The organism is Glutamicibacter sp. BW78, assembly GCF_002332245.1.
Lineage (GTDB): Bacteria > Actinomycetota > Actinomycetes > Actinomycetales > Micrococcaceae > Arthrobacter_H > Arthrobacter_H rhombi_A.
The window spans coordinates 56698-114368 of record NZ_NRGU01000039.1 but is presented as its reverse complement, the minus strand read 5'-3'; the positions used below and the strand labels follow the sequence as shown (position 1 = coordinate 114368).

General features: G+C 65.2%; 50 protein-coding genes (2 of these 50 only partly in view). 24 read left to right on the top strand and 26 right to left on the bottom strand.

Annotated elements, in window-relative coordinates; all coding sequences use genetic code 11:
• Together CIK75_RS13310 and CIK75_RS13305 are read left to right on the top strand one after the other, a co-directional pair.
• On the top strand, positions 1–946 hold the 3' portion of the coding sequence (locus CIK75_RS13310) for a bifunctional proline dehydrogenase/L-glutamate gamma-semialdehyde dehydrogenase (protein WP_241895458.1). It extends 2732 nt beyond the left edge of the window; only the last 946 of its 3678 coding nucleotides appear in the window; its start codon lies off the left edge, out of view; it ends in the stop codon at positions 944–946.
• A gap of 116 nt (positions 947–1062) precedes the next feature.
• Complete coding sequence (locus tag CIK75_RS13305; RefSeq protein ID WP_241895457.1) at positions 1063–1719, top strand: peptidyl-tRNA hydrolase; 657 nt, start codon at positions 1063–1065, stop codon at positions 1717–1719.
• A 59-nt stretch (positions 1720–1778) separates the two neighbouring features.
• On the opposite strand, the gene CIK75_RS13300 is transcribed toward CIK75_RS13305, so the two are convergent.
• From CIK75_RS13300 to CIK75_RS13260, 9 genes are all read right to left on the bottom strand, one after another.
• Positions 1779–2555, bottom strand: a complete 777-nt coding sequence (locus tag CIK75_RS13300; RefSeq protein ID WP_086995382.1) for a polyphosphate polymerase domain-containing protein — start codon at positions 2553–2555, stop codon at positions 1779–1781.
• On the bottom strand, positions 2552–3223 hold the full coding sequence (locus tag CIK75_RS13295; protein ID WP_086995378.1) for a DUF4956 domain-containing protein: 672 nt from the start codon (positions 3221–3223) through the stop codon (positions 2552–2554). Before CIK75_RS13295 ends, CIK75_RS13300 begins: the two co-directional genes overlap by 4 nt.
• Positions 3224–3354: 131 nt before the next feature.
• Positions 3355–3852, bottom strand: a complete 498-nt coding sequence (locus CIK75_RS13290) for an SRPBCC family protein (RefSeq protein ID WP_086995375.1) — start codon at positions 3850–3852, stop codon at positions 3355–3357.
• Complete coding sequence (locus CIK75_RS13285) at positions 3849–4601, bottom strand: hypothetical protein (RefSeq protein WP_086995370.1); 753 nt, start codon at positions 4599–4601, stop codon at positions 3849–3851. The genes CIK75_RS13290 and CIK75_RS13285 overlap by 4 nt, the downstream gene beginning before the upstream one ends.
• 156 nt (positions 4602–4757) lie before the next feature.
• Positions 4758–5036 (bottom strand): HPr family phosphocarrier protein, encoded by a 279-nt coding sequence (locus CIK75_RS13280; protein WP_086995367.1) that lies wholly within the window; start codon positions 5034–5036, stop codon positions 4758–4760.
• 37 nt (positions 5037–5073) lie between these two features.
• Entirely contained in the window at positions 5074–6774 is a 1701-nt protein-coding gene (locus CIK75_RS13275) for a putative PEP-binding protein (RefSeq protein ID WP_086995364.1), read from the bottom strand.
• 51 nt (positions 6775–6825) lie between these two features.
• Positions 6826–8841, bottom strand: coding sequence for a fructose-specific PTS transporter subunit EIIC (locus tag CIK75_RS13270; protein ID WP_086995360.1), 2016 nt, complete (start codon positions 8839–8841; stop codon positions 6826–6828).
• Positions 8842–8843: 2 nt separating this feature from the next.
• Positions 8844–9851: a 1-phosphofructokinase family hexose kinase gene (locus tag CIK75_RS13265; RefSeq protein WP_086995357.1), complete on the bottom strand. Its 1008-nt coding sequence runs from the start codon at positions 9849–9851 to the stop codon at positions 8844–8846.
• Positions 9848–10633, bottom strand: coding sequence for a DeoR/GlpR family DNA-binding transcription regulator (locus CIK75_RS13260; protein ID WP_086995355.1), 786 nt, complete (start codon positions 10631–10633; stop codon positions 9848–9850). The genes CIK75_RS13265 and CIK75_RS13260 overlap by 4 nt, the downstream gene beginning before the upstream one ends.
• Positions 10634–10828: 195 nt before the next feature.
• Here CIK75_RS13260 and CIK75_RS13255 point away from each other — a divergent pair, with 195 nt between their 5' ends.
• Genes CIK75_RS13255 through CIK75_RS13245 form a run of 3 tightly spaced genes read left to right on the top strand, consistent with a single transcriptional unit; the run spans position 10829 to position 13902 of the window.
• Entirely contained in the window at positions 10829–12739 is a 1911-nt protein-coding gene (locus CIK75_RS13255) for a glycoside hydrolase family 15 protein (protein WP_086995352.1), read from the top strand.
• A 49-nt stretch (positions 12740–12788) separates the two neighbouring features.
• Entirely contained in the window at positions 12789–13352 is a 564-nt protein-coding gene (locus CIK75_RS13250) for an acyl-CoA thioesterase (protein ID WP_086995347.1), read from the top strand.
• A 52-nt stretch (positions 13353–13404) separates the two neighbouring features.
• Positions 13405–13902: a GNAT family N-acetyltransferase gene (locus tag CIK75_RS13245; RefSeq protein ID WP_086995344.1), complete on the top strand. Its 498-nt coding sequence runs from the start codon at positions 13405–13407 to the stop codon at positions 13900–13902.
• Here CIK75_RS13245 and CIK75_RS13240 read toward each other — a convergent pair.
• Positions 13899–14651, bottom strand: a complete 753-nt coding sequence (locus tag CIK75_RS13240; RefSeq protein WP_241895456.1) for an FCD domain-containing protein — start codon at positions 14649–14651, stop codon at positions 13899–13901. The two genes, CIK75_RS13245 and CIK75_RS13240, sit on opposite strands and share 4 nt — an antisense overlap.
• A gap of 171 nt (positions 14652–14822) precedes the next feature.
• Between CIK75_RS13240 and CIK75_RS13235 the strand changes: the two genes are divergently transcribed.
• From CIK75_RS13235 to CIK75_RS13205, 7 genes are all read left to right on the top strand, one after another.
• Positions 14823–16436: an ABC transporter substrate-binding protein gene (locus tag CIK75_RS13235; protein ID WP_179204210.1), complete on the top strand. Its 1614-nt coding sequence runs from the start codon at positions 14823–14825 to the stop codon at positions 16434–16436.
• 96 nt (positions 16437–16532) lie between these two features.
• Positions 16533–17489, top strand: coding sequence for an ABC transporter permease (locus CIK75_RS13230; protein ID WP_086995341.1), 957 nt, complete (start codon positions 16533–16535; stop codon positions 17487–17489).
• Positions 17490–17501: 12 nt separating this feature from the next.
• Positions 17502–19667, top strand: coding sequence for a dipeptide/oligopeptide/nickel ABC transporter permease/ATP-binding protein (locus CIK75_RS13225; RefSeq protein ID WP_241895455.1), 2166 nt, complete (start codon positions 17502–17504; stop codon positions 19665–19667).
• A complete protein-coding gene (locus CIK75_RS13220; protein ID WP_086995335.1) occupies positions 19664–20485 on the top strand; it encodes an ABC transporter ATP-binding protein in 822 nt (273 codons plus the stop codon). The genes CIK75_RS13225 and CIK75_RS13220 overlap by 4 nt, the downstream gene beginning before the upstream one ends.
• Positions 20486–20579: 94 nt before the next feature.
• The gene (locus tag CIK75_RS13215) at positions 20580–21521 is read left to right on the top strand and encodes a dihydrodipicolinate synthase family protein (RefSeq protein ID WP_086995332.1); all 942 of its coding nucleotides are present in this window, start codon (positions 20580–20582) and stop codon (positions 21519–21521) included.
• A gap of 157 nt (positions 21522–21678) precedes the next feature.
• On the top strand, positions 21679–22377 hold the full coding sequence (locus CIK75_RS13210) for an N-acetylmannosamine-6-phosphate 2-epimerase (RefSeq protein WP_086995329.1): 699 nt from the start codon (positions 21679–21681) through the stop codon (positions 22375–22377).
• Complete coding sequence (locus CIK75_RS13205; protein ID WP_086995326.1) at positions 22374–23162, top strand: glucosamine-6-phosphate deaminase; 789 nt, start codon at positions 22374–22376, stop codon at positions 23160–23162. Before CIK75_RS13210 ends, CIK75_RS13205 begins: the two co-directional genes overlap by 4 nt.
• 103 nt (positions 23163–23265) lie before the next feature.
• Here CIK75_RS13205 and CIK75_RS13200 read toward each other — a convergent pair whose 3' ends face one another.
• On the bottom strand, positions 23266–24912 hold the full coding sequence (locus CIK75_RS13200; protein WP_086995323.1) for a hypothetical protein: 1647 nt from the start codon (positions 24910–24912) through the stop codon (positions 23266–23268).
• 317 nt (positions 24913–25229) lie between these two features.
• Between CIK75_RS13200 and CIK75_RS13195 the strand changes: the two genes are divergently transcribed.
• Positions 25230–27608 (top strand): excinuclease ABC subunit UvrA, encoded by a 2379-nt coding sequence (locus CIK75_RS13195; RefSeq protein WP_086995320.1) that lies wholly within the window; start codon positions 25230–25232, stop codon positions 27606–27608.
• Positions 27609–27619: 11 nt separating this feature from the next.
• On the opposite strand, the gene CIK75_RS13190 is transcribed toward CIK75_RS13195, so the two are convergent.
• Positions 27620–28288, bottom strand: a complete 669-nt coding sequence (locus CIK75_RS13190; RefSeq protein WP_096224448.1) for a hypothetical protein — start codon at positions 28286–28288, stop codon at positions 27620–27622.
• Between the two features lie 46 nt (positions 28289–28334).
• On the opposite strand from CIK75_RS13190, the gene CIK75_RS13185 reads away from it, so the two are divergent.
• Positions 28335–30173 carry an FMN-binding glutamate synthase family protein gene (locus CIK75_RS13185; RefSeq protein WP_241895454.1) on the top strand — a complete coding sequence of 613 codons (1839 nt, stop codon included), beginning with the start codon at positions 28335–28337 and terminating at the stop codon, positions 30171–30173.
• Positions 30174–30185: 12 nt separating this feature from the next.
• On the opposite strand, the gene CIK75_RS13180 is transcribed toward CIK75_RS13185, so the two are convergent.
• The 7 genes from CIK75_RS13180 to CIK75_RS13150 form a co-directional block, all read right to left on the bottom strand.
• Complete coding sequence (locus tag CIK75_RS13180; protein WP_086995311.1) at positions 30186–31250, bottom strand: enoyl-CoA hydratase/isomerase family protein; 1065 nt, start codon at positions 31248–31250, stop codon at positions 30186–30188.
• Positions 31251–31387: 137 nt separating this feature from the next.
• Positions 31388–32314, bottom strand: a complete 927-nt coding sequence (locus CIK75_RS13175) for a LysR family transcriptional regulator (RefSeq protein WP_086995308.1) — start codon at positions 32312–32314, stop codon at positions 31388–31390.
• A 50-nt stretch (positions 32315–32364) separates the two neighbouring features.
• On the bottom strand, positions 32365–32643 hold the full coding sequence (locus CIK75_RS13170; protein WP_086995306.1) for a hypothetical protein: 279 nt from the start codon (positions 32641–32643) through the stop codon (positions 32365–32367).
• Positions 32644–32739: 96 nt separating this feature from the next.
• Positions 32740–33732: an LLM class flavin-dependent oxidoreductase gene (locus tag CIK75_RS13165; protein ID WP_086995303.1), complete on the bottom strand. Its 993-nt coding sequence runs from the start codon at positions 33730–33732 to the stop codon at positions 32740–32742.
• A gap of 51 nt (positions 33733–33783) precedes the next feature.
• On the bottom strand, positions 33784–34650 hold the full coding sequence (locus CIK75_RS13160) for a methylenetetrahydrofolate reductase (protein ID WP_086995300.1): 867 nt from the start codon (positions 34648–34650) through the stop codon (positions 33784–33786).
• A gap of 148 nt (positions 34651–34798) precedes the next feature.
• Positions 34799–35002, bottom strand: coding sequence for a cold-shock protein (locus CIK75_RS13155; RefSeq protein ID WP_086995297.1), 204 nt, complete (start codon positions 35000–35002; stop codon positions 34799–34801).
• A 193-nt stretch (positions 35003–35195) separates the two neighbouring features.
• On the bottom strand, positions 35196–36845 hold the full coding sequence (locus CIK75_RS13150) for an MFS transporter (protein ID WP_086995294.1): 1650 nt from the start codon (positions 36843–36845) through the stop codon (positions 35196–35198).
• Positions 36846–36960: 115 nt separating this feature from the next.
• Here CIK75_RS13150 and CIK75_RS13145 point away from each other — a divergent pair, with 115 nt between their 5' ends.
• Both CIK75_RS13145 and CIK75_RS13140 read left to right on the top strand, forming a co-directional pair.
• Complete coding sequence (locus CIK75_RS13145; RefSeq protein WP_086995291.1) at positions 36961–37503, top strand: TetR/AcrR family transcriptional regulator; 543 nt, start codon at positions 36961–36963, stop codon at positions 37501–37503.
• Positions 37500–38798 (top strand): MFS transporter, encoded by a 1299-nt coding sequence (locus CIK75_RS13140; protein WP_241895453.1) that lies wholly within the window; start codon positions 37500–37502, stop codon positions 38796–38798. Before CIK75_RS13145 ends, CIK75_RS13140 begins: the two co-directional genes overlap by 4 nt.
• Here CIK75_RS13140 and CIK75_RS13135 read toward each other — a convergent pair.
• Positions 38795–39343: a DUF1697 domain-containing protein gene (locus CIK75_RS13135; RefSeq protein WP_086995288.1), complete on the bottom strand. Its 549-nt coding sequence runs from the start codon at positions 39341–39343 to the stop codon at positions 38795–38797. The two genes, CIK75_RS13140 and CIK75_RS13135, sit on opposite strands and share 4 nt — an antisense overlap.
• A gap of 60 nt (positions 39344–39403) precedes the next feature.
• Between CIK75_RS13135 and CIK75_RS13130 the strand changes: the two genes are divergently transcribed.
• Both CIK75_RS13130 and CIK75_RS13125 read left to right on the top strand, forming a co-directional pair.
• Positions 39404–41398, top strand: a complete 1995-nt coding sequence (locus CIK75_RS13130; protein WP_086995285.1) for a prolyl oligopeptidase family serine peptidase — start codon at positions 39404–39406, stop codon at positions 41396–41398.
• Entirely contained in the window at positions 41395–41718 is a 324-nt protein-coding gene (locus tag CIK75_RS13125) for an acylphosphatase (protein ID WP_086995283.1), read from the top strand. Before CIK75_RS13130 ends, CIK75_RS13125 begins: the two co-directional genes overlap by 4 nt.
• 61 nt (positions 41719–41779) lie before the next feature.
• On the opposite strand, the gene CIK75_RS13120 is transcribed toward CIK75_RS13125, so the two are convergent.
• Together CIK75_RS13120 and CIK75_RS13115 are read right to left on the bottom strand one after the other, a co-directional pair.
• Positions 41780–43153, bottom strand: coding sequence for an NAD-dependent succinate-semialdehyde dehydrogenase (locus CIK75_RS13120; protein ID WP_086995280.1), 1374 nt, complete (start codon positions 43151–43153; stop codon positions 41780–41782).
• Between the two features lie 96 nt (positions 43154–43249).
• Positions 43250–44947, bottom strand: coding sequence for an ATP-binding cassette domain-containing protein (locus tag CIK75_RS13115; protein ID WP_086995278.1), 1698 nt, complete (start codon positions 44945–44947; stop codon positions 43250–43252).
• 144 nt (positions 44948–45091) lie between these two features.
• On the opposite strand from CIK75_RS13115, the gene CIK75_RS13110 reads away from it, so the two are divergent.
• A complete protein-coding gene (locus CIK75_RS13110) occupies positions 45092–45601 on the top strand; it encodes a ferritin (RefSeq protein WP_086995275.1) in 510 nt (169 codons plus the stop codon).
• Here CIK75_RS13110 and CIK75_RS13105 read toward each other — a convergent pair.
• The 4 genes from CIK75_RS13105 to CIK75_RS13090 form a co-directional block, all read right to left on the bottom strand.
• Entirely contained in the window at positions 45598–45978 is a 381-nt protein-coding gene (locus tag CIK75_RS13105) for an RNA-binding S4 domain-containing protein (protein WP_086995272.1), read from the bottom strand. The two genes, CIK75_RS13110 and CIK75_RS13105, sit on opposite strands and share 4 nt — an antisense overlap.
• A gap of 32 nt (positions 45979–46010) precedes the next feature.
• A complete protein-coding gene (locus CIK75_RS13100) occupies positions 46011–47177 on the bottom strand; it encodes a glycerate kinase (RefSeq protein WP_086995269.1) in 1167 nt (388 codons plus the stop codon).
• 123 nt (positions 47178–47300) lie between these two features.
• The gene (locus CIK75_RS13095) at positions 47301–48395 is read right to left on the bottom strand and encodes a sugar diacid recognition domain-containing protein (RefSeq protein WP_086995266.1); all 1095 of its coding nucleotides are present in this window, start codon (positions 48393–48395) and stop codon (positions 47301–47303) included.
• A gap of 9 nt (positions 48396–48404) precedes the next feature.
• Complete coding sequence (locus CIK75_RS13090) at positions 48405–49190, bottom strand: DeoR/GlpR family DNA-binding transcription regulator (RefSeq protein WP_086995263.1); 786 nt, start codon at positions 49188–49190, stop codon at positions 48405–48407.
• 306 nt (positions 49191–49496) lie between these two features.
• On the opposite strand from CIK75_RS13090, the gene CIK75_RS13085 reads away from it, so the two are divergent.
• The 5 genes in view from CIK75_RS13085 to CIK75_RS13065 are tightly spaced (at most 23 nt apart) and all read left to right on the top strand, a layout consistent with a single transcriptional unit that may run on beyond the window.
• Complete coding sequence (locus tag CIK75_RS13085; RefSeq protein ID WP_241895452.1) at positions 49497–50858, top strand: ABC transporter substrate-binding protein; 1362 nt, start codon at positions 49497–49499, stop codon at positions 50856–50858.
• Positions 50859–50881: 23 nt separating this feature from the next.
• Positions 50882–51793 (top strand): sugar ABC transporter permease, encoded by a 912-nt coding sequence (locus tag CIK75_RS13080; protein WP_086995260.1) that lies wholly within the window; start codon positions 50882–50884, stop codon positions 51791–51793.
• Positions 51790–52776, top strand: coding sequence for a carbohydrate ABC transporter permease (locus tag CIK75_RS13075; RefSeq protein ID WP_198962449.1), 987 nt, complete (start codon positions 51790–51792; stop codon positions 52774–52776). Before CIK75_RS13080 ends, CIK75_RS13075 begins: the two co-directional genes overlap by 4 nt.
• Before the next feature lie 10 nt (positions 52777–52786).
• Positions 52787–55927 (top strand): glycoside hydrolase family 2 TIM barrel-domain containing protein, encoded by a 3141-nt coding sequence (locus CIK75_RS13070; protein WP_086995257.1) that lies wholly within the window; start codon positions 52787–52789, stop codon positions 55925–55927.
• Positions 55924–57671, top strand: the 5' portion of a protein-coding gene (locus CIK75_RS13065; RefSeq protein WP_086995254.1) for an alpha-galactosidase. The gene runs 370 nt beyond the window's last position; only the first 1748 of its 2118 coding nucleotides appear in the window; the start codon lies at positions 55924–55926; its stop codon lies off the right edge, out of view. The genes CIK75_RS13070 and CIK75_RS13065 overlap by 4 nt, the downstream gene beginning before the upstream one ends.

Here is a 57671-nt window from a genome sequence, read left to right as displayed (position 1 = left end):
CGGCAACCTCTACGTCAACCGTGGCATCACCGGGGCGATCGTTCGCCGCCAGCCGTTCGGCGGGTGGAAGAAGTCGGCCGTCGGTGCCGGGACCAAGGCCGGCGGACCGAACTACCTGGTCGGCATGGGGTCCTGGGTCGATGCACCGGTCAGCGCCGAGGCAGAAGCAGCCGCAGAATCCCATGCGGCCGTCTCCCACGCCACCGTACGCACCGCGACGGGGACCGACACCTCGGCCACCTCGAACGCCGAGGTCGCCGGAGGTAGCGACATCCTCGGTGTCGTGGCAGCCGAAGCCGGACCGGCGGCAGGCAACGCCATCGACCCCGCCGACTTCGCTTGGTTGCAGACCGCGCGGGCCACCGACTACCACCAGGTGGTCAAGGAATTCGGCGCCGTCAAGGACGTCTCCATGCTGCAGGCCGAACGCAATATTTTCCGCTACCGTCCGGTCCCGGTGACCGTGCGCTACGAGGAAGAGACCTCGGGGCATGGGATGGCCGAACTGCTCCGGGTGGTCTCCGCAGGGCTCCGCGCCCATAAGGCCACCTCCAGTGCCGGCGCCAGTGGCCGCATCGGCACCACCGAACGCCCGGGCGCGGGAATCAGCGTCAGCGTCACCACCGAGCTGCCGGCCCGGGTCCTGGCGGCACTGCGCTCCGAAGGCGTCGAGGTGGCTGTCGAGGATGCCCGGATGTGGAAGGCGCATGTCGAGCGTCTGGCTCGCCAGACCGGACCCGATTCCGGTGCGAGGGTCCGCTACATCGGCGCCTCCTCACAGGCAACTTACGCCGCGGCGCAGGGCAAGCCGGACGTGGCGATCTACGACCACCCGGTCGTCGCTGCCGGACGGGTCGAGTTGCTCCCGTTCGTGCGCGAACAGGCAATCTCGATCACGGCCCATCGTTTTGGGACACCTGATCACCTGAGCGACACGATCATCTAGATCCGCGGCACGGATCAGGGCGCCGGCCCGGGCTTCTCAGCCCGGGCCGGCGCCCTTCGTCTGTATGGCAGCATCGATGGAGGCAAAAACCCTTCCACCCAGAAAGATGCCCCCGGATGAACATGGAACCCCGGCCCACCCCGACCGGGTGGGTCCAGGTCATGGTCCTGCTCGTGGACCGCGACCGTCCTGCCCCCGAATCCGATGGCATCGCGGCTGTGGCTCTTGCTTCGGTGCTGGCATATGCCGCGGATCCCTCCCATCCCGACTGGCAGCGGTGGTTATCGGGCCCCGTCACCAAATCGGTGCGCCGGGCTGATGCAAAAACGTATGCGAAGACGGCCCAGGCGCATCCCGAAGCCATCGAGGCCACCCAGGGCCGGGGACGGGCCCTGGCCCTGCCGCCACTGCCCATGGATGGGTTGCCCAAGACGCTGGCCCGGCTACAGGTTTCCGGAACCCAGCTATCGGCGGGCGCGGCGGAACCGGCGGCCGACGGCCTGCCGATGATCGTGCTCAATCAGGATCTGGGGATGAGTACTGGAAAGGCGGCAGCCCAAGCCGCCCACGCACTGTTCGCCTGGGTGCTCGAGCTCGAGCCGCAGCGGGGAGCCGCCTGGCTCCGGGCTGGCCCCCAGGTCGGCATCAGCTGGAGGGGAGAAGCGGAGTTGCTGGCCGGCACTGTTCTTCCGGGCGCGGGACCACTGATCCGCGACGCGGGGCATACCGAGATCGCTCCCGAGTCGGCGACTGCCTATGTGGCGGTCAACTAGTGTGCCCGCCACCTGGGGCGACGCCCGGAACCCGGCTCAAGGAACCGGTCGCGCCGGACTCAGGCCGCGGGCTCCCAGCCGAAGTTGCGTCGCAGTAGGCGACTCCATTTATTGGCCGGAAGTTCGGGGTTCAACATGGCGATGCCCACACAGTACTTGCTCATGCTGACCGGGCGGATGCCCAGCTCTGACAGTGCGGTGGAGGCCGCACCCCGGCCCGATGCCGTCTTGGTTTCGATCACGAAAAGTTCGGGGCCCTGTAAGGCACGGGCCTCGTCGGTGTAGAGCAGATCGACATCACAGGTCAGCCGTTCGCCGTCGATGGGATCAACGAATGTCGCCCTGCGGTAGTCGCTTTCCATCACCGGGTGCAGCTCGGTGGGAGACATGGAGTATTCGGCGGCGAGCACCCCATCCAGGAAGGCTTGGGCATCGTCGGTGATCCGGCCGGCGTCGTCCATTTGGTGGGGGATCCGGTGTTTGACGGTCGCCCCGCGCCGGCCCTTGGTTTTGATTTCGAACATGCACAGGCCGGTGTCGGCATAGGTGCGGGTGCGGACCTTGAAGCGGCGGCGTCGGCCCTGCCGGTGGGCGCGATACTGCTCGAATTCCGGGGTATCGAAGTAGACGGATTCGTAACGGAAGGTACGCCGTCCATCGATGGTGAGCACCCGGAACCTGTCGTCCAGCTTCGCAGCCAGGGCAGTGAATTGTTCGGGGGTCAGCAGGTACTTATGGTCCACGCGGGTCTGCAGGGCGGCACCCTCGTTGACCTCCTGGAGCCCGATCGGTTCCCGGGCGGCGACGGCGGCTTCCAACGCCTCCCGGGCCTTCACTTGGACCCGTGGCCCTGGTTGGCGTACTCCCGCTCCGCGGCGACGGGTGCGGAAACCCCGGAGGTTTCCTGCTGGCGGGCTGACGCGGTCGTGCGTTCCTGGGCACGCCGGGACGTCTTGGCCGGCAATTCGCGGAAGCGGACGTCCACGACGGTGGTGTCACGCACCATATCCAGTTCCAGCACCACGGTGCGGAGGATCCGTGCCCCGAGCAGCTGCTCCAGGGCGGCATCCATGTCCTGGCTACGCGGGTAGGCGGTGTCCAAGGTCACGACCTGGCGGGTCGTGGTCGCGGCAAAGCGGGGGTGGTCGGCGGCGAACATCACGACCAGCAGGGCGGCGGTGATCGTCGGTGCGAGCCAGGCAGGATCCGGGTGCAGACCATTGACCAGTCCGATGGCCAGTGAAATGAAGTAGTAGGCCACTTCCTCCTGGGTCAGGGTGTTCGAACGTAGTCGGATGATCGACAGGATACCGAACAGGCCCAGGCCCAGACCCGCCCCGGCGTCACTGGTCGTCAACAGCAGGGTGACCGCGAAGATGCCCATGCTCAGTGCGACGTAGGCCAGGGCTAGATCCCGGCGGTGATGCCTGCGGAAGTAGACGACGTACACCAGGACTGCGGTTCCCAGAATATTGGCCAGCAAGGCCATCCAAAACGTAAACATGATTCCCTCTCGTTGCTCTGGTGAACAAGCCTAGGAACCGAAGATGAGACAAAGATGAGACGAGAAGGAGAGAAGAATGAGAGCGCCTTGGCCTGTGGATCGAGCTGGTGGTTCACCCGAGGCGCGTGGCGCTACCGGGCGTCCTCATGCGTGCCGCTGGATTCGGCGATCTGTTTGATCGCCGCGAGTGTTTTCGGGATGCCGTCGAGAGCCTGCTGGGTACGGTTGCTGATCTGGGCGTCCGCGCCGTCGCCGAATTTCTCCTCGAACATCGCGATCCCGTCCGGCAAAAAATCCCACGACTCGCGCAGGATCGTTTCGGTATCCGTCGGGGTCATGGTGAAGCCCCATCGGACGAAGCTGCCACCGACGATCCAGGCGAACTCGCGCCCGCGCTCGGCTGTCACGACCTGTGAGCGCGTCTCCCAGATCCGGTGCGCGAGTTCATTTCGGCCGGTGAACCAGGCTCCGGGCAGCCCGGCGCTGGACTCATCGTCCCACCAGCAGGAGGTACATACCGGGCTCCACTCGCCGGTCCGGCGGATGTCGGAGACCAGATCGTAGAGTATTGGGGCCGTGGCCGCCACCGTGATGGACTGTTCGTGGTGGCGGATGCTTGTCCGGCTCATGATTTGCCCTGTGCCGACTGGTCAGCTTTTCGGCCACCCTGCCAGTCCTCTTGCCGGCCGACACGGGTGGTGTCACCGCCGAGGGCGGCCAGCTGTGGCTGCTCACGCAGGCTGCGCTTGAGTTCGGCGAAACCCGGGAATCTGGCCAGCCCGACCACGTGATCCCACAGCTCGACGGCCGAATCCTCGTCCGGCAGCCGGCTGATCACCGGCCCGAAGAATGCCACACCGGCGGGTGGCTCGAAGTGAATGATGGGCGTGCCGACGTCCTTGCCGGTCAGTGCCAGCGCCTCGTCGGTCTCCTGGCGGATCTCACGGTCCCAGGACTCGTCGTCGAGGGCCTGCGCCAGCGCCCGGGGCAGGCCGGCCTCGTCGAGAATTGGCTCTACGAACTCACGCGTGCCTCGCCGCTCACGCAGCTCACCCTCGCCCCGCTGCTCGGCCGGGTCAGGGGCAGCGTCGAAGATGTGTGCGCCGAGGGCCGCATAAAATCCAGCCACCGAGGTGCGGCCATGCTCCGAACGTGCCCGAGCGGCCACCCGCAGAAGCCTGAGCCCTGCCGTGTGCCCGGCCTCGTACTCCGGCGGAAAATGCGCGTCATAGTCGACCTCGGAATTGATCAGCCGCAGCGAGATGAAACGCCAGTCCACGGTGTAGTCGCGCTGCGCCTGCACTTGCCGCACCCATTTGCTCGTCATCCAGGCGAAGGGGCAGACCGGATCGAAATAGAAGTTGATGGTGGCGCTCATCTATCTACCTTGGCACCGGGTGGCACCCCCCGTCCATGCTGGGCACGGCCGTGGCCCACAAAATGGGCACTCGGAGCTCATCCGAGCGGTCAGCAGATTCAACGCTGAACCGCAGGTCGTGGCGACAGAGGGTGGCACAGGCTCCCGCCCCGGGGCCTATTCGGCGTCGTGATCGGTTTCGAGGATGCCCACCAGCCGGTCCAGGGCCGCATCGGCACCTGCCCCTTCGGCCCGTAGCACCACAGTGGTCCCGTGCTCGGCGCCCAGCCCCATCAGAGACAGGATGCTTGAAGCGTCCATCGCCTCGTCGGCGGGCTCGCCCGGAAGGGCGATGGTGACCTCCAGATCCAGTTCGCCGGCGGCTTCGGCGAAGATGGCTGCCGGACGGGCATGGAGCCCCACGCGGCTGGCGATGGTTGCTGTACGTTCTGCCATGGTTTTCTCCTGTGGTGGTGGTGCGGATGGTAGGTGGTCAGAGTCCAAGCTCGTCCAGTATCGGTAGGGCCGAGCGCACTGCCGTGCGGGCCTGGGCTGGGCCTTCGGCCTCCAACGCCAGGGTGGCCAAGCCGGAAGCTTGTGCGTAGGTGACGGTCCGCAGGACGGCGGCAACGGGGGCCAGGGCCCGGGCGGTCATCGAGAGTGAAGCGATCCCCAATCCCACGAGGACGACGGCGAGGGCCGGGTCTGCGGCTGCCTCCCCGCAGACACCCACGGGTGGGATCGGGCCGGAAGATGTTCCTGCGGCTTCGGCACCGGAGACGGTGAGCCGGATGAGTTCCAAGACGGCCGGCTGCCAGGGATCGTTCAAGGCGGATAAGGGGGCTAGCTGACGGTCGGCGGCCATCGTGTACTGGGTGAGATCATTGGTCCCGATCGAGGCGAAGGCGACCGGACGCAGCACCGATGCGGCACGTACCGCTGCGGAAGGAACCTCAACCATGATCCCGGAGTCCGGCAGCCCGGCTACGGTGCAGAGGGCAGCGAAGTCGGTAGCCTCCTGGGCTGTGGAGATCATCGGAGCCATCACCTTCACCTGGGCCTGATGGGCTGCCGCTGCCTCGGCGATCGCCGCCAACTGCCGGGCGAGGACCCCCGGGGCCCCGGTATCGGTACGGAACCCCCGCACACCCAGTGCCGGGTTCGGTTCGCTGGCATCGGTGAGAAAGGGCAGCGGTTTATCGGCTCCGGCGTCCAACGTCCGCACCACGACCTTCTTCCGAGGAAACTCGGCAAAGACCGCCCCGTAGGCGGCGACCTGCTCATCGTGCCCGGGTTCGGTGTCCCGGCCCAGGAAACAGAATTCGGTGCGCAGCAACCCCACGCCCTCGGCCCCGGCGGCGGCCGCGGCGCCGGCATCCGCCCCGCCACCGACATTGGCCAGCAGAGGCACCCGGCGACCATCCGCCGTCGTACCGTGACCGTCGAAGATCTCCAAGGGGGCCCGCGCAGCAAAGGCCTGGGCCGCAACACGCTGCTCGTCCCCGGGGGCGGTGCAGACGGTGCCTGCGGCACCATCGACATAAATATCGGTGCCCTCGGGGATCGATTCCGCTCCCGTGGCTGCGACGATCGCGGGGATGCCCAAGGCGCGGGCCAGGATGGCCGTGTGGGACTGGGGGCCGCCCTCGCTGGTGACCAGGGCGATGACGCGGACCGGATCCAAGGTGGCGGTGTCGGCGGGCGCCAGATCCCGGGCCAGCAGGATGAATTCTGTTGCCGAATCGGGGATCCCGGGCGCGGGGACCCCGCGGAGTTCGGCGATGATGCGCGAACGGACGTCGTAGACGTCGGCAGCCCGTTCTGCCATATAGCCACCCAACGACGTCAGCATTGCCGCCACCGTTTCTGCTGCCTCCCAGATGGCCGGCTCGAGCCCGCGGCCGGCGGCCAGAGCCTTTCCTGCGGTTTTGTGCAGCATCGAGTCGGTGGCCATCAGTGCGGTCGCCGAAAGGACGTCGGCCCCGGCAGGATCGGCTTGTTCGGCCCGGGCGCGCAGGCCCGCGGCGACGGCCTGTCCCGCCTGCTTCAACCGGGCCGTGGAGTCCTCGACATAGCCGGGAGCTTGGCGTACCGAGGCATCAGTGTCCTGCGGGGAGTCGATGGCATCTGCCATGCGGCGGACCGGGCCCAGGATGCGGCCGGGGCTGACGCCGATTCCGTGAAGGGTGCTCATCTGCCTGTCCTTACTGCTGTGGTGTTCTGGGGGTGTCGTGGGTGGTTGCGCCTAGGCGGAGACCGGTACCCGCTGGTCCCGGACGGCGGGCTTGCCCTTCACCGCGTAGCGCTTCAAGGCCAGGACGGCCAGGGCGGAGATGATCATGCCCACGATGATCGAGACGATGAACATGGCCAGGTTGCCGATCGCGAAAGCGACGAACAGGCCGCCGTGCGGGGCCTGGCTGGTGACGTGGAAGCCCATCACCAGGGCGCCGGTGACGCCTGCGCCGAGCATGCTGGCGGGGATGACGCGCAGCGGGTCGGAGGCAGCGAACGGGATGGCGCCCTCGGAGATGAAGGCGGCGCCGAGCAGCCAGGCCGCCTTGCCGTTCTCCTGCTCGGCAGTGGTGAACCGCTTCTTGTCCAGGGCGGTGGCCAGGGCCATGGCCAGCGGGGGCACCATGCCGGCGGCCATGACCGCGGCCATGATCTCCCAGGGGGCTTGGTTGGTGACGGAACCCGTGCCCAGGCCGGCGACGGCGAACGCGTAGGCGACCTTGTTCACCGGGCCGCCCAGGTCAACGGCCATCATCAGTCCCAGGATGAGTCCCACCAGTACCGCTGCGGAGCCCGACATGCCGGAGAGCCAGTTGTTCAACGCGTTGCTCAGGGCCGCGATGGGCCCGCCGAGGAACAGGAACATGACGCCGGAGGCCAGAATGGAGCCGATCAGCGGGATGATCACCACGGGCATCAGTCCGCGCAACAGCTTCGGGACCCGCCAGTTGCCGATCCAGCGGGCGATGACACCGGCGAGCAGGCCGCCGACGATGCCGCCCAGGAAGCCGGCACCCATGAAGCCGGCGACGGCTCCAGCGGTGAAGCCCGGCGCCAGACCGGGGCGGTCCGCCAGCGCGTAGGCGATGTAGCCGGCGAGGACCGGGACGAGGAAGCCCATCGACAGGCTGCCGATCTTGAACGCCACGGCGCCCAGGTAGATATGCAGGCCGCCATCGGGCAGGTTGAACAGGTTGTTCTGCAGACTGACCTTGTCGGCGACGTCGGTGATGTCGTACCCGCCGATCGCGAAGCCCAAGGCGATGAGCAGGCCACCGCCAGCGACGAACGGGATCATGTAGCTCACGCCGGTCAGCAGCGAACGCTTCAGCGCAGCGCCGATCCGCTCGTGGCCCTGGCCCGACTGGCCGTCCGTCTCGGAGGTGCCCGTCCCTGCCGGTACCCGGCGGGCCTGCGGGTTGTCAGCTGCGGCCAGGGCATCGGCGACGAGCTTGGCCGGCTCGTCCACGCCTCGCTTCACGGGAACCTGGATGACGGGGAGCCCGGCGAAGCGGTCCTTATGGCGCACGTCGACGTCCACGGCGAAGATCACCGCATCCGCCGCGGCGATGACTGCCGGGTCCAAGGGGGTCGAGCCGGCGGAACCCTGGGTCTCCACCTGGAGGTCCACTCCCGCTTCGGCAGCCGCTGCGACGAGTGAGTCGGCGGCCATGTAGGTGTGGGCGATCCCCGTGGGGCAGGCAGTCACGGCAACCAGGGTACGACGGCGGGCGGCCGGCTCTGCGGCTGCTGGTGCCGTCGTGTTCGCGGTGCTGACCGCCGGCTGGGTCGGTGCCGGGGAAATGGCGCCCTGGACCAGCTCCACGATCTCGGAGGGATTTCCGGCTGAACGCAGTGCTGAGGTGAAGTCCTTCTTGACCAGGGAGCGGGCCAGTTTGGCGAGCAGCTTCAGGTGTTCTTGGTCGGCTCCCTCGGGGGCGGCGATGAAGAACACCAGATCGGCGGTTCCGTCCTTGGCGCCAAAATCAACGGGTGGGGACAGGCGGGCCATCACCAGGGTGGCCTCGGTGACCGCCGCCGAACGGCAGTGCGGGATGCCGATGCCGCCGGGGACGCCGGTGGCGGTCTTGGATTCGCGGGCGATGCCGTCCGCGGCCAGGTCCTCCGCGCTGGTGGCGCGGCCCGTCTCGGTGACGACCGCCGCGAGCGCTCGAATAACGTCGGCGCTGGTGGGGCCGAGATCGCGGTCCAGGAGGACGAGATCTTCGGTGATGAGCTCGGACATGCTTACTCCTTGGGAGTTTGGGTCGATGAGGCCAGCAGCTGGCCGGTGGGTGCGGCGGTCAGAGGCGTGACGGTGACGGATTCCGGCGAGGTCTGCTCCGGGGTGGGGATCAGCGAACCGGGGAGGGATGCCGCTGCCGCACCGTAGGCGACAGCGGATCGGAGGCATTCGGGCGGTGTGGCGCCGCGATCGTGGGCGATGAGGTAGCCGGCGAGGGATGAATCCCCGGCGCCGACGGTACTGCGGGCCCGCACCGGTGGGTGGGTGGCCCACCAGGCCCCGTCGACGGTGGCGAGTACCGCGCCCTGGGCGCCCAAGGTCGCCAGGACGGCAGCGGTTCCCCGTTGAACTAGCTGGCGGGCTGCACTGGCTGCCAGCTCGGGCGAGGCCTCCAACTCTGCGGCGTTGTGGGTCCCGGCCAGGCTGGCCAGTTCTTCGGCATTGGGTTTGATCAGGTCCGGGAGCGGGCCGGATCCGGCGTATAGATCGCTGAGCGGAGCATCCGAGGTGTCGACGGCGAGCAGCGGCCGGCTTGCGCCGAGGACCTCATGCAGATGGGCGACTATTTTTGCGTAGTAGTCGGTCGGCAGGCCGGGAGGCAGCGAACCGGCAAGCACCACCCAGGAGGAGCCGTTCGCCGTCCGGACCAGGGCTTCGGTGAGGGTCGACTGTTGTGCGGGACCGAGGGTGGGGCCCGGTTCGTTGACCTTGGTGGTGGTTCCATCGGGTTCGGTGAGCGTGACGTTGCTGCGCAGTGGTTGTCCGATGGGCAGGGCCCGGTGCGGCAGCTGATCGACGCCCAGACCGATCACGACGGGGTCCGTGGCGTCCCCGGGGAGCACGGCCAATGTCGGGACCCCGGCGGCGACGAGCCCCCGGGCGACGTTGACCCCTTTTCCGGCAGCCTGTGCGTCGGCTCGGAGGGCTCGCTGGACGGCGCCCCGGATCAGCATGGCGCCCAGATCGATGGTTCGGTCCAGGCTGGGATTGGCGGTAAAGGTGGTGATCATGCCAGGGTCACGTCCACGTCGGCCCGCTCCAGGGCGGCGGCCAGATCGGGGCCGGGGGCCGTGTCGGTGACCAGGGTGTCCACCTGGTCCAGTGCGGCGAAGCGGATGAGGGTCTGTTCACCGAGTTTGCTGGAGTCAGCCAAGACGACGACGCGGCGCGCGCAGGCGACGATCGCTGACTTCACCGCGGCCTCCAGCGGATCGGGGGTGCTGAGCCCGAAGTCGGCGTCGATGCCGTTGGCACCGATGAAGGCGATATCCGGGCGCAGGGCGCGGAATTGGTCAATGGTTGATGCGCCGGTCGCGGCGCTGGTCAGGGCGCGGACCCGACCTCCGATGACTTCGAGCTGGAAGGAACCGCTGGCGGCCACCCGGTAGGCCACGGGTACGGAATGTGTGAGGACCAATAAATCCGCGGCACGGGAAGTGCCCAGGCTGGAGCCCATGGCCTGGGCGAACAGTTCCGTCGTCGTTCCCGCGTCGAGGACCACCGACGTGGCACCCGCCGGCAGCAGTTCCACGGCGGCGGCGGCGATGCGGGATTTCTGCTCGTGGTTCAGCGACGTCCTGACGCTCAAACTTTCCTCCACGGTGCTGGTGGTCCGGGTGGCTACCGCCCCGCCGTGGACGCGTCGTAGGATCCCTTCCTGTTCCAGCTGGGCCAGATCCCGGCGAACGGTTTCACGCGTGATGTCCAGTTGCTGGGCCAGCTCGGCGACGGTGACCCGGCCTTGGCTGGCGACGCGGTCGCCCATCACACGGTGTCGCTCCTCGGCGAACATGGCGCTTTCCCTTCGGTGGCCTTCATCACAACTTATCTGTGTTTCGTTGACTTTAGGGGGTGCTCTAACCAGAAGTCAACAGATAAAAAGAGATACCAACATAAACGGGCTTTGGTGAAGAATGTCTCTGCTTGCTGTCGCTCTCTGCCCCATCAGCGGCTTGCCTCGGCGTTCGTGCTGCGGTTGGCTAGGGTGATGGCCTCCTTAATCGAAGATTACGCACTGCTTTCCGACCAGCGCACCGGCGCATTGGTGTCCGAATCCGGCAGTGTCGACTGGCTCTGCTTCCCGCGCTTCGATTCCGATGCGGCCTTCACCTCCCTGCTGGGCGACTCCGAGCATGGTCGCTGGCTGCTGGCCCCCGCCGGTGCCGCAGATGACTGCGAACCAGACCATCCGGCCCGGCGCTCCGAACGCGTCAAGGCAGCGCGGGCTGCTGGTGTCGCCGATGCAGAATCTGCAGGCGACCCGGCCGATGACGGGCGCCCCGTCGTCGTTCAGCGCACCTACATCGACTCCACGTTCGTGCTCAGAACCCTCTGGAAAACAGTCGAAGGTCAGGTCCTCGTCACCGATCTGATGCCTGTCGGGGCCCGTAGGGCCTCGATCGTGCGCCGGGTCGAAGGCCTCGTCGGCAGTGTGACCATGCACCAGGAGATCAGCTTCCGCTTCGGCTACGGATCGGTCATCCCCTGGGTTCGGCGGCACGAAGACGAATCCACCGGGGTGACGTCGATCGTCGCAATGGCCGGCCCCGACGCCATGGTCCTGCATGGCGACCGGCTGCCCCATGGTGAGGACCACCGCCACGTCGGTGACTTCATCGTTTCGGCGGGCGAAGCTGTCGATTTCGAGCTGAGCTGGTTCCCCTCGCACCGCAAGGTCCCCTCGCGGATCGATCCCGGAGCAAGTATCCAGGAGACCGTCGCCTACTGGCAGCACTGGTCCCGTGATATCCCGACCCAGGACTCCTACCACGACGTGGTCAAGCGCTCGGTTCTGGTACTGCGGGCGCTCACCCATGAGGCCACGGGAGGGATCGTCGCGGCACCGACGACTTCACTTCCTGAAGACTTCGGAGGTGAACGGAACTGGGACTATCGCTTCTGCTGGTTGCGCGATGCCGCCCTGACCCTCGAAGCGATGATGACCCACGGCTACGAGAAGGAAGCGCTGAAATGGCGTGACTGGCTTCTACGTGCCGTCGCCGGTGACCCCGAGGACCTGCAGATCATGTATGGGCTGGCCGGGGAACGGCGGTTGCCCGAACGCGATCTGGACCACCTGCCGGGATATGAGGGATCGCTGCCGGTACGCGTTGGAAACGGTGCTGTGGACCAATACCAGGGCGATGTCGTCGGTGAGGTGCTCGTGGCGCTGGAAAAACTGCGGAACATCGGTGGCGTCGAGGACCATTTCTCCTGGCCGTTGCAGAAGACCCTGCTCGGCTACGTCGAGAAGCATTTCGAACATAAGGACCACGGCATCTGGGAGATGCGCGGGGACCTGCAGTACTTCACCCACTCGCGGGTGATGATGTGGGCCGCGTTCGACCGTGGCGTGCGGGCGGTGCGTGAACACGGGCTCGACGGCGATGACGCCTCGTGGGCGCAGCTGCGCGATCGACTCCATGAGGAAATCATGGAGCAGGGCTTCAACACCGAGGAGAACTGCTTCACGCAGACCTACGGGGACACCGAGGTGGACGCTTCGCTGCTGGTGCTTCCCCAGGTGGGTTTCATCGAATACGACGATCCGAAGATGCTCGGGACGGTGGAGCGCCTCGAGCGCGATCTCATGGACGCGTCGGGACTGCTGTTGCGGTACCGGACGTCGGCGGGGCATGACGGGCTGGCCGGCGACGAACACCCGTTCCTAGCCTGCTCGTTCTGGTTGGTGGAGCAGTACGCCCGGACGGAGCGGATCGAGGACGCCCGGCGGCTGATGGACCAGCTGGTGGGATATTCCAACGGACTGGGTCTGCTCGCCGAGGAATACGACACCGTCAGCGGGCGAATGGCCGGGAACTTCCCGCAGGCCTTCTCGCATCTGACCCTGATCCGGGCAGCGGATGCGATCAACGGGTACTCCCTGCGCAATCGCTGAGTCGTCAACGGGGAGTGACGAAGTGGTTACCCGCGGGTAACATGAGCATATGCACATGATTTTCCGCCTCCTGCTCATGCTCCTGCAGGCCCGCCGCCGGCCGAAACTTGATCTGTTCGACGTCGATTCGATGCCGATGCGTGCCCTGCTCACCGATATCGACGTCGCCGGGCATATCAACAACGGCATGTATTTTTCGATCTTCGACCTCGGGCGATTCGACCTGATGGTCCGCGCCGGAGCGTGGGACACGATGAGGCGTCGTCGCTGGACCCCGGTGGTCCAGGCGGAGACCATCACCTTCAGGAAGTCGGTGGTCTTCAACCAGAAGTTCAGCGTTGAAACACGTATTGCCGGCACGGATGAGCGCAGCATCTATTTCGAGCAGCGGATCGTCGCCGGGGGCGAAATCTATGTCAGTGCCCTGATCTGCACCCGCCTGCTGGGGCGCCAGGGGCCGCTGACCAACGAAGAGATCCTCTCGGCCTTCGGTGCCGCGGTGCCCGAGGACCTGCACCTGCCGGAGTGGGCGACGCGGTGGCGCGAATCGACGGCGCTCCCCGGGGCGCGCAAACCCGCCCCCCACACGTGGGGTCGGCGGGTCCGCAGCTAGCCGCGGTGCCGCTTCGTGGACAACAGCAAGCCTCTGGTGCAAAAATCGGCGCATGAACGATCTGCTGGCGACGGCTCCTGCATCGCGGTCCCTCCGCCCCTTCGCCGCCGACGATGAGCCGTTTGTGGCGATGCTGGCCACCGATCCACGAGTGACACGATATGTCGGCAACGGGGCCACCTGGAGTCCCGAGTACGTGCGCCGACGCGTGACCGAAGCGCTGGCAGCGCTACCGGGCGGTGATCCGGCGGCCGTGCGTTGGTTCATTGGCCTCGAAGCTGGCCGCCGTGTGGGGCTGGTGGTCTCCTCGCGTCGTGGCGCTGTCGTGGAAGTTGGTTATTGGGTCTGCCCCGACGCCTGGGGGCGGGGGGTCGCCAGCTGGATGCTCGGCGCGGCACTGGCACCGATCCGGTCGGTGTTCGGAGATCGGGAGCTGCTCGGCAGGGTCCTGCCCGGAAACCAAGCCTCGATCCGGGTTTTGGAATCCCAGGGGTTCGTGCTCGACCCCGGCGAAGGGCCCGATCTGCGCTACGTTCGTTCGGTCGCCTAGGCCGGGGCCGGGGCCTCAAGAGCGAATTCGGCGAGTTGTCCGCGGATGCCATCAAAATGGCGATGCATCAACCGCGCGGCTGCCGGCTTGTCCTTGGACCGCACCGCGTTGAGGATGTCGCGGTGGATTTGAGCCGTTTCCGTCAGGGTGGTCCCCGGGGTATTGCCGCCCAGGCTGTCGATGGCTTCGTGGATCGTGCGGTAAACCTGCCAGAAGACTCCCAACAGGTTGGTCAACAATTCGTTCTCCAGACAGGAAAACAGCAGGCGGTGGAACTCCTGGTCGATCTCGACGAAGGTCCGCCCATCGAGGGCGTGGGCTTCCATCTGGACGACCAGGGTCGTCAGTTCGTCCAGCCGACTCTCATCGAGGGCGTCGATGGCCGAGCCGATCAGACCGGACTCGAGGGCTTGCCTGACCTCGACGAGTTCGTGCGCCTCGTGGCCCTTATGGCGTAACGACATCCGTCCCCGGAAGGTGAGGCTATCGGCCAGGGCGACCAGGTTGTTGCCGGCGACGAAGGTACCGAACCCGTGCCGAATCTCCACGACACCGAGGGCCTGGAGGACCTTGATGGCCTCGCGCAAGGTATTGCGGCCTACGCCGAGCTCCTCCGTTAGCACTGCCTCGGTGGGTAGGGCATCCCCGGCCCTGAGGCCGCGGTCGATGATCAGGTCCATGAGATCCGTGGTCAAGGCGCGCAGACGTTCCTGGGCGCCGAGTCGGGTGTGACGTGCAGGAGCACTCAAGGCAGGCTTCCTTTCCCGGGGAGGGAGCGATCCGGTGTAAATGGCCCGCTCGTTGATGACTGACGAAGTGTGGGCGACACCACTTGACCATTGTCTGTGATGACGCTTACAGTCTACATGAATACGTCGGACATCCTACGTCCGACTTCTACCGTACAGAAGAGGTAAAACGTGCCCCTCAACAACCTGGCGGCCACCGAAGGCAGCCGACGCAACTTCCTCAAGGTCTCCGGCTTGATGGGTGTCGCAGCAGCCTTCTCGGCTGGTATTGCCGCCTGCAGCAGCCCCGATTCCGCAGGAGCCGGAGCAGCTTCCGCGGCGGCAGGCACGGGCACGATCGAGGCAGGCATTTCCTACGCCCTCTCGACGGGATTCGACCCGATGACGTCTTCGGGCGCCACCCCCTTCGCCGCGAATCTACATATCTTCGAAGGTCTGGTCGACCTCCACCCGGCAACCCGTGAGCCCTACCTGGCGCTGGCGGCAGCCGAACCGAAGGAAGTGGACGAGACAACGTGGGAGGTCAAACTCCGCTCCGGCGCGACCTTCCACAACGGCGATGACGTCACCGTGGACGACGTCGTCTACTCCTTCGAGCGCGTCCTCGACCCCAAGAATGCTTCGCTCTTCGCCCAGTTCGTGCCGTTCATCAAGTCCGTCAAGGCCAAGGGTGAGGACACGGTGGTGTTCAACCTCGAATACGCCTTCCCGCTGTTCGCCACCCGCATCTCGGTGGTGAAGATCGTCCCGAAGAAGATCGCGTCCAAGGACCAAGCAGGTTTCGATGCCAAGCCCATTGGCTCGGGCCCGTACCAGCTGGTCTCGGCGACCAAGGACGACAAGATCGTCTTCAAGAAGTTCGACGACTACAACGGCAAGTACCCCGCAGGTGCTGCCGATATGACGTGGTACCTCCTCTCGGACGCCGCGGCCCGGGTCACGGCCGCCGAATCCGGACGCGTCGCGGCCATCGAGGACGTTCCCTACCTCGACGTGGACCGTTTGGATTCAAAGATCACCGTGAAATCGGTCCAGTCCTTCGGGCTCCTATTCCTCATGTTCAACTGCACCAAGGCCCCCTTCGACAAGAAGGAGGTCCGCCAGGCGCTGCACTACGGCATGGACACCGAGTCGATCATCAAGACCGCGCTGCTAGGCAACGCCAAGCCGGCCACCTCCTACGTCCAGGACACCCACCCGCAGTATGTGGAAGCCGATACGGTGTACGGCTACGACCAGTCCAAGGCCGAGTCGCTGCTCAAGGAGGCCGGCGTCAATAAGCTCGAATTTGAGCTGCTGACCACGGATACCTCCTGGGTCAAGGACGTTGCCCCGCTGATTCTGGAGTCCTGGAATAAGATCCCTGGCGTCAAGGTCACCTTGCGGAGCCTGCAGTCCGGAGCCCTCTATGACGAGAACGTCGACTCCGGCAAGTTCTCGGTGGTGGCAGCACCCGGTGACCCTTCGGTCTTCGGTAACGACATGGACTTGCTGTTGAGCTGGTTCTACCGGGGCGACGTATGGCCCAAGAACCGTTTCCGCTGGAATAAGACCGCCGAGTACAAGGCGGTCCAGAAGAAGCTCGACGAGGCCGCTACGGCTGAAGACGAGGCGAAGGCGGAAGCCGCCTGGAGCGAGGTCATCAACATCCTCGCCGAGGAGGCGCCGCTGTACCCGATCTTCCACCGCCAGCTGCCGACCGCCTGGGACGAAGACAAACTCGAGGGCTTCGAGCCGCTGCCGACCACCGGCGTCTCCTTCCTCGGGGTTACCCCCACGGCCTAGCGCCGCCCCGGCAGGGGTGCCGCCGGCGAACGTCCGGCGGCACCTCGTGCCGACTTTTTTTGAGCACATCTTTCCCCGACACATGGGAGTTCAACCGTGGGGACCCTCCTGCGACTCTTGTTGCGCCGCCTTGCCGCGCTTCCGCTCATGATCTTGGGCGTCACGTTCCTCGTGTTCGTGATCCTCAAACTCTCCCCCGGCGACGAGGCCACCCAGGCCCTCGGTGAGGGAGCCAGCTCCGAAGCCAAGGAAGCCTATCGGGCCGAACGCGGTCTGAACCTTTCACTGCCCGTCCAGTACGTCGCCTTCCTGGGCCGGCTGCTGACACTGGACTTTGGGGTCACCACCCCTCCGTCACGTCCGGTGGCCGGGATGATCGCGCAGGCCTTCCCGCTCACCTTGCAACTCACCGCCTTCGGCGTGCTGATCGCCGTGGTGATTTCGCTGGTCTTCGGTGTTCTCGGGGCGCTCTACCGTGATCGGCTGCCCGATCAGCTGATTCGTGTCTTCTCCATTGCAGCCGTGGCGACGCCGTCCTTCTGGCTCGGTATTCTGCTCATCCAGTGGCTGGCGCTGGGCAAGAACCCACTCTTCCCCTCCGGCGGCATGGCGGGCCCGGGAGAAGGGTTGGGTGGGTGGCTGGCGCATATGACGCTGCCAGCTTTCGCCCTGGCAATTCCCGTTTCCGCCTCGCTGATCCGGGTGGTGCGTACCTCCATGGTGGAGGAACTGGATAAGGATTACGTCCGCACAGCGATCGGCAACGGCGTACCGCGCAACGAAGTGATCAGCCGCAACGTCCTGCGCAATGCGCTGGTGACCCCGGTGACCGTGCTGGGACTACGGATCGGCTACCTCCTGGGCGGGGCCGTCGTGATCGAAATGATCTTCTCCCTGCCGGGGATGGGCCAACTCATCCTCAACGGCATCACCGCCCACGACACCAATCTGGTCCAGGGGGTGGTGCTGGCGATCGCCGTGACGTTTGTGCTGGTCAACATCCTGGTGGACCTCGTGTACCTCTTGATCAACCCCCGCATTAGGACGGTGTAAACGATGGCTCCCTTGGCACCACGCAATGCCCTGGTGGCGCGCCTGAGCTCCGGCGCCACCCGCTTCACATCCCTGACCACCGGTTCGAAGATCGCGTTGGGCTTCCTGCTCCTCATCATTTTGGCAGCGATTTTCGCACCGGTTCTGGCCCCGCACGATCCGCTGCTCTCCGGGATCCCCGCGCAGAAGCCCAGTGCCGAAAACCTCTTCGGTACCGACCGTCTGGGCCGCGATATCTTCTCGCGCCTGCTCTACGGTGCGCGCTCCTCGCTGGTCATCGGTCTCGGCTCCGTGGCGTTGGCCCTGCTGGCCGGTGGGCTGCTCGGTTCGCTGGCAGCGACGAGCAGCAAGGCCACCAACGAGGTCATCATGCGCATCATGGACATGCTCATGGCCTTCCCCGGTATCGCCTTGGCCGCCGCCCTGCTGGCCTCCCTGGGTAACTCGATCCCGGTCATCATCATCGCGATCGCCATCATCTACACCCCACAGATCGCCCGGGTCGTCCGTGCCAACGTGCTCTCCCAATGGGACGAGGACTACTCGCGCGCCGAACGTGTCATCGGTGCCGGCCGCTTCCACATCCTGATCAAGCACATCATGCGCAACACTGCGGCCCCGGTCCTGGTTTTCGCCACGGTCATGGTGGCCGACGCGATCATTCTTGAGGCTTCACTTTCCTTCCTCGGAGCCGGCGTCCAGGACCCCAACCCTTCCTGGGGCAACGTCATCTCCTACGGGCGCACCCTGGTCCTCAACGGTGCCTGGTGGGCCACCACCTTCGCCGGTCTAGTCATCTTGCTGACCGTCCTGGCGTTGAACATCCTCGCCGAGGGCATGACCGATGCGCTCGTGAACCCGAAGCTGCGCGGCAAGACCAAGGTCTCCGATACCGCCAGCGTCGAAGTCGAAGCCGCCGGTGACTCTACCGTCCGCCGCGCCACCGAGGAACTGACAGCGCCCGAAGCTGAGGACGAGGGCTCCAACGCGCCTGACGTCGAGGCTGGCAGCGGTTCCGGGGACCTCTCGGCCGCCATCGGTGCAGGAAGTAGCAGCCGTGGGCAGACAGAGGCCGATCGTCAACGACTGGCCGCGGAATTGGACCGATTGGCCGCGGTAGAAACCACCCGCACCGACCGGTTGCAGTTGGCGGGCGGTGGAGCAGGTGCAGGCACGGTGCTGGAAGTCAGCAACCTCTCCATCCGCTTCCCCGAACGCTACGGTCAGACGCGCATCGTGGACAACGTCTCCTTCACCGTCCGCGAGGGTGAAACCATGGGGCTGGTCGGGGAATCGGGCTGCGGCAAGTCCATCACCTCGCTGGCCATTATGGGCCTGCTGCCGGACAACGCCAGGATCACCGGATCGATCCGGTTCGGTGACCGCGAACTCCTGCCGGAGGACGGCAAGGGCGGGACCCGGGCCGGGGACGCCACGGTCTATAAGGGCCTGCGCGGTTCACAGATCGCCATGGTCTACCAAGACGCATTGTCCTCGCTGAACCCCGCCATGCTCATCAAGGACCAGCTCGGCCAACTGACCCGGCGCGGCGGCCGCAAGAGCCCGGCGGAACTGCTGGAACTGGTGAAGTTGGATCCATCGCGCACCTTGAAGTCCTACCCGCACGAGCTCTCCGGCGGGCAACGCCAACGCGTGCTCATTGCCATGGCGCTCTCTCGTTCACCCAAACTGGTGGTCTGCGACGAGCCGACGACGGCGCTGGACGTGACCGTGCAGAAACAGGTCGTTGACCTGCTCAACGAGCTGCGCGAACAATTGGGCTTTGCCATGGTCTTCGTCAGCCACGACCTCGCCTTGGTGGCCTCATTGGCCCACCGGGTCACCGTCATGTACGCCGGACAGGTGGTCGAGTCCGGTCCGGTCAACGCGCTGCTGACCCATCCGACGCACGAATACACCCGGGGCCTGCTCGGCGCTGTTCTCTCGATTGAATCCGGTGCCGAACGACTCCACCAGATTCCCGGAACCGTCCCGTCCCCGAACGACTTCGCCGACGGTGATCGGTTTGCTGACCGCTCCACGTTGCCGGGAGCCGATGGGTCCCGCCAGTTGGTTCTGACACCGGTCGGCGGCCATGAAGGGCACCTCTGGGCGAGCCCGCAGGAAACCGGAACGATCAGGGGCCGAGGAACCACCACGAAGGGGGAACAGTCATGAGCCAGGCAGCAGCGAGCAGCCAGCCCGTCCCGGTCATCGAACTGAAGGACCTGCACGTCCACCACCGGGCCCGTTCCGGAAAAGCGTTCAAACCGTTGATCGTCAAGGCAGTCAATGGTGTCGACTTCACCATTGGTCGAGGTGAGACCGTCGGTATCGTCGGGGAATCCGGTTGCGGCAAGTCAACGTTGGCCAACGTCCTCGTGGGACTGCAGCCACCGACCTCCGGCGAGGTACTCTTCCGGGGCAAACCCGCGCTGAAACGCAACGCCGCCCTGCGCAAGGAGTTTGGCCGCAGTGTCTCGGTCGTCTTCCAAGACCCCTCGACGGCGCTGAACGCCCGCATGCAGGTCCGTGACATTCTGATGGACCCATTGACCGTGCATGGAATCGGCACCATGGCCAGCCGCAGCCAGAAGGCCGCCGATCTCCTCGGCCTGGTCGGCCTGCCGGCGTCCGCTGGAGCTGCTGTCCCGAACCAGCTCTCCGGCGGCCAACGTCAGCGGGTGGCCATCGCCCGGGCACTGGCCCTGGACCCTGACATCATCGTGGCCGACGAACCGACGTCCGCGCTCGACGTTTCGGTGCGCGCCCAGGTACTGAACCTGCTCTCCGACCTGAAGACCGAACTGAACCTCGGGATGGTGTTCATCTCCCATGACATCCAGACCGTCCGCTACGTCTCCGACCGAATCTGTGTCATGAATGCCGGGGAGATCGTCGAACAAGGCCCCGCGGCCCAGGTCTTCGACGCCCCGACGAATGACTACACCCGCAAATTGCTGGGTGCGGCTCCATCACTGCTTCACGCAGGTTAGCCGGCCCCGCTTCCACCCTTCCAGACCGGCGGCCGGTTTCGGCCGCCACCGAAAATTTTCCCGATAGTATCCAGCAGAACAGGAAACGCATTCCGTGACCGCAGCATCGACCGCACCCACCCGCACCTACTCCGGGGTCATTCCGCCGGTCATCACCCCCCGCACCTCGGAAGGTGAGATCGACACGGCCTCACTCGAACGGGTCGTGGACCACCTGATCGACGGCGGGGTCTCCGGCCTGTTCGTCCTGGGCTCCTCCGGGGAGGTCCCCTACCTGACCAATGACGAGCGTGAGCTGGTCATGACCACCATTTCCGCTCGCAATAACGGGCGGGTTCCGCTATTGGCCGGTGCCAGCGAACAGACCACCAACCGGGTGATCAACGAAGGCCTACGCATGGTCGAACTCGGTGCCGACGCACTGGTCGTCACGACCCCGTTCTATGCCTTGTCCAACGCCGCCGAGATCGAAGCACACTTCCGTGCGGTGAAGAAGGCGACCGGGCTGGATCTCTTCGCCTACGACGTGCCGGTTCGCACCCATGCCAAGCTGCCCCTGGACGTGGCGATCCGCCTGGCCGAGGACGGCGTCATCGTCGGGGTCAAGGATTCCTCGGGCGACGACGTGGCCTGCCGTCGTCTGCTGCTGGCTACCGCTCACATCGAAGGATTCTGCGTCTTTACCGGACACGAAGTAGTGGTCGACGGGGCATTGCTCGGCGGCGCTCACGGTGTCGTTCCCGGTCTGGGCAACGTTGATCCGGCCGGCTACCGGCGGATGTTCGATGCCGCCGCGGCCGGAGACTGGCCGGCGGTCCGCGCCGAACAGGATCGCCTGGCGAACCTGTTCGAGATTGCTTTCACCCCTGACTCCAACCGCGTTTCAGGCGGCGCCTCCGGTCTGGGTTCCTTCAAAACCGCTCTCGTGCTGCTCGGCATCATCGAAACCAACACCATGAGCGTGCCCATGGCTTCCTTGAACGAGGACGAAAGTCAGGCCATCGCCGCCATCCTGCGTCAGGCCGGATTGCTCTAAACACAAACCGGCGGACCGGCGGACACCGGCAGGTTCCGGCGCCGTTCTGCCAGCCATACGGCTTCCCGTCAGCAACTTCAGCATGGAAGAATGCTGACGGGACCGGCAGGCCCGCAGTCGTCCCTCATGAAATACGCCCGGACAGAAAGAGCGCACCATGTCGCCCGATGATTTCCTCTCCACCGTTCAAGGGCGCCTGATCGTCTCCGCCCAGGCCTATCCTGGTGAACCGATGCGCAACCCCCAGACCATGGCGCAAATGGCAGCCTCCGCTGTCGCCGGCGGCGCCGCAGCCGTACGCGTCCAGGGGCTGGCAGATATCCAATTCACCCGATCCGCCGTCGAGGTCCCGGTCATCGGGCTCTGGAAGGACGGACACGAAGGTGTCTTCATCACCCCCACAGCGCATCATGCGCTGGCGGTCGCTTCGGCGGGGGCCCACGTCGTGGCGATTGACGGGACGCGTCGTCCCCGCCCGGACGGGCTGACACTGGCCCAGACCATTGCCCGAGTACATGCCGAAACCCCTGCCCTGGTCATGGCCGACTGTGGATCATTCGATGATGCGGTGGCCGCCGTCGAGGCGGGCGCCGACCTGATCGGCACCACCCTGGCCGGCTATACGGGGGAGCGGCCGAAGACCGATGGGCCCGATGTGGAACTGTTGGCCGCGATTGCCGCCGCCGACCTCGGCCGGCCACTGGTCGCCGAGGGGCGCATCCACACACCGGCTCAGGCCCGTGAGGCTCTCGACGCCGGTGCCGTGGCCGTGGTTGTGGGCACGGCCATCACCCACCCGAGCAGCATCACCGGATGGTTTGACGCCGCCCTGCACCATAATGGAACCCGATCATGAGCCGTATATCAGCATCAGGAGACAACGTGGCCAGTAGCGTCGACCATTTGAACGCACGGATCCTCATCGGGGAAGACCCCGCAGAAGCCGGACGGCTTGCCGCCGAGGTGATCCTGGAAACGGTCAAGGCCAATCCTGCGGCAGTGATCGGTTTGGCGACAGGGTCCTCACCCTTACCCCTTTATGCGGCATTGGCTGTCTCGGATGCCGATTTCTCACGGGTCTCGGGATTCGCCCTCGACGAGTATCTCGGCCTGCCCGACGGGCACCCGCAGTCCTACGCCGAAGTCGTCCGCACCGAGGTCACCGACCCCTTGGGGCTTGATCCAGTCTTGGTCCACACCCCGGAACCACATGGGCAAGACCACGCGGCCGACGCTGAAGCCTATGATGCTGCCATCCGCGCCGCCGGCGGGATCGACGTACAAATTTTAGGTATCGGTTCGAATGGCCATATCGGATTCAACGAGCCGGGATCCGCTTTCGATTCGCGAACCCGCGTGGTTCCGCTGGCCGAGAGAACCCGACAGGACAATGCTCGGTTCTTCGCGTCACCCGAAGAAGTCCCCGAACAATGTGTCACGCAGGGGATCGGGACGATTTTCGAAGCCCGCCAACTGCTGCTCATCGCCCATGGTGAGCATAAGGCCGAAGCCGTCCGATTAGCTCTGGAAGGGCCGGTAGGCCAGGAGTTTCCCGCGTCGGTGATCCAGCGTCACCCGAACGTCACCGTGGTGCTGGATCGGGCAGCCGCTGCCCGTTTGGGGGAACAGGCAAAGCCCTAACCCTCGTCAACGTAGCGAGTGCCCACGGCAATAGGCCGGGCCTCGGGCAAAAATGCCCGAGGCCCGGCCTATGCCATCTGGCCAGCAGTGGCCAGCCTGGCTCCTAGCGGCGGCGTAGGTGCTGCCGGGCCCGCAGGAGCAGAACGGCGGGGATCGCCAACAACAGCAGCGGAAGCAGGAGCAAGAGGCCCCTCGGTGAGGTAATGATCGAGTCCGCAGACACCGCGTCGGTGGACCCTCTCAGCTCCTCGGTTCCGCCAGCAAGCTCCGTCGAACCTGAGAACAATTCTGCGGTGCCATCGGACAGCTTCGTGTTGCCGTCGGCCAATTCGCCGGCACCGTCATCAACCTTGCCGACACCGGTTTCGAGGGTCTTCGAACCGGTATCGAGCTTACCCAGGCCGTCTCCGAGCTGGCTGGTGCCCGCGGAGAGGCGTTCGGCACCGGCATCGAGTTTGCCGGCACCGACGGCGAGCTTGCCGTTGCCTTCGGCCAGGTCCCCGGCTCCATCACGAATCTTGACCGAGCCCTCGGCTGCCTCTTGGGCGCCGCTGACGAGATCAGGGGTTTTCCGCGCCAATTCGCTGGTGCCCTTCTGCAACTTGACCGAGCCGGCCGACAGCGCATGGTTTCCCTCGGCAAGATCCGAGGCTCCCGTGGCGACACGTGCGGACCCGGCAGAGAGCTTATCGGCACCCTCGGAGAGTTCACCGGCACCGGTGGCCAGGGCCGCATTGCCCGTGGCCAACTTGGAAGCGCCCTGATTCAGACGGTTGGCACCGTTGTCGATCTCGCTCAGGCCTGCGTAGAGACGGGCCGTACCGTCCTTGAGCTCATCGGTACCGGCGGAGAGTTCGCCATTGCCGGCGGCGATCTTCTGCGCGCCGTTGTTGAGCTTGGTCAGTTGTTCCTTCAGTAAGCCCAATGGAACCACGCCCTTGGGGCCCTTCGCGGCATCGAGGAGCTCCTGGGTGCCAGCGGCCAGTTCCGCCGAGCCGTCGGCCAATTCGTGGGCGCCGGGGGCGGCCTTGGCGGTACCTTCCTTCAATTGGGCGCTGCCGGCGAGGGCTTCGCCGGTTCCCGCGGAGAGTTTCTTGGTCCCCGCCGAGAGTTCATTGGCGCCCGCAGAAGCCTTCTGCGCGCCGGCCTGCAGTTCTTGTGCCCCGGCGCCGAGCTTCTGGCCCCCGTCGCCGAGCTGGGCGGCCCCGGCGTTGAGTTGATCCGCGCCGGCGGCCGCCTTCTTGGTGCCGTCAACCAGCTTCACGGCGCCGTCGTCGAGCTTCTTGGCTGCGCGGTCTGCCCGGCCAGCACCGGCCGCGACCTTCTGGGACCCGACGGATAGGCGTTTGCCGCCATCGGCCAGCTTCGTGGCCCCCTTGGCAGCTGCTTGCGCGCCGGTGGACAGTTCGCCGGTACCGGAATGCAGTTCCTTGGCACCATCGTCCAGGTCCCCGGCGCCGTTGGAGGCCGTGCTGATGCCCTTCGAGAGTTTTCCTGCGCCCTCGTCGAGGTCCCCGGTGCCCTGATGGAGTTTGATGGCGCCGCTGGCAGCGCGTGTGGCACCGTTGTTCAGTTCGCTGATTCCTGCCTGGGCCTGGCCCATGCCGTTGTCCAGCTTGGAGGCCCCGGTGGCGACCTGGCTCGAATAGATGACATAGAACGCCAGGACCGCCACCAGGAAGAGGCCCAGCAGGACGGTAATGATGGTGTGCATCAGCGAATGCTGCTTGGCAGCGTGATGTGCATGCATGCGTCTCCTCGAAGAGGTCGGGTCGGTCCGGACGGCTCAGCACTGTTCGGCATCATGCCGCTGCGTACTCGCCGGATCCAGTACCGGTTGATTGGTCCGTGATGCCTGACCGGATGGCCGGCGATCGCGGTGGCCCGAGCAGTGGATTTCCGCAGCGGACAAACGTCGTTGGTTGTGACCTGCCTTACATTGAACCTACTGTCCGGTAGGTTTTCAAGGGGTGAGTAGAAAAAATTTTGGTTTCAGTAACAAAGTGCTTTCGGGTGCACCGGACCACTACCCTCTCCTGCCGCTGAGTCGCGCCTACACTGGTGACCATGTCCCGAAACAACGCGTCCACCCACGACGCCCTCGCCGACCAGCACGACCTGATCAAGATCCGTGGTGGTCGGGAAAACAACTTGAAGGACCTCTGCCTCGACCTCCCGAAACGACGGATCACCGTCTTCACCGGGGTATCAGGTTCGGGGAAGAGTTCCCTCGTTTTCGGGACCATCGCCGCCGAATCCCAGCGAATGATCAACGAAACCTATAGCGCCTTCGTCCAGGGCTTCATGCCGACGTTGGCGCGCCCCGACGTCGACGTTTTGGAGGGCCTGACCACGGCGATCATCGTGGACCAGGAACGGATGGGATCGAATCCCCGCTCGACAGTGGGCACCGCAACGGACGCCAACGCCTTGCTGCGCATCATCTTCAGCCGTCTCGGGAAACCCCAGATCGGTTCCCCGCAGGCCTACTCCTTCAACGTCGCCTCGATCAGCGGTGCCGGGGCGGTGACCATGGAACGCCGGGGCAAAAAGGTCAAGGAACGCCGCGAATTCTCCATCACCGGTGGAATGTGTCAACGTTGCGAGGGCAGTGGCACCGTCTCGGACTTCGATCTGAGTCAGTTATATGACGAGGAAAAATCCCTCAACCAGGGTGCCCTGAAGATTCCGGGATACTCGATGGAGGGCTGGTACGGGCGCATCTTCAGGGGATGTGGCTGGTTCGACCCGGATCGACCGATCAGGGACTTCAGTGAGCAAGAGCTCGATGACCTCCTGCATAAGGAGGCAACCAAAATCAAGGTCGAGGGCGTGAACCTCACCTATCTGGGCCTCATTCCACAGATCCGCAAATCTATGCTCACCAAAAGCCTGGACGCCATGCAGCCGCATATCCGTGCCTTCGTGGAGCGTGCCATCACGCTGACTGCTTGCCCCGACTGCGGCGGTACCCGGCTCAGTGAGGCGGCCCGTTCCTCCCGTATTTCCGGCCTGAGCATCGCCGACGTCTGCGCGATGCAGATCAGCGACCTCTCCGATTGGGTTCACACTTTGGACGAACCCGCCGTAGCGCCGCTGCTCGATTCATTGGCCGGACTGCTGGCCTCGTTCGTGGAGATCGGCCTGGGCTACCTCTCCCTCGAGCGGCCCACCGGAACCCTGTCGGGAGGCGAGGCCCAGCGGACGAAGATGATCCGTCACCTGGGCTCGGCGCTGACCGACGTGACCTATGTCTTCGATGAACCCACCGTGGGACTGCATCCACACGACATCGCCCGGATGAACCGATTGCTTCAGCGGCTCCGCGATAAAGGCAATACCGTTCTCGTGGTCGAACATAAACCAGAGACGATCGCCATCGCCGATCATGTGGTTGATCTGGGCCCGGGGGCCGGCACGGATGGAGGAACGCTGTGCTACGAGGGGAACCTGGAGGGGCTGCGCACCAGTGATACCCCTACCGGTCGGCACCTCGGCTATGTGGCCGCCCTGAAAAAGGCGCCGCGTCGGCGGTCAGGAACCCTGGAAATCCGTGGGGCGGACCATCACAACCTTCGCGATGTTGACGTCGATATTCCGTTGGGAGTCCTGTGCGTGGTCACCGGGGTGGCAGGCTCCGGGAAAAGCTCACTCATCCAGGGTTCGATCGCCGGCCGGGAAGGGGTGGTCAGCATCGATCAGGGGGCCATCAAGGGCTCACGGCGGAGCAACCCGGCCACCTACACGGGGTTGTTGGAGCCGGTCCGCAAGGCGTTTGCGAAATCCAATGGGGTCAAACCCGCGCTGTTCAGTTCCAATTCGGAGGGTGCCTGCCCGGCATGCAACGGAGCCGGGATCATCTTCACCGAGTTGGGCGTCATGGCTACAGTGTCCACCGTCTGCGAGGAATGCGAGGGCAAACGATTCCAAGCGGCGGTCCTTGACTACCGGCTTGAAGGTCGAAATATCAGCGAGGTCCTCTCGATGCCGGTCGATGAGGCCCTGCGCTTCTTCGCTGCCGGGGACGCCAGGATCCCTGCCGCCGTGAAGATCCTCGAACGGCTGAGCGATGTCGGGCTGGGCTATGTGACCCTGGGCCAACCGTTGACGACCCTCTCCGGAGGGGAAAGGCAACGCCTGAAGCTGGCCACCCGGATGGGAGAAGAGGGAGGGATCTACGTTCTGGACGAGCCCACCTCGGGACTGCATCTAGCCGATGTGGAGCAGTTGCTGAGCCTTCTGGATCGTCTGGTCGATGCCGGCAAGACGGTGATCGTCATCGAACACCACCAAGCGGTGATGGCCCATGCTGACTGGATCATCGATCTCGGTCCCGGAGCGGGGCACGACGGCGGGACACTGGTCTTTGAAGGGACTCCGGCCGAGCTGGTGGAGGGGAAAACAACGATCACCGGCGAACACTTGGCGGCCTACGTCGGCTCTTGAGGCATATTTCGTCAGGGCAGCTGCCACTCGGCGATATCGGTGTCGACATCGGCCAGCGTGAGCGAACCTTTCGCTGCGGGGATGTCCAGGACGAGGGTTCCGTGGACCGAGGCGCCTGGCTTCAGTTCGACGGGCAATGCCGTGCCTGCGTTTTGGCAGGAGGCGGCAGGGGTGGTGCCCAAGTCGCCGTCGAACCGGGCATCGGCTGTGGAGTAGAAGGACCACTGATTCGGGGAGAGGCTCAAGGGGCGCTGTGCTGCGTCTCCGTGGGAGGCTTTGAAGGACGCGTCGATCTCGAGCACGGCGAAGGCGTCATGATCGGGTTTGCCGCCGTCGATCGGGCAGGTCTCGTGAACCGAGAGGGACGTGACCGTCAAGGTGATCTGGGGTTCGGCGTCTGAACCTTGCAGCGTCAGTTCATCCCCGGGGGCATAGAGTGGCAGCCCGCGTTCACTGGTGATCCGCACCGGGGATTCGTGGGCGGGGATGCTCGCCTCGGGAGCAGCGGGTGAGGTGGGGGCAGTGCCAGCAGCTGTGCGTGTCTCGGTCGCCGTGGCGTCGTCGGGGGTATCCGGGTCGATGATGTTTCCCGCGGAACAGCCCCCGAGGAGCGCGGCGACTGCCGCGATGCCGACCAGCCCCGTCAAGCGTGCGGCAGGCCGTCCCAAATGCTCCAACATGCCCATCATTGTCCCTGACCGGGCGTTGTTGTGTCGACTTCGCGGCATGGCGAGTAAGCTCGGCCCCATGGTGCGTTTTTTCCTTCTGACCTTATTCGTCGTTCTGGCAGCGGCCGCTGTCGTGGCGGCCTCATTCGGGACCACCGGTTGGGTCGTTTTAGGGGTCCTGGTGTTGCTCCTCGTCGGGTTGGGTTTGCATGACCTGTTCCAGACCAAACATGCCATCCTGCGCAACTATCCGGTGCTGGGACGTATGCGCTACCTGCTCGAATCCATCCGCCCGGAGATCCAGCAGTACTTTATCGAGCGGAACACCGATGGGCGGCCCTTCGACCGGGATACCCGCTCGTTGATCTACACCCGTTCCAAGGGGGCCGACAGCCATAAGGCCTTCGGGACAGAACGCGATGTCAATGCCCAAGGCTACGAATTTCTACTGCACTCCAGCGCGCCGGTGGCACCGCCGGAACGGGCACACCGAGTCCGCATCGGGGGACCGGATTGCCGACAACCCTATGAGATCTCCTTGATGAACATCTCGTCGATGAGTTTCGGGGCACTGTCCAAAAACGCGGTCCTGGCGATGAACAAAGGGGCCTCCTTGGGTGGTTTCGTCCAGGAAACAGGGGAAGGTGGGCTCAGTAAGTACCACCTCGAGCACGGTGCTGATATTTTCTGGGAAATCGGATCGGGATACTTCGGCTGCCGCGATAAGAAGGGCAAATTTGCCCCGGAGACCTTCCGGACGAAGGCCGCCACCGAACAGGTCAAGGGAATAACCTTGAAGCTCAGTCAAGGTGCGAAGCCAGGCATCGGCGGCGTCCTGCCGATGGAGAAGCTCACGCCCGAGATCGCCGAGGCTCGCGGGGTGCCGATGGACGAGGATTGTATCTCCCCGGCCTCGCATTCGGCGTTCCACACCCCTCGCGAATTGATGGAATTCGTGGGGACATTGCGTGAGCTCGCCGACGGGAAGCCGATCGGGTATAAATTCTGCGTCGGCTCGCGTACCGATGTGCTGGCCATGTGCAAGGCGATGTTGGAGACTGGCGTCACCCCCGACTACATCATCATCGACGGTTCCGAAGGCGGCACTGGCGCCGCACCGCTGGAATACGAAGATCATGTGGGAACCCCACTGACTGAGGGCCTGATGCTGATGCACAACGCCCTGGTAGGAACGGGCCTGCGAGGTCGAATCCGCTTGGGCGCCGCCGGAAAAGTCGCCACGGGAAGCGATATCGTCAAACGACTCATTCAGGGCGCAGACTTCACCATGAGCGCGCGTTCGATGATGATGGCCACCGGCTGCATTCAAGCACAGCTTTGCCATACCAACCGCTGCCCGGTCGGCGTCACCACGCAAAATCCTCGGCTCATGCGGGCGGTCGATGTGGATGACAAAGGAAACCGGGTGCACAACTACCACAAGCTGACGGTTGCCGAAGCTGGGCAGATCATGGCATCGATGGGGGTCTCCAACCCCGAGCAACTCAATCCACGCATGCTGCGTCGGCGCGTGGACCATCTGACGACCAGTAGCTATGCGGCCATCTTCAACTGGCTGCGACCGGGGGAACTCCTCGAGGACCCCCCGCGCGGCTGGGCGGTGGACTGGAAGGAAGCAGACGCCGATCACTTTGGCGAGTTCGCTCCGATGCCATGGATGGAACAGGACGCCGGCCAAGCAGCAGGTGAGCATACCGTTGGCGGGGAAAGGATCTCAGGTGGCGACCGGCCGGACATGGGCCGGTGGGACGAAACCGGCATCATGGCCACGGTCAAGCAACACACGAACCGGGAATCGGTGGATGACACCGATACCGGCACCACGAGTCTCGTCGAGTCCTCGGGAAACCGGCCTGAATCCAGACCCGGGGGCTAGGCGGGTCCAGGTTCACCCAGCGGCGATGGCAGCGGCAATCTCCTGCTGGTCGACGTCCGCTGGATCGGCGGGAGACCACCGCGGTGTGCGGTCCTTGTCGATGATCTGGGCGCGGATTCCTTCGGGCAGGTCAGGATGCTTCATCAGGTAGTCGGCTACCCGGAGCTCCCGGGCCAACGCCGAGGGCAGATGGGCCTCGTCGCGGGCGGCCCTGACCGCCCGGAGCGCCGTCTGGGTGGATAACGGAGAATTGCCTCGTACTGCTGTGGCGGCCGTGGCAGCCCCCGGGAACGGGCTGGCATCGAGCCGTTCCAGAATGGCCGAAACATCATCGGCGGCGTACGCTTCGTCGATCCAGACGGCTTCCGCAACCAGTCGGGCATCGGGTGCCGGGGTGCCGTGGAGGATCTCGAGGGCCACGGCGACCTCGTTGGCGGGCAATCCGATCAGGTCGGGCAGGGCCGCCAGAACATCCTCGAAGGAATCCTCGGAGATGCAGAAGTCAGCGAATCCCGCATGGATGGCGTCCCCGGCGCCCATGGTCGAGGCGGTCAGGGCCAGGTGTTCCCCGAGGCGCCCCGGAGCCAGGCCGAGCAGGTGGGTTCCACCCACATCGGGGGAGTAGCCGATGCGTGTTTCGGGCATGGCAATGGCCGAACGGGGAGTGACGATGCGGATCCCTGCATGACCTGCCAGACCGACTCCACCACCCATGCAGACCCCGTCCATATAGGCGAGGACCGGTTTCGGGTAGGCGGCGATGAGTCCGTCGAGGCGAAACTCCTCGGCCAGGAACGACAGGAATTCGTGCTGCTTGCCGGTGGTGATGGCTGTGTGGAAGGCCAGAATGTCGCCGCCGGCACAGAAACCGCGCTCACCAGCCCCTCGCAGAACGACGATGCCAACCGCTGGGTCCCCACGCCACTGTTCGAGCTGGTCGGTCAGGGTCTTCACCATCCCCCGGGTGAGGGCATTGATCTGTCGGGGCCGGTTCAACGTCAGCAGGCCGATACCGTCCATGACGTCGATCGACACCTGCTCATCCTCCGCGGCGTTCGTTCCGTTGGTCAGTGTCATCGAAGCCCGTCCCCTGATTGCATCCTGCGTTGTTCCCATTCATTGAAGCTACCGCCCATGGCGGGCGGAGTCTCGAAGGTGGGACAACTGGCCGGTCTGTGTCCTGCGGTCCCAGATGATGGAAGGCCCCGGCAATGTCACGGGACGATGCTGATCTTCCGCAGTTCGGCGGCCAATTTGTCCATGAAGACGTCGACCTTTGGGCTTCTGGAGTTACCCAGCTGAAGGGCGAAGATACTGCGGGCCAACCGGATCTCGGGAACATCCAGAACCACGAGCCCCGGGGGCCGTTGTTGCATGGCCAGCGCCGGGACCAGGGCGGCGCCGAGTCCGGCACCTGCCAAGTGCAGAGAGGCGTTGAAATCGTCGCAGTAGGCAACCACGCGAGGATGGAGGTCGCAGGAGGCGAAGAGTCGGGAGATGACGGTGGCGTCCGAGGTGCCGGCGTGATGCATGATCCAGGGCATGTTCGCCAGCTGAGCCGCCGAAATTTGTGCCCCCTCGGCGATCTTCCACGAAGCCGGCACGACTACCCTGAAGTCATCATCGCCGAGCCATTGCCGGTCCATCGTGCCGGGCCACCCCAGCCCTGACTGGCCGACTTGGAAGACCAACGCCAGATCCAGTTCGTTTCCGCTTTGCAGGCTGGCGATCGTCTGGTGCGGCTCGCCGACGCTGATGCGCAGGTTGATGCCCAGATCGTTCCATCCGGCGGATCCCAAGAGCCGGGGCAGAGCGAAGGTGGCCAGCGAAGGGAAGATGCCCAGACGGAGCTCCTCGGTAGGGTCCGCTCCTGGCCGCCCGGCCGCCGTCGTGCTCGCCGCCAGAAGTGCATCAATATCGGTCAGAACCTTACGGGCATGCCGCGCCATGGTCGTCGCCGCCTCGGTGGGTTCGATGGCCCGGGCCGACCGCCGGAAAAGCGCGACGCCGGTATCGCGCTCCAGCGCAGTCATCTGTTGGGAGACAGCCGATGCCGTATAGCCGAGGGGCACGGCAGCGGCGGCAAACGAGCCGTGCGCGATGACTTCGAGCAGGGTGCGAAGATGCACCGGGTTGACCAACAGCACTCCTGAGTGTCGAAGAGGGGAACAGCAAGCAATGTTATGCCATGCTAGTCCTCGTCGTCCTCCCGGTCGGCTTCCTGCTCGTCATCGAGTTCCCACTGCGAGGCCATCTGCTCGTCCTCGGAGTCGTTTTCCTCGGACTCACCGCTGTCATCGAGGTCCTCCACGACAAGGTAGCTATGACGGCGCAGTGGGTCGATGCGGTCCATGGTCTCCGGATTATCCGAGGAGCCGTCCTCGGGGGAGCCGTAACGTCCGTCTTCGGGCTCGTCGAGATCATCATCGGGAAGTTCGTCGAACACCGTCTCGTCGTAGGTTCCGCTCATGGCCGTTACCCTCCTAGTCCACGTGCCGGGCCTGATGCCTTGAGCACGGTTGACTCCTCCAGCGTAGAACGTGGGGACGGCAATGGGAACGGGGCCTCAGTCGGTCAGCCCCATGGCCTGGCCGGTGAGCCGGACGGAGGCGAGCCGCTCAGCGGCCGTGGAGGCGTTGTGGACGGTGATGAGTTCGTCGGCGTGGGCGCTCCGGGCGAAGCCTTCGAGGTAGTCCTTGACGGCCTCTGGCGTGCCGACAGCGGTGTACGCCATCATCTTGAGGATCTGCTCGCCTGCTGCGGATTCCATCAACATGTCGATCTCCGGCTCGGTGAAGGGGACCTCGCGGCCACGTCCGAGGAACATGGCAACCCGATCCCGCCGGGACTGCTCCATCTGGGCCTGGGCCTGCTGGTTGGTTTCGGCTGCGATAATTCCCACCCCAGCGATGACATGCGGTTCGGAGAGCTGTTCGGAAGGCTGGAAGCTATCCCGGTAGGCCGCGACGGCCGCGTGCAGGGCATCGGGGGCGAAATGTGAGGCAAAAGAATAGGGCAGACCGAGCTGGGCGGCCAGCTGGGCTCCAAACAGGCTTGACCCGAGAATGTACAGGGGCACGTTGGTTCCTGCGCCCGGAATGGCGGATACCGTGGGGATCCGTGAGTTCCCGGTGAGGTAGCCCTGCAGTTCGAGGACATCGTGCGGGAAGGCATCGGCTGCCGCCGGATCACGTCGCAGCGCACGGAACGTCGCCTGATCGGTCCCCGGGGCACGGCCCAGTCCGAGATCGATGCGTCCGGGGAACAGGGTTTCAAGGGTCCCGAACTGTTCGGCGATGACCAGTGGGGAGTGGTTGGGCAGCATCACGCCGCCGGAACCCAGCCGGATGGTCGAGGTCTGTTGGGCGATATGCCCGATCAGGACCGAGGTGGCACTGGAGGCGATGTTGGACATGTTGTGGTGCTCGGCATACCAGATGCGCGTGTACCCAGCGGCTTCGGCGGTTTGCGCCAGCTCGACGGACCCCCGGAAGGTGTCGGCGATGGTGCTTCCTGCGGAAACGGAAGCAAGGTCAAGAAGGGAAAGGGGAATACTCACATAGGGGGCAACCCACCTGCGTCCCCGAACATTCCCCGGGTGTCGCCGCTCTCAGGGTCCTGCCCGGAAGTCCTGCGCCCAACGGGCTGTGGCGGACAGCCCCCCGAAAGTATAGAAATGCAAGCGCACCTCACCATGGAGCCGGTGGTCCAGCCCAGCCGCCAGATCGTTGACGAACCGGTCCGGGCCCGCAGTTCCCAGCAGGTTGGCCAGTGAGAAACCATATTGTTGGGCGATGCCTGCCGAGGAGGAGATTCCGAAACGGCGGGCGTAGCTGAGTAGCCGCTTGATACCTGCCGGGCCGGGGACGCCGATCCTGACCGGGAGGTCGATCCCCCGGCCGCGTAGCTCGGCCAGCCAGGAGAGCACCGGGCGCGTATCGAAGCCGAACTGGGTGATGATGGATCCGGAAAGCCCTGCCGAACGTACGGCTGACGCCTTGTCCTGCAGTGCCGCCCATAACGAGGCGTCGTCGATCTCCGGATGGCCTTCGGGGTAGCCGGCGATGGCGACGCCGGTCACGCCATGGGCTTGCAGTCGTCCGGAGGCGATGAGAGCCAGGGCGTCGGGGAACGGGCCGAGTGGCTCCACGGGATCCCCGCCGACGGCAAAGACTTCGGTGACCCGGGCCTGGGTCACCAGTTGATCGAGGAATCCGTCGAGTTCGCCGAAGGAGGCCAGTCGGCGAGCAGAAATATGGGGGACCGGCTCGTGCCCCGCAGCGCGGACGGCTGCAGCTGCAGCCACGCGCAGACCGGCATCCTCATTGCCCAGGAACGTGACGTTGACCCGTGTCCCCGCCGGGATGGTTCCGGCAGCTTCGGCCAGGGATCGTTGGTCCTTGCCGGTCATCTCCAAGGAGAATCCGCGCACCAGTTCTGCGCCTAAGGGGTGTGGCGAATCCGTGGGGGATGGCATGGTCGGTCCTTCGCTCTCTCAGCCCAACCTATCCATCACCGAGGCGTTCGTCCAGCATCGATCAGGGCAAAAAGAAACGGTGGCATCCCCGAGGGGATACCACCGTTTCCAGGCGTTCACATTGGCCCGTTAGGGCCGAATGGAAGACTTAGACAGTGCGGATGTCCGTGGCCTGCAGGCCCTTCTGGCCCTGGGTCACCTCGAACTCAACGCGCTGGCCCTCTTCGAGGGAGCGGAAGCCGTTCGACTGGATCGCGGAGTAGTGTGCGAACACGTCGTCCGAGTTGTCGTCGGGAGCGATGAAGCCGAAGCCTTTTTCAGCGTTGAACCACTTGACGGTACCAATTGCCATGATATGTGTCCTTTCGAGACTGTCCGCAGGGGACGTAGGGGTTGTCGCCATCGGACTTGACGGTGACATGCAGCTACGAGTATTTACCGCGAGTCAAAAAGAGACACTCCCCGCGAACGGGGCCTTGACACTGAAATTACTGCGAGAAAACTACGACTACGTCATCAACAATACGCGAGATCGCTCCAAGAACCTATTGGATGGTCAAATTCTTTGGGATTTCATCGGTAGGTGGGCCGGGATGGGCCTGCGGGGAGCGCCCCTTGGTGGTTTCCGCGGTGGTTTCCGGGGTGGGCGCCTCCGGCGTTCCGGTGCCGGTGCTCCTGCCCCGCAGAGCGAAGCGGACGACCAATAATGCGGCGACCATGAGGACGACGGCGATGGCCGCCGTGATGGTGACACCTCCGTCGAAAGCCCGTGCGGCGGATTCGGCCAATCCGGTGGCCGCGGAACCCGGGGGCATCGAGCCGGCGACATCGGAGGCCCCGGCCAAGGTCTGCCGGGCACGATCGGCCGCTGCCGCATCCAGCGAGGACGGGATGGTCACCCCCCGGCTGTAGACGGCGTTGAGAATGCTCCCCAGAACTGCGGTCCCCAGCACCGATCCGACCTCGTAGGCGGTCTCCGAGATGGCCGCGGCCGAACCCGCACGTGCCGGAGGAACGGCCGAGAGAGCCAGGTCGTTGGAGATCGTCTCGGCCAGGCCGACCCCGATGCCGAGGATGCAGAAGGCCACCAGCAGGCCGATCAACGATCCGGACCCTCCCAGCGCCACGATCAATGCATAGGCCGCGGCGCTGAAGGCCAAACCGGTCATGACCACGCCGGCAGGTCCGATCCGTTTGACCAGCGGCACGGCGACGAACCCGAAAACGACCGTTAACACCAGTCCGGGGACCATGAAGACCCCAGCCTCCATCGGTGACAGGCCGGCGATGAGCTGCAAATGCTGGGAAAGAAAATAGATGAACCCCACCAGCGCGAAGACACTGAAGAGGTTCACGACCAAAGCGGCGGAGAAGACAGGGTTGCGGAACAGGCGGACGTCGAGCATGGGTGAGCGGCTGGCCAGTTGGCGGCGCACGAAGATGGTGCCACAGGCCAGACCCAGGGCGATCGCCCCGATCCCCAGGGCCAGAGACCCGGCGCCCGTCATCGATTTGATGCCGTACACGATCGGCAGCAGCGTCCCCACGGCCAGCAGGATGCTGGGTGGATCGATGCGCCCCGGGCGAGGGTCGCGGGATTCGGGAATGAGGAACGGACCCAGCGCGACCAGCGGCAGGAGCATGGGGATGGCCATCAAGAAGATCGACCCCCACCAGAAATGTTCCAACAGCCAACCGCCCAGGATCGGCCCCAGTGCGGCACCCCCAGAAAAAGCAGAAGCCCAGGCGGCGATGGCGGTGCGGCGTTCGGAGTCGTCGGTGAAGATGTTCCGGATCAGGGACAAGGTTGCCGGCATGAGCATTGCGCCAAAGACTGCCATGAGCGCCCGAGCGGCGATGAGCGAGGTGGCGTCGGGGACGAAGGCGGCCACGGCCGAGACGAGGCCGAAGCCCACCCCGCCGATCAGTAACAGCTTCCTCCGGCCGATCCGGTCGCCCAGGCTCCCCATGGGGACCAGCAGGCCCGCCAACACCAAGGGGTAGATGTCGATGATCCAGAGCAGCTGGGTCGACGTCGGTTCCAGGGCCCGCGACAGGGACGGGACGGCGAAGCTGAGCACGGTGTTGTCGACGGCGACCAACAGGACAGGGAACATCAGGACGACCAGAGCCGCCCAGCGGCGCGCTCGCCCGGGGTGCTGCCTTCCGGTGTGCTGGTCTTGCAACGTGCTCATGCCAAGGTCCTTGGATTGGGGAGGAATCTCCCGAGTAACTGTACCGTCCGGACGGTATTGAGTCCATATGACATCGATGACGTCGGAGGCGACCAAAAACGCTAGAGTCGGGATCATGTCCAGACCACCAGCAGCACGAGAAAAAATCCTCGACGCCTATGCGAACCTGCTGCGCAGCGACGGGGAACGGGCGGCGACAATGGACGCGACCGCCGCGCTCGCCGGAGTCTCCAAGGGTGGGTTGCTCTACCACTTCCCGTCGAAGGACGCGCTGGCCGAAGCCGTGATCGAGCGCCTGCTCGACGCCGCGCAACAGGACAGCGAACGCATGGCAACCGCGCCCGAGGGTGCTGCCAGATACTACGTGCGCACCTCCACTGTCGAGGAAACAGAATTCGACGCCTTCTACCAGGCTGTCGTGCGTCTGGCGGCGGGATCGCACGCCCCAGCCGTCACCGCTCTGGACCAAGTCCACGCCGATTGGGAACGACTGGTCCGCGAAGATGTCTCAGACCCCCACGCCGCCGAGGCCATCATGTTGATCGGTGAGGGGCTCTACTACCATTCCACGATGCCCGGGACCTGGTCCCGTTCACTGGTGGGTAGGGATATCGGGGCCCTTCTCGAGCAGGTCGATCGACTCAAGAAAGGCTCATGATGGCCCTGCGTTTCAAAACCAAACCCTGGAAGGGCCGTATCGCAGCCCTGGTGGGGATCATGCTGATGGCCCTGAGCGTGCGGGCCGCCGTCGTTTCGGTTCCCCCGCTGTTGGACTTGATCGGTCCGGAGCTCGGTTTCACCGCCTTCAGCACCGGGCTCTTGGCCATGCTGGCCCCGATCATCTTCGGGATCTCAGGGCTGTTCACCCCGCGGATGATTGCCGTGCTGGGACTGGAACGCACCCTGTTGCTTTCCGTGGCGCTGGCCATCGTCGGGCAGGCGGGCCGGGCCTTTGTGGGGGACGTGACCTCCTTCCTGCTGCTCTCGGCGCTGACGATGATCGGCTACGGCATGGGCAACGTGGTCCTGCCGCCGCTGGTGAAGAAATACTTCGCGGACCGGATCTCCACCGTCACCTCCGGCTACGTGACCCTGATCGCCATCGGCACCGCCATGAGTCCCATGTTCGCGGTCCCGCTCGAGCAGGTGTCCAACTGGCGGTTCTCCATCGGCTTCTGGACCCTGGCCAGCGCCGTCGTTCTGGTGCCCTGGTTCATCCAGTTCGCGGCCGACCGGCGCCGGCGGGGTGCGGAGGCTGCAGAACATGCCCGGATCGCGGCGGGAGAGACCCCGGCCGAAACCAAAACCCGGCTCGCCGGCGTCGTCGCGGTGGAAGCGGACCGGAGGATCAACCCCTGGCGTTCCCGGGTGGCCTGGGGCCTGGCCATCTTCCTGGCCGGGAACTCCGGACAGACCTACGTCTACTTCACCTGGCTGCCGCCCTATCTCATCGGTGAGGGGATCTCCCCGGCGGTGGCCGGCAGCGCGCTGGCCTACTTCGCGGTGCTCGGACTACCGGTGAGCCTGTTGGTGCCGCTGGTGGTCCCGCGGATGCGCCAACCCATCTACGCCGTCGGATTCTTCGTCTTGCTCTGGATCACCGGGCACCTGGGCATGTTCTTCCTCCCAACGCAGGGCACCTGGTGGTGGATCACCTCGGCCGGACTCGGGCAGGGGACGTTCGCCATGGCACTCCTGATGATCAACCTGCGCTCGCGCACCACCTATGGGTCCGGGGTGCTGGCAGGATTCAGCCAGGGCCTGGGTTACGCCGGTGCCGCGATCGCCCCGCTGCTTTTCGGTGTGGTCCATGAGGCCACCGGCGGCTGGGGTGCCTCCTTCGGAATGCTGGGCGTCTGCCTGGTGGTCATGGTGACCGGTGCCTTCATGATCAACGGGCCGCACCAGATCGAGGACGACGCCGAAGCCGCCAGGACCCCCGAACGCGTCTAGTCCGTGCCGGCCGAACGCAGCAGGACCTTGCGCAGGGTTTTCAGGTTCCGCGTGGTCAACCGCTCCTTGTGCCGCGGGCTGGCCAGGACCTTGGCGAGCGGGGAGCTCAGCGATGCCCCGCGGGGAACCTGCCAATACAGCACCGAGTCCCCGGCAGCGTAATTCTCCCCGTCGGCGGGCCGTGGGGCAGCAGCCACGACCGAGGCCACGGCCTCCTCGGTGGCGGCGAGGACCACGTAGTCGTGCCGGGGGACCCCGTCGTCGATCGGGGGGAACGGATAGGCCCCGACCAGTGCCGCCACCCGTGCCGTCGTCACGGCGACGACCCGCGCCGGATAGCCGAAACGCTCGCTCAACACCGCCTCGAGCGTCTCCGCCAGGGCGCCGGCATCGTCGTCGTCGGCATCAAGCAGGACGTTCCCCGAGGCCAACACCGTATCCACCCGCCGGTAGCCGGCGGCAGCCAGCGTCGCGGCAAGGTCCTTCATGGTGATGCGGACGCCTCCAACATTGATGCCGCGGAGGAAGACGGCAAAGCGTGTCATGGCCCTATTCTGCCCTCGCCGGGTTCGACAGCGGAAGGCCCCCCGGTAGGCTCGGGTGTCATGAGTATTCGTGCAGCATTCGGCTCCTGGCCATCCCCCCTGACCGCGGCATCACTGGTTGCCACCCGGAGGCCGGTGAGCTTTCCCCGTTTCGTGGCAGACGCCGTCTGGTGGGTTGAAGGCCTCCCCGAAGAAGGGGGACGGAGCACCATCATGGCCGAGGGAGAACCTCAGGTGGAGCTGCTCCCGGCTCCCTATAACGTCCGCAGCCGGGTCCACGAATACGGGGGCGCGGCCTGGGCTCCACTGGTCGACGCTGCCGAAACGGGCAGCTTCGTCTTCGCGAACTTCGCCGATCAGCGGGTCCACCTGCGCTCCCGTGCAGGCATCAGCGCGCTGACCCCCGCATCCTGGCCCCGCCCCGATGCCGGGGGTGACCCGCAACTGCGTTTCGCCGAGTTCGTTCCCTCACGAAGCGCCGACGAAATTCTGGCCGTCTGCGAGGACCTCAGGGGAACAACCCCGGAACGCTATATCGTCGCCATCCCCTTGGACGGCAGCGCCGCCCAGGACGCGACACGGCTGCGCCGGGTGACGCCCTCCTCCCGTTTTGTTGCCTTTCCTCGCCTGAGCCCCGACGCGCGGCATATCGCCTGGATCAGTTGGGAACACCCGCAGATGCCCTGGGACGGGACCGTTTTGCATGTCGGGGAACTCGACGAGGCAGGGAAGGTTGCCCAGGTAACCGACCTGGCCGGCTCGGCGAACGAATCGGTGCTCCAACCCGAATGGCTCGACGCCGGGACCCTGGCGTTCATCTCGGACCGCTCGGGCTGGTGGAATCTCTACCGTCAGACGATCAACGGCGGGCAGGCCCTCGCGCTCTGCCCGCGAGAAGAAGAATTCGCCGAACCTCTCTGGCAGGTCGGTAGCACCTGGTATGCGGTGCTCGAGGACGGGAAGATCCTGGCCGCCCATGGCACCCACGGGATGCGGCTGGGTGTACTCGACCCGGCCACGGGGACCCTGAACGACGTCGAGGCCGTCCTGACCCATGCCCTGCCCATCGAAGTTCACGACGACGGCACGGGCCCACAGGTCCTCACCGTCTCGCAGAACTCCACCGAGGGAGTCGGCATCCGGGTCATCGATCTGTCCTCCTGCCAGATGAGGACCATCCGCAGGTCCTTGGCAGAACTCCCGGACCCCGGGGTCCTCCCCACCGGGAAGGCCATGGAATTCACCGACGAGACCGGGACGGTGGTGCACGCAAACGTCTACGAACCGGCGCTCGCCGGCTACCTGGGCCGTACCGGTGAAAAACCTCCCTTCATCGCCATGGTGCACGGCGGTCCGACCGGGCAGGCGCGGATTGGGCTGTCCTTGGAGATCGCCTACTACACCAGCCATGGTTTGGGCGTGGTGGACGTCAACTATGCGGGATCCAGCGGATTCGGCAGGGCCTACCGGGATCGGTTGGCCGGACAATGGGGCGTCGCCGATGTCCAGGACACCGTCGCGGTCATGCGGGGCCTGGTCGATGCCGGGTTGGCCGACCCGGACCGACTGGCCATCGAAGGCGGTTCGGCCGGCGGCTGGACCACCCTGGCCTGCCTGACCAACACCGAGACCTTCAACGCAGGAATCTCACGCTACGGGGTGGCCGATCTGGAGGCGCTCGTCGCGGACACCCACGATTTCGAGGCCCACTACATGGAGTCCTTGGTGGGCCCGTGGCCCGCGGCCCGTGAACTGTATGCCGAACGGGCGCCCATCAACCACGTCGATGCGCTGGACTGCCCGGTGCTGTTGCTCCAAGGCAACGAGGACAAGGTGGTGCCACCGAATCAGTCGCAGAAGTTCGCCGACGCTCTGGCTGCCAAGGGGATCGAACATGCCTATGTGCTTTTCGCTGGGGAACAACACGGGTTCCGGCAGGCAGCCAATATCGTGCGTGCCCAGGAACTCTCGCTGGCGTTCTACGCCCGCGTCTTTGGTTTTGAGGCCGATGTCGCGCCCATCGAATTGACCAGGGGAGACCCCGGGACAGCATGAGCGCCGAACACCACACCCACGACACCGGCGGCCAGCAAACCGATGCCGCGGTGACGGCCGCGGAGGCGATGGCCCACGGCATGGTGCAGGGCGTCGGATTTCGTTACCGGACCCGGGAACGCGCCGAAGCACTCGGTGTGGAAGGCTCCGCGGTGAATCTTCCCGACGGCAGCGTCTGTGTGACCGTGCAGGGCTCCGCGGATGCGGTCGCGGCACTCATCGACTGGCTACGCTCGCCCCGGACCCCGGGGCGGGTAGAACGTCTAGACGTCCGTCAGATCGAGGTCCGCGGAGACCGCGGAGGCTTCGAGGTCGGCTGAGCCCCAGGAACAACAAAAGGCCGTTTCCGCCCCGAAGGGTGGAAACGGCCTTTTGCGGTGGCTACTTGCGGGTGCGGATGAGCTTGCGGTTCACAAACTCCTCCATCCCGTATTTGCCGAGTTCGCGGCCGACGCCGGAGCGCTTGATCCCGCCGAAGGGCAGTTCGGCTGCTGTGCCGCCGGGCTCGTTGATGAAGACCATGCCGGCGTCGATCTGGTGTGCCACCCGCTGGGCCCGCTGGGGATCCTCGGTGAAGATCGAGGAACCGAGGCCGAACGGGGTGTCGTTGGCCAGGGCCACGGCGTCCTCCTCGCTGGAGACCTTGAAGATCATCGCGACCGGGCCGAAGAGTTCCTGATGGAAGACCTCCATGTCATCGGTGACCCCGGTGAGCACGGTGGGCTGGAAGAAGGCCGAATCATCGGCGACCTTGGAACCACCGACCAGCACCTGGGCTCCCTCGGCAATGGCCGAGTCGACCTGCTTCTGCAGGTTGTCTGCCGCCGACTGCGAGGACAAGGGGCCCACCGCCGTCTGATCGTCGGTGGGGTCCGACGGGGTGATGGCACCGGCGGCAGCGGTGAACTTCTCGACGAAGTCGTCGTAGAGGTCCGCCATGACGATGAAGCGTTTGGCGGCATTGCAGGCTTGGCCACCATTACCCATGCGGGCGTTGACCGCGCGTTTGACGGTCTTATCCAGGTTGTCGGTGTCGAGCAGGATGAATGGGTCGGATCCGCCCAGTTCCAGGACGACCTTCTTCAGGTTGCGGCCGGCGATTTCGGCCACCGCGGAACCGGCACGCTCCGAACCGGTGAGCGATACCCCCTGGATCCGCGGATCGGCGATGAGCTCGGCGATCTGGTCATTGGTGGCGAAGATATTCACGTAGGCGCCCTCAGGGGCCCCGGCATCACGGAAGATCTGTTCCATGGCCACGGCAGATTCCGGGCACTGCGGGGCGTGCTTGAGCAGGATCGTGTTGCCGTTCATCAGGTTGGGGGCTGCGAATCGGGCCACCTGGTAGTACGGGAAGTTCCAGGGCATGATTCCCAGCAACACGCCCAGGCCCTCCTTGCGCACCACGGCTGAGCCGCCGGCGACGACGTCGAGTTCCTCGTCGGCGAGGAATCCGGGGCCGTTGGCCGCGTAGTAGCGGTAGATGGAGACGACGATGCCGATTTCGCCCTTGGCCTGCATGGCAGGCTTGCCCATCTCCCGGGTGATGATCGCCGCCAGTTCGTCCCGGCGTTCCTCGTAGAGGTCGGCAACCCGTCCGAGCAGGGCGGCCCGATCATCCACCGAGGTGTTCCGCCACGTGCCAAAGGCTGAATGCGCGCTGGCGGTGGCTTCCTGCAGGGCCGCGTCGGTGAAGGTCTCGAATTCCTTCTCAACTTCTCCGGTGGCTGGGTTGGTGACGGCGTACATGCTCAACGTGGTCTCCTTCGATGGGGAACGTTAGATCGTGGCCATTATTCCTTAACGGCCAGCTTTCAGGCATAGCGTTCAGGGCGGGGCGAGTATTCCCGCTCAGCGGGACCGTTGGACCCGGGCCTCATCCCAGACGGGTTCCTCCGACTCGTAGACCCTGCCGTCGGAGCCGAAGACCAGGAACCTGTCGAAGGACTTGGCGAACCAGCGATCGTGGGTGACCGCCAGGACGGTTCCTTCAAAAGCATTGACCGCCCGTTCCAGGGCTTCGCCGGAGTGCAGGTCAAGGTTGTCAGTCGGTTCGTCGAGGAGGAGCAGGGTCGCTCCCGAGAGTTGCAGCAACAGGATCTGAAAACGGGCCTGCTGACCTCCCGACAACGAATCGAAGGCCTGCTCTGCCTGTGCGGCCAAGCCATAACCGTCCAGGGCGCCCGAGGCTGCCTCGCGAGCCAGGCCCGAACGGTGCTCGTCACCACGGTGCAGGATGTCGAGCAGGGAACGATGGCCCAGATCGGGCCGGATATGCGTTTGGGCGAAGTAGCCCGGCCGGATGCGGGCGCCGAGCTTGACCTTGCCCTCATGGGGGACCTCGGTCAGGGTGATATCCGAGACGGGCAGGTGCTCGCGTTCGGGATCGGTGCCGCCGGCGGCGAGCAGCCGCAAGAAGTGCGATTTGCCCGAACCATTGGAACCGAGCACGCCCACCCGGTCCCCGAACCAGACCTCGGTGGAGAAGGGCTTCATCAACCCGGTCAGCTCCAGTTTCGTGGCCACCACTGCCCGTTTGGCGGTGCGTCCGCCTTTGAGTCGCATCTTGACGTTCTGCTCCATCGGCAGCGCCTCGGGAGGGCCGATCTCCAAGAACTTCGCTAACCGGGTCTGTGCCGCGCTGTACCGGGTGGCCATATCGGAGCGGAACGCCGCCTTGTTCTTGTACATGTTCACCAGCTCCTTGAGCTTGGCGTGCTCCTCGTCCCACCGTTTGCGCAGTTCCTCGAACCGGGCGTTGCGGTCCGCACGAGCCTCGCCGTAGGTGCCGAAGGACCCGCCATGGATCCATGCGGAGGCCCCGTTGACGCCGGGTTCAAGGGTGACGATGCGTTCGGCGGCCTGGTTCAGCAGCTCGCGGTCGTGACTGATGAACAGCACGGCCTTGTCGGAGCTGCGCAGCTTGCCTTCCAGCCAACGCTTACCCGGGACGTCGAGGTAGTTATCCGGTTCGTCGAGCAGCAGCACCTCGTCGTTGCCGGCGAAGAGGGCCTCCAGGACCAGCCGTTTTTGCTCGCCACCGGAGAGCGTGGTCGCCGGGCGGTGGGCGGCGCGTTCGAAGGGCAGGCCGAGGGCCTCCATGCAGACCACGTCCCAGACGGTCTCAATGTCGTATCCGCCCACGTCACCCCAGTCCACGATCGCCTGGGCGTAACGCATCTGCGTCTTCTCCTCGGCCGCGGGGCCGGAGTGGTCCTCGAGCATGGCGTCCTCGGCGGCTGCCAGCTCGGCCGCAGCCTTCGCCAGGGCGGGAGGTGCTGCGGAAACGAGGAGATCGCGCACCGTGGACTCGTCACGGACCTGGCCGACGAACTGGCGCATGATGCCCATCGACCCCGAAAGGCCGACGGTCCCGCCGTCGGCGGTGAGGTCACCGGCGATGATCTTGAACAGCGTGGTTTTCCCGGCACCATTGGGTCCGATCAGGGCTGTCTTGCTGCCGTTGCCGACCTTGAAGGAGACCTCGTTCAGCAGCTGCGTGCCATCGGAGAGAAAATAGTCGATCCCGGCAACATCAATATGACCCATCCGGCCAGTCTAGGGGCGATCAGGTATGGCTTCCCAACCCCGACCTGTGGGGGACAACGCCCGTGTTCGCTATTGGATCCCTGCTCAGGCCAGTTAGGCCAGACTCCGGTGACAGCCCTGCGGAATCACCGTAGATTAAGTCATATGAAACTTACTGGAGCACTCGAAAAAGCATTCAACGACCAAGTGACCCTCGAGCTCGAGGCTTCCATGGTGTACCGCCAGCTGGCCATCGAAATGGACGTCCACGACCTGCCCGGTATCGCCGGCTGGTTCCGGGCCCAGTCCCATGAGGAAGTCGTTCACGCCGAGAAGTTCATTGCCCATATGACGGATCGCGACGCGAGCCCGGCCATCGGCGACATCAAGGCTCCGGGTGTGAAGACCGATACCGTCCTGAAGGCCTTTGAAGCATCGCTGGCCCATGAGGTCAAGGTGTCCGAAGCCATCCGCAGCCTCTACCGTCTGGCCCAGCAGGAGGGGGACATCGACGCGCTGCCGCTGCTGAACTGGTTCGTCGAGGAGCAGCTGGAGGAAGAAGCCACGGTGGGAGAAATTATCGGTCGCGTCCGCCTGATCGGCAAGGACGGCAACGGGTTGCTGCGCCTGGACGCAGAGCTCTCGGCCCGGCCGGGCGCCGGCGACGCGGCTTAACCTCCCAGCTCCCGGCGCATTCTTTCGAGCTCGCGCCGATCCTTCTTCGTTGGACGCCCCGTTCCGCGGTCGCGGACCGGAACCATCAACGATGGCGCCTTCGGGCGCGCAGGGGTGTGGTCGGTGTAACAACTGGCCGCTGCTTGTGCGCCCACGCGCTTGGAAATGAGGGCGCGCACCTCGAGGATCTTCTCGAACCCGGATTCCCGGACCCGGATCATGTCCCCGGGAACAATGACCGCCGCGGCCTTGGCCGGGCGGTCGTTGAGTCTGACGTGGCCGGCCCGGCAGGCCGCCGTCGCCGCGGAGCGGGTCTTGAAGGCGCGCACTCCCCAGAGCCATGCGTCGATGCGTACCGCTTTGTCCAGAATCTTCATGACCCTCGAGCCTAGCCGCCGATGGCGGGAATCTATGGGCCGACGGTGCGTGCCGTTCCGGATCCCAGGCCTAAGGCGGCACAGGCCTGGGCCGCGGTGTCCTCGATCAGGCGTTCGGCATCTGCTTGGAGCTCGGGGAGGGCCGCAGGCCCGGAAGCAATAGAGAAGGCCGCTGTTAGTCCTGCCTCCCGGCAGGTGGCGGCATCGAGTTGAACTGCTCCGGCGATGACGACGACCCGGGTGTCCGGGTTGGCCGTGCGGCGGACGGCATCAACGACCTTGCCGCCGAGGGACTGGGTATCCAGTCGTCCCTCGCCGGTGAGCACCACGTCGGCACCGGCCAGGGCGTTGCGCAGTCCGACGGCGGTGGAGACCAGTTCAGCCCCCGGGACGGTTTCGGCTCCGACGAGGGACACCAAGGCCAGGGGCAGCCCGCCGGCGGCGCCGAAACCTGGTTGTTTGGCCGCGGCTTCGGCGTCGAGCACGGTCGCCAGATGGGCGAGCCCGGCATCCAGGGTGGCAACATCGGAGTCGGTGGCCCCCTTTTGGGGGCCGAAGACGGCTGCGGCTCCCCGCGGACCGCAGAGCGGGTTGTCGACATCCACAGCGATCCTCCAAGAGATGGTGGCAGCCCGTGGATGCAGCGTCTTGACGTCCACGCGGGCGATGGACGACAGCGCGCCGCCCCCGGGGCCGACGGGGCTGCCCTGGGCATCGAGGAACCGGGCACCCAGGGCGGTGAGCATCCCGGTGCCTCCGTCGGTCGTGGCGGAGCCGCCGATACACAGCAGGATCTCGGATACCCCGGCATCGAGCAGGCGGGCAGCGATGAGACCGACCCCGTAGGTGTCTGCGTCCAGGGGCCGTAGGTCGAGATCTGCGACCTGGGGCAACCCGTTGGCTTCGGCAGCCTCGATGATTCCCGTGCTGCCGTCCGCGGAGAGCCCGTACCGTGCCGTGCAGGGCCGGCGTAGGGCATCAGTGGTTTCTGCGGTCAACGGTTCCGTGCCCCAGGTGGCGAGCAGTGCGTCCAGGGTGCCTTCCCCGCCGTCGGCCATAGGCAGTTCGATGATGGTGGCCGCGGGGCCGGCGACGGCGCGTGCCCCGCGGGCCAGCGCCGCGGCAGCCTGTGCGGCGGAAGCACTGCCCTTGAACGAATCGGGGGCGACGACGATGACGGGAGAGGGGGTGGGGCTCATGGCTCCACTCTAGGGGAGTTCGGTTCGAAGGAATATGGATTAAGTGTCCACTATTTGAACGGTTGCTTCGAAGGAAGCTGTGCAGGATGCACTGTTGAGTGGTTTTCTCGGAAGGATGAGGGATCAGTGGGAGGGGGCCTGCTCCGCGCGCTGCTCGGGCGGGTGGCGGGCCGCGATGATGGACAGTTGCAATGAAGCTGCCTGGGCCGGGATCCGCGGATCGAGTCCCGTTAGTTCGGCGATGCGTTCCAGGCGTTGCAAGGTCGTGTTCCGGTGCAGGAAGAGCTCTCGGGCCGTGGCCGAAACCGAGGCGCCGCAGTCCAGGAAAGCCAGTACCGTCTGGCGGTGACCGGCGCTCAGGGAGTCCACCCGGTGGGCCCAGGAAATCCTGGTTGCCGCGGGTAGGCAGGAGGCGCTGAGCTCGGGGGCCAGCTCATCGAGTTTGAGAATCCCGGAAGCCGGTGCCTCGGGGAGGAGCTCGGGGGCGCTGGCCAGTGCGCCCAGGGCCTGGGCCGCCCCGGACAGATCGTCGCCACCGGCGCAGGAGCCACCATCAAGGACGATGGTCCCCGCCGGGGGGATCTGCGCGGCCCGGGAGTCGGGTCGGGTGGACCGGACCCCGGTCAGCACCCACAGTGCTCCGCCGAAGCGGGCCCGCCGCTGGGGTCCGGGCAAACGTGCCTGCTCCACCTCGGGTTCCAGGGTACCGGCGGTTTGATGGTCCAGGACGGCGTAGAGCCTCCACGGGGCCGCCATCTCGGGCAGCCCGGAGGCCAACGCCTGCGTGATGGCCGAACCATCCACTTCCCCGGATACCAGTCCGGAGAGCAACTCGCGGTCGGCGGCTTCCCGACGGGCCGAATCGTCGAGTTCTCGTTCGCGTTCCAAGAGCAGGACCGTGGTCAGGACCAGCACCTGGGCCACCGGTGAAACCCGCTCAGGGGGCCCGGTGATCCCCAGTACCCCGACGATCTTCCCGTCGAGCCGTAAGGGCAGGTTCACTCCCGGACGTTCCGCGGGCGATCCGCCGTCGTGCACGATCCCCGGCTCGCCTCCGGCGACGGCCCGTGCGACCGTATGGGTCGAACCGACACGATCGGGATCCGTGGAAGCAATGATCCGTCCCGCCGGATCCATCATGTTGATGTTGAACTCCAGCGTCGGGGCGACCTGGTCGATGACGCGTTGAGCCAGTTCGTGGCTGAGGGGCTGGGTCATGCCGTCAGTTTAGGGGGTGGACGTCAGCAGGAGGGTCTCGATGGACTGTCCGAGGATGTCCACGGCCTCGGGGGAGAGTGCGTCTCCGGTGATCAGTACATCGGCTGCACCGAGTTCGGCGATCTGGCAGAGACCGGTGATGCCCCATTTGCTGTGGTCGGCGACGACGACGAGTTCTGCCGCTGCGGCCATGAACGCCCGGTTGGCTTGGGCTTCGAGCATATTAGGGGTGGTAAAGCCGTCTTCGGCGGTCATGCCGTGGATTCCCATGAAGCAGATGTCAACATGCAGTTGGGCCAGGGCTGTAGTGGCCAGGGGGCCCACCAGGGCATCCGAGGGGGTGCGGGTGCCACCGATGAGGATCACCGATTGTGAGGCGTTCTCGGCACTGTAGAAGATCTCGGCGATGCGAGGGGAATTGGTGACCACCGTCAGATCGGCAATGCCCGTGCACTGACCGGCCAGGGCATAGGTCGTGGTTCCGGAGTTCAGTGCGACGGACATGCCCGGCTCGATCAGTTCCGCCGCACGCAGAGCCAAGGCCTCCTTCTCGGGTGCCGCGAGGCCGAGTTTGCGGATGAAGCCAGGCTCGACGCTGGTGGCCGACTGTTCACGGGTTGCCCCGCCATGGACCTTGACCAGTTCCCCGGCCGATGCCAGCGCATTCAGGTCTCGCCTGACGGTCATCTCCGAGATCCCCAACTCGTGGGAGAGTTCGGTAACCCGCACCTGTCCGTATTTGTTCAACTCGTCCAAGATGTGCCGACGACGTTGCGGCGGGAGCATTTCTGCCATGATCGGGCACCTTTTCTGGGATGGGCGGGTGGTCAAAGGAGGGGCACGCCGTGTGACATGCTCCGCCCAGCATAGTCGAGGTTCGAAATTGTGCGAATGAATTGGCGAAAGCAAAACCCCGAGGAGACGCGGCGTAGGGCCATTCACAATTCGTTGACAGTCACCCCTTGTGCTCGAAAGTGACCCGTGCCATAGTAACGGAAAGTCTGATTGCGTTGCTTTATGATCGACTTTGAGCGTTTCTTCAAGAATTCTCCGTCGCTTGGCACCTGAAAACGGGTCTGCGGCACAACCCAAGGAGTCACCGTGGCACATTCCAACCCTCGGAAGAGCGGATATTCGTTCGCACCCAGCCCGTCCTCGCTCGGAGCGGGCCTCAGCGTCCCGGTGGGCCGCCGATCGGTTCTCGGTGGTGCCGTGGGCCTCTCGGCCATGGCCGCCTTGACGGCCTGCGGAGGAGGCGGGGGCGGCTCTGACGTCAAGGAGGGCACCGGCGCCATCTCCTTCGGTTCCAACCAGTCCGACGCCGTGCCGAAGGCCGCCTATCAGAAGATGATCGACACCTTCAAGAAGGACTCGGGCTCCAAGGTCAGCATCAACACCGTGGACCACAACACCTACCAGGAGCAGATCAACTCCTACCTGCAGGGCGAACCCGATGACGTGTTCAGCTGGTTTGCCGGATACCGCATGCGTTTCTTCGCCGACCAGGGGCTGGCCGGGGACATCAGCTCGGTCTGGGACAGCATCGGTGACGATTTCAGTGAGGCCTTCAAGGCCTCCGCGACCGCAACGGACGGAAAACAGTACTTCGTTCCAGTTTCCTACTACCCGTGGGCGGTCTTCTACCGCAAATCGGTTTTCGCGGATAAGGGCTACGAGATCCCGACCACCATTGACGAGTACATGACGTTGAGTCAGGAGATGCAGAAGGACGGGCTAACCCCCATCGGTCTGGGCGATAAGGACGGCTGGCCGGCCATGGGCACCTTCGACATCCTGAACATGCGCATCAACGGGTACGACTTCCACACCAGCCTCCTGGCCGGCGAGGAGTCGTGGGAATCGGACGAGGTCAAAGAGGTCTTCAACGCCTGGACCAAGCAGATGCCCTACCACCAGAAGGGCGGCTTGGGCAGGGATTGGCAGGAAATGGCCCAGGGGCTGCTGCAGAAGAAGACCGGCATGGCGGTATTCGGGATGTCCATCTCCCAACAGTTCCAGGGAGCCGAAGGCGGCGACGCCCTCGAGGACCTGGATTTCTTCAAGTTCCCGAAGATGAACGACGAACACGGCACGGATTCCATCGATGCCCCGACCGATGGGTTCATGATGAGCGCCAAGACGGAAAACGGTGGAACGGCCATGAAACTGCTGGAGTTCCTGGGGAGTGCCGAAGCCGAGCAGATCAACACCGAAGCAGATAGGTCGATCGTGGGCCCGGCCAACGATATCGATACCTCCAACTACACGGCACTGCAGAAGAAGGCCGTGGAGCTGGTCGGGGAAGCCAAGCACACCGCCCAGTTCCTGGACCGCGACACCCGCCCGGACTTCGCCTCCACCGTGATGATTCCCTCACTTCAGGCCTTCATCAAGAACCCGAAGGACATCAACAACATCCTGAAGGACATCGAGGCACAGAAGAAGGCCATCTTCACCGCCTGATTCCGGTGCAGGAGAGGAACACCATGACAACGACGACGCAGCACGCGCCCCCAACCAAACCCCGTAAGGTCCGCCGCTACAGCACCACCGACCGGGTGGTACTCACCCTGATGCTCGGTGCCCCGGCGCTCGTGGTGCTGGCCTTCATCTGGGGGCCGGCGCTGGGATCGGTGTTCCTCTCCTTCACCCGGTGGAACGGGGTGACACCCATGGAACCCGTCGGGTTCCAGAACTATCATCAAGCGGCCACCATCTACCCTCCGTTCTGGCCGGCGCTGCAACACAACGTGATCTGGCTGCTGGTCCTGGGACTCGTGGCCACACCGTTGGGCCTGTTCTTGGCCGTGCTACTGGATAAGAACATCAAGGGCACCCGCGTGTACCAGAGCATCTTCTACATGCCGGTGGTGCTCTCCCTGGCCCTGGTCGGCTTCATCTGGACGCTGCTCTACTCGCAGGATCAGGGACTGATCAACCAGCTCACCGGGGCCAACGTGAACTGGCTGGGCAACTCGGATATCAACCTGTGGGCCGTCCTTGTGGCGGCCAGCTGGCGACACGTCGGCTACATCATGATCCTCTACCTAGCCGGCCTGAAGGGGGTCGACGAATCGATCAAGGAAGCGGCGGCCATCGATGGCGCCAACCAGCGCCAGACGTTCTTCCGCGTCGTGTTCCCGACACTGAAACCCATCAACGTGATCGTGCTGGTGGTGACGGTGATCGAGGGGCTGCGCGCCTTCGACATCGTCTACATCATCAATAAGGGAACCAACGGACTTGAACTGCTGTCGGTGCTGATCACCAACAACATCATCGGCGAAGCCAGCCGGATCGGCTTCGGATCGGCGATCGCCGTCATCCTGCTGGTGATCTCGCTGGTCTTCATCATCACCTACCTGGTTCAGACCTTCACGAAGGAGGGGGCCAAATGAGCGCCGCCACCACAACCCCCGACGGACCGCAGCCGGATCGCATCGTCGCCCACGAGGCGGCAGTGGACACGATGGATACACCCGACCGGGGCCGCCGTGGAGCCGACCACGGCAATAACGCTTCGGGCCCGGCCCCTCATCCGGGCCGGAAGAACAAGGCGCCGCTCCGCCCGGGGCGGGTCATCCTGCACACCGGCCTCATCATCTGGGCGGTGTTGTGGCTGGCCCCGCTCGCGTGGGCCGTCTACACCTCCCTGCGCCCCTACGCGGAAACGGCTGAAAAGGGGTATGTGTCCCTGCCGGACACCCTGAACTTTGATAACTACACCACTGCCTGGACCCAGGCCGATCTGCCCCACTATTTCCTGAACTCGCTGTACATCGCCGTCCCGGCGGTCATCATCGTGCTGTTCATGTCCTCGATGGCGGCTTTTGTGCTGGCCCGCTTCAGCTTCAAACTCAACCTGTTCATGCTGATGTTCTTCACCGCGGCGAACCTGCTGCCCCAGCAGGTCATCATCACCCCGCTCTACCGCATGTTCCTGAGCCTGGACATCTACAACACCCAGTTCGGCGTCGTCCTGATCAACGTGGCTTTCCAGATGGGCTTCTGTGTTTTCGTGCTCAGCAACTTCATGAAGGCACTGCCCGACGAACTGGGAGAAGCCGCGCAGGTCGACGGTGCCGGGGTCTGGCGGCAGTTCTACCAGATCGTCCTGCCTCTGACCCGCCCCGCGCTCGCGGCCCTGGCAACGCTTGAATTCGCGTGGATCTACAACGACTTCTTCTGGGCGCTGGTCCTGCTGCGTGATGGTGACGCCATGCCGGTGACCAGTGCGTTGAACAACCTCAAGGGAGCGTTCTTCACCGATAACAATCTCGTGGCCGCCGGTGCGGTCATGATCGCCCTGCCCACAGTGATCTTGTTCATGATCCTGCAGAAGCACTTCGTCGCCGGGTTGACCCTCGGCAGCAATAAGTAGGAGAAGCACCGTGACCCAGCAGCAGTCCCTGCCGTACCACCTCGACCCCTCACCCGGCGCCGGCACGTTGCCCGCACGCGCCCACCTTTCCTCGGACCGGCCGGAAGCAACCCTGAACGGGGACTGGGGTTTCAGATATTCCGCGTCCGTGGCTGCCGCCCACCAGGACCCTGCCGCGCAGGACTCCCGGTTCCCCCATACGGTGGCCGTTCCCGGACACTGGGTCCTTGATGCGGCCAACGGGTCCCTGATCACCGGAAGAATCAACCGCTTCGGCAGCCCCTGGTACACCAACGTCGACTACCCGTTTCCGCTGGATCCGCCCTATGTCCCCGACGAAAACGGCACGGGAGACTATCTGCGCGAATTCACGCTGGAGGACCTGGGTTTCAGCGCAGCAGTCCTGGCCGGCCTGGGCCGGGTGATCCTGCGTTTCGAAGGCGTGGAATCGACGTTCAAGGCCTGGCTCAACGGCACAGAACTCGGCCACGCCTCGGGTAGCCGACTCAGCCACGAATTCGATGTCACGGACCACCTGCACCACGGGATCGGGAGCAACCGGCTCGTCGTCCGGGTGCATGCCTTTGCTGCCGCCAGTTATCTGGAAGACCAAGACCAATGGTGGCTGCCGGGCATCTTCCGCGACGTCACACTGATCGGCGAACCTGCCGCAGGCATCCAGGATGTGCGTATCGTCGCCGATTACCACGACGGTGCCGGCCACCTCGCCCTCGAAGCCGAGGCCCCGGCCAGGGCCTACCCGCTGCGGCTCTCGATCCCGGAACTGGGGATCGAACACCGGATCGAAGCACCGACCGGTGGAACCGCTACAGCAAAAATCGACGTGGCCGTCGGACCGGTCCTGGGCTGGAGCGCCGAAACGCCGCGGCTCTACGCGGCCACGCTGGCCTCCAGCGAAGAAACGGTATCGCTACGACTGGGATTCCGTCGGGTCGACATCTCCGACGGAGTGCTGCGCGTCAACGGTGCACCCATCCGTTTCCGCGGGGTCAACCGGCATGAATTCCACCCGAGGGTTGGACGCGCCATTACCGCCGAATTCACCCGCAGCGAGCTGGAAACCATGAAGCGGCACAACATCAACGCCATCCGCACCAGCCACTACCCGCCGAACCACCATCTGCTCGACCTCGCCGACGAACTCGGGTTCTGGCTCATCGACGAATGCGACCTGGAGACCCACGGCTTCGTCGCCACCGGCTGGGAAGCAAACCCTTCGGATGACCCGATCTGGCTTCCTGCCTACCTGGACCGGATCGAGCGAACCTGGCGCCGCGACGCGAACCACTCCTCAGTGGTGATGTTCTCGCTGGGCAACGAATCAGGTACCGGCGCCAACCTGGCCGCCATGGCCGACTGGCTGCGCAGCCATGACCCCATGCGTCCCATCCACTACGAGGGCGACCACGAGGCCCGCTACACCGACGTCTACTCGCGGATGTATGCCACCCCGACCGAATCGGATTCGCTTCTGGCACGGAACCCCGTCCCCTGGGTGAGCGCCGAAGGTTCTGACAGGATTTCAGCCCAGCCCTACATCTTGTGCGAGTACGTCCACGCCATGGGCAACGGCCCCGGCGGGATGAGCGATTACGAGGCCCTCTTCGACACCCACCCACGGGCGGCAGGTGGTTTCGTCTGGGAATATAAAGACCACGGGATCCTCGCCTCCACCCCGGATGGCCGGCAGGTGTACGCCTACGGTGGTGACTTCGCCGAGCCGATCCACGATTCCAACTTCGTCTTGGACGGACTCGTTTTCGCCGACGGCACCCCGAGCCCGGGACTCATCGAATATGCCAAGGTCATCGAACCCTTCAGGGTCACCATCGGGGAAGATCTCCGAATCCAGAACCGTCAGGACTTCGAAGACACCACCGGGTACACCTTCCACTGGCGGATCGATGGTGCCGACAGGGGACCCGAAGCGGCGGGGGAGCCCCTGGCCGCCGGCATCCTTGAGGTGCCGACCACTGCGCCCCGGTCCACCAGCACTCTTGCCCTCCCGGCGGCGGCGAATAAGCACCCCGGTGCCCTGCTGAGCGTTTCCGTACACCTGGCAGAGCCGACCTGGTGGGCCCCTGCCGGCCACGAGGTGGCCTGGGGACAGGGTTTGACCACTGGTCGTCCGGGCCCCGCAGAGGATCCAGAGCTCGCCAAGCACCCCGGAGGCACTGCTGCGCAGCCCTGGGAGCTGGCCGCCTTCGACGAGGCCGGATTATTGCGCTCCCTCGCGGAGCTGGAGCTGGCCGGTCCCGAACTGTTGGCCTTTAGAGCCCCCACCGATAACGACGATGGGACCATCGAACCCAGCCGCGGGATGCGCCCCGGGGGTCCGGATACCGTCGGGACCAATGCACAGGCCCCCGAGGATTTCGATTGGGATGCCTATGCGGGGCTGGCCCCCGAACCCGTGAGAGCCATCGCCGAAAAGTGGCGTGCCGCGGGGCTGCACCGGCTGCAACGCCGGACCGTGTCGACGCGGGCAACGGCCGGGGAACTGGCCAGTGCCCACCGCTATGGTGCCCCGGCCCGGCCCGAAGGCTTCGGCGTGGACCTGAACTTCAGCGCCACCGGCACGTCCCTGCGCCTGCGGGCACGGATGGAAGCCTTGCAGGAGTACGGATTCCCTCTGGCCCAACTGGGGCTTGGCTTCACGCTGCCAGCCGCGGTATTGACTGACGCCTCCACCGCCCGATTCACCGGGGCGGGGCCGGGTGAAAGCTATGCGGACTCCCGTGCGGCCCAACGTTTCGGCACCCACCCGCTGCCGGTCGGAGCATTGCGCACCGACTATCCGCGCCCCCAAGCCAACGGCCGCCGCGGTGATCTGCGGTCCCTCGACCTTGAACTGGTGGACGGCAGGACCCTTCGGCTGACCATCCTCGACGGGCCGCCGGATACCGGATTTACGCTCAGCCCGTGGAGCCAGCAGGAACTGGCCGCCGCCAGCCACCCCACCGAGCTGCCCGAATCCACCCACTGGCATCTGGGAATCGACGCCGGACAGCATGGCCTGGGCAGCCGTTCCTGCGGTATCGACGTCGCCGAACCGGAGGCCTTCACCGCACGCCGTGCCGAGCTGCTCCTCGAGCTGGCCGTCCTCCCGGGCGGGGATGGAACGGCATGAGTCTCCATTCGCTGAGCGGGCACGGCGTGGCCCTGATCCTGCAGACCGCCGGCGATCCCGCCGTCGTGCACTTCGGCGCCGATCCGGGGGACCCGCCTGAGCAGGAATCCACCGGCCCGGTGCTGCATTCGAATTATGACCACCCGCTCACGTTGCCGCTATGGCCTCAAGCCAGTGCCGGCTGGGCCGGGACCCCGTTCCTCGAGGGCGGACGGGGTGGCCGGGACACCTCAGTGAGCTTCGCCAACCCCCGGGTCACCACCGGGGAAAGCCAGCTCACCCTCTCAACCACGGATGCCCAGACCGGGCTGAAACTAGCCACCGATCTCGAACTGCTGCCCGGCGGTCTGCTGCGCCTGCGCCATACCCTGACCAATATCGGGGAGGACGGCTATGAAGTCAGGGCGTTGAACGCCATGCTTCCCGTCGGGCAACAGGCCACCGAACTCTTGGACACCGCAGGACGCTGGTCCCGTGAACGCTCCGAACAGCGACTGCCCTTCGGCATCGGAACCCATGCCCGGACCGGTCGTCGAGGGCGTACCGGGCATGACGCACCCCTGCTGCTCGCCGCTGGCACCCCGGGCTTCGCCAACCGCAGGGGCGAACTCTGGGCCGCGCATTTGGGGTGGAGCGGAAATAGCACGGTCTTCGCTGAACGCAGCACCAATCCAAGCCACCTCCTCGGTGCCGGCGAACTACCGGGAACCGGTGAAATCGTCCTCGAAACCGGGCAGAGTCATATCAGTCCGTGGGTGTACTTCGCCTATTCGGATACCGGGCTTGACGGGGTGTCCGCCCGTTTCCACACCTATTTGCGCTCACGCGCCAACCATCCGCGCCGGACACGGCCCGTGGTGCTGAACACCTGGGAAGCCGTCTACTTCCAGCACGACCTCAGCGAGCTGATCTCGCTGGCCGAAGCCGCCGCCGAGGCCGGCGTGGAACGATTCGTGCTCGACGACGGATGGTTTGGTTCCCGCCGCGATGACACCTCAGGTCTGGGGGACTGGCAGGTCTCACCCCAGGTCTGGCCCGAGGGCCTGACCCCCCTGATCAGCCAGGTCAACGCGTTGGGCATGGAATTCGGCCTCTGGGTGGAACCCGAAATGGCCAACCCCGATTCCGAACTGGCCACCGGCCACCCCGACTGGCTCTGCCGGGCCCGCGGCGACCAGCTCGCCCCGACCTGGCGGAACCAATACGTCGTGGACCTCACCATCCCTGCGGCCTACGCCCACATCTTCACCGCCCTGGACACGGTGCTGACCGATGCGGAACGGGCCGGAACGCCGATCGCGTTCCTGAAATGGGACCAGAACCGTGACCAGACCGATATGGCCTCGGCCGGAAGACCCTCACAACATCGGCAGACCCTGGCCGCCTACACCCTGATGGATGAACTGAAGGCCGCACATTCAGGATTGGAAATCGAAGCCTGCTCCTCGGGGGGAGCCCGGGTCGATCTGGGGGTGCTCGAACACGCCGACAGGGTGTGGGCCTCGGATTCCAACGACGCCCTGGAACGCCAACATATTCAGGAACTGACCCAACGGCTCCTGCCTCCCGAGCTGGTGGGACAACATATCGGCCCGGCCACAGCCCACACCTCGGGACGCACCCACGCACTGGCCTTCCGCGGGATCACCGCCCTCTTCGGGCACTTCGGGCTGGAATGGGATATCCGTGAAGCCCAGGGGGCCGACCGGCAGACCCTGCACCAGCTGGTCGGGCTCTACCGGAA

Excerpts from the sequence above, each read along its gene's own strand:
- CIK75_RS13305 (WP_241895457.1), top strand. The coding sequence starts at position 1,063 with ATGAACATGGAACCCCGGCCCACCCCGACCGGGTGGGTCCAGGTCATG.
- CIK75_RS13295 (WP_086995378.1), bottom strand. The coding sequence starts at position 3,223 with ATGTTTACGTTTTGGATGGCCTTGCTGGCCAATATTCTGGGAACCGCA.
- CIK75_RS13290 (WP_086995375.1), bottom strand. The coding sequence starts at position 3,852 with ATGAGCCGGACAAGCATCCGCCACCACGAACAGTCCATCACGGTGGCG.
- CIK75_RS13285 (WP_086995370.1), bottom strand. The coding sequence starts at position 4,601 with ATGAGCGCCACCATCAACTTCTATTTCGATCCGGTCTGCCCCTTCGCC.
- CIK75_RS13280 (WP_086995367.1), bottom strand. The coding sequence starts at position 5,036 with ATGGCAGAACGTACAGCAACCATCGCCAGCCGCGTGGGGCTCCATGCC.
- CIK75_RS13275 (WP_086995364.1), bottom strand. The coding sequence starts at position 6,774 with ATGAGCACCCTTCACGGAATCGGCGTCAGCCCCGGCCGCATCCTGGGC.
- CIK75_RS13270 (WP_086995360.1), bottom strand. The coding sequence starts at position 8,841 with ATGTCCGAGCTCATCACCGAAGATCTCGTCCTCCTGGACCGCGATCTC.
- CIK75_RS13265 (WP_086995357.1), bottom strand. The coding sequence starts at position 9,851 with ATGATCACCACCTTTACCGCCAATCCCAGCCTGGACCGAACCATCGAT.
- CIK75_RS13260 (WP_086995355.1), bottom strand. The coding sequence starts at position 10,633 with ATGTTCGCCGAGGAGCGACACCGTGTGATGGGCGACCGCGTCGCCAGC.
- CIK75_RS13255 (WP_086995352.1), top strand. The coding sequence starts at position 10,829 with ATGGCCTCCTTAATCGAAGATTACGCACTGCTTTCCGACCAGCGCACC.
- CIK75_RS13250 (WP_086995347.1), top strand. The coding sequence starts at position 12,789 with ATGCACATGATTTTCCGCCTCCTGCTCATGCTCCTGCAGGCCCGCCGC.
- CIK75_RS13245 (WP_086995344.1), top strand. The coding sequence starts at position 13,405 with ATGAACGATCTGCTGGCGACGGCTCCTGCATCGCGGTCCCTCCGCCCC.
- CIK75_RS13220 (WP_086995335.1), top strand. The coding sequence starts at position 19,664 with ATGAGCCAGGCAGCAGCGAGCAGCCAGCCCGTCCCGGTCATCGAACTG.
- CIK75_RS13210 (WP_086995329.1), top strand. The coding sequence starts at position 21,679 with ATGTCGCCCGATGATTTCCTCTCCACCGTTCAAGGGCGCCTGATCGTC.
- CIK75_RS13205 (WP_086995326.1), top strand. The coding sequence starts at position 22,374 with ATGAGCCGTATATCAGCATCAGGAGACAACGTGGCCAGTAGCGTCGAC.
- CIK75_RS13200 (WP_086995323.1), bottom strand. The coding sequence starts at position 24,912 with ATGCATGCACATCACGCTGCCAAGCAGCATTCGCTGATGCACACCATC.
- CIK75_RS13195 (WP_086995320.1), top strand. The coding sequence starts at position 25,230 with ATGTCCCGAAACAACGCGTCCACCCACGACGCCCTCGCCGACCAGCAC.
- CIK75_RS13190 (WP_096224448.1), bottom strand. The coding sequence starts at position 28,288 with ATGTTGGAGCATTTGGGACGGCCTGCCGCACGCTTGACGGGGCTGGTC.
- CIK75_RS13185 (WP_241895454.1), top strand. The coding sequence starts at position 28,335 with ATGGCGAGTAAGCTCGGCCCCATGGTGCGTTTTTTCCTTCTGACCTTA.
- CIK75_RS13180 (WP_086995311.1), bottom strand. The coding sequence starts at position 31,250 with ATGACACTGACCAACGGAACGAACGCCGCGGAGGATGAGCAGGTGTCG.
- CIK75_RS13170 (WP_086995306.1), bottom strand. The coding sequence starts at position 32,643 with ATGAGCGGAACCTACGACGAGACGGTGTTCGACGAACTTCCCGATGAT.
- CIK75_RS13160 (WP_086995300.1), bottom strand. The coding sequence starts at position 34,650 with ATGCCATCCCCCACGGATTCGCCACACCCCTTAGGCGCAGAACTGGTG.
- CIK75_RS13155 (WP_086995297.1), bottom strand. The coding sequence starts at position 35,002 with ATGGCAATTGGTACCGTCAAGTGGTTCAACGCTGAAAAAGGCTTCGGC.
- CIK75_RS13150 (WP_086995294.1), bottom strand. The coding sequence starts at position 36,845 with ATGAGCACGTTGCAAGACCAGCACACCGGAAGGCAGCACCCCGGGCGA.
- CIK75_RS13145 (WP_086995291.1), top strand. The coding sequence starts at position 36,961 with ATGTCCAGACCACCAGCAGCACGAGAAAAAATCCTCGACGCCTATGCG.
- CIK75_RS13140 (WP_241895453.1), top strand. The coding sequence starts at position 37,500 with ATGATGGCCCTGCGTTTCAAAACCAAACCCTGGAAGGGCCGTATCGCA.
- CIK75_RS13135 (WP_086995288.1), bottom strand. The coding sequence starts at position 39,343 with ATGACACGCTTTGCCGTCTTCCTCCGCGGCATCAATGTTGGAGGCGTC.
- CIK75_RS13130 (WP_086995285.1), top strand. The coding sequence starts at position 39,404 with ATGAGTATTCGTGCAGCATTCGGCTCCTGGCCATCCCCCCTGACCGCG.
- CIK75_RS13125 (WP_086995283.1), top strand. The coding sequence starts at position 41,395 with ATGAGCGCCGAACACCACACCCACGACACCGGCGGCCAGCAAACCGAT.
- CIK75_RS13115 (WP_086995278.1), bottom strand. The coding sequence starts at position 44,947 with ATGGGTCATATTGATGTTGCCGGGATCGACTATTTTCTCTCCGATGGC.
- CIK75_RS13110 (WP_086995275.1), top strand. The coding sequence starts at position 45,092 with ATGAAACTTACTGGAGCACTCGAAAAAGCATTCAACGACCAAGTGACC.
- CIK75_RS13105 (WP_086995272.1), bottom strand. The coding sequence starts at position 45,978 with ATGAAGATTCTGGACAAAGCGGTACGCATCGACGCATGGCTCTGGGGA.
- CIK75_RS13100 (WP_086995269.1), bottom strand. The coding sequence starts at position 47,177 with ATGAGCCCCACCCCCTCTCCCGTCATCGTCGTCGCCCCCGATTCGTTC.
- CIK75_RS13095 (WP_086995266.1), bottom strand. The coding sequence starts at position 48,395 with ATGACCCAGCCCCTCAGCCACGAACTGGCTCAACGCGTCATCGACCAG.
- CIK75_RS13090 (WP_086995263.1), bottom strand. The coding sequence starts at position 49,190 with ATGGCAGAAATGCTCCCGCCGCAACGTCGTCGGCACATCTTGGACGAG.
- CIK75_RS13080 (WP_086995260.1), top strand. The coding sequence starts at position 50,882 with ATGACAACGACGACGCAGCACGCGCCCCCAACCAAACCCCGTAAGGTC.
- CIK75_RS13075 (WP_198962449.1), top strand. The coding sequence starts at position 51,790 with ATGAGCGCCGCCACCACAACCCCCGACGGACCGCAGCCGGATCGCATC.